The sequence below is a fragment of the Lacticaseibacillus brantae DSM 23927 genome, assembly GCF_001436115.1.
GTDB lineage: Bacteria > Bacillota > Bacilli > Lactobacillales > Lactobacillaceae > Lacticaseibacillus > Lacticaseibacillus brantae.
In genome coordinates this window covers 173,014-229,550 of sequence record NZ_AYZQ01000002.1, presented here as the reverse complement: position 1 = coordinate 229,550, position 56,537 = coordinate 173,014, and the positions used below count along the sequence as shown (strand labels likewise).

59 protein-coding genes, 1 tRNA gene and 1 pseudogene (2 of these 61 only partly in view) are annotated in these 56,537 nt (G+C 46.2%); 22 read left to right on the top strand and 39 right to left on the bottom strand.

Annotated features, from left to right (window positions below):
- The 3 genes and pseudogenes from FC34_RS05265 to FC34_RS05255 all read right to left on the bottom strand — a co-directional run.
- A protein-coding gene (locus FC34_RS05265) for a nuclear transport factor 2 family protein (protein WP_057894355.1) crosses the window boundary here: on the bottom strand, window positions 1-300 show its 5' end (the start). Its footprint begins 342 nt before the window's first position; 300 of the gene's 642 nt are visible here — the first part of the coding sequence; the start codon lies at window positions 298-300; its stop codon lies off the left edge, out of view.
- A 735-nt stretch (window positions 301-1,035) separates the two neighbouring features.
- Window positions 1,036-1,245 (bottom strand): annotated as a pseudogene (locus tag FC34_RS05260) (2,3-bisphosphoglycerate-dependent phosphoglycerate mutase); the annotation flags it as partial.
- Window positions 1,246-1,358: 113 nt separating this feature from the next.
- On the bottom strand, window positions 1,359-1,922 hold the full coding sequence (locus tag FC34_RS05255; RefSeq protein ID WP_057894353.1) for a DUF1643 domain-containing protein: 564 nt from the start codon (window positions 1,920-1,922) through the stop codon (window positions 1,359-1,361).
- A gap of 128 nt (window positions 1,923-2,050) precedes the next feature.
- Between FC34_RS05255 and FC34_RS05250 the strand changes: the two genes are divergently transcribed.
- The gene (locus FC34_RS05250) at window positions 2,051-2,266 is read left to right on the top strand and encodes a hypothetical protein (protein ID WP_057894352.1); all 216 of its coding nucleotides are present in this window, start codon (window positions 2,051-2,053) and stop codon (window positions 2,264-2,266) included.
- A gap of 56 nt (window positions 2,267-2,322) precedes the next feature.
- Here the strand turns inward: FC34_RS05250 and FC34_RS05245 are convergent, their stop codons facing one another.
- From FC34_RS05245 to FC34_RS05195, 11 genes are all read right to left on the bottom strand, one after another.
- Entirely contained in the window at window positions 2,323-3,468 is a 1,146-nt protein-coding gene (locus tag FC34_RS05245) for a tyrosine-type recombinase/integrase (protein WP_057894351.1), read from the bottom strand.
- A gap of 14 nt (window positions 3,469-3,482) precedes the next feature.
- Window positions 3,483-3,791, bottom strand: a complete 309-nt coding sequence (locus FC34_RS05240; RefSeq protein ID WP_057894350.1) for a helix-turn-helix transcriptional regulator — start codon at window positions 3,789-3,791, stop codon at window positions 3,483-3,485.
- A complete protein-coding gene (locus tag FC34_RS05235) occupies window positions 3,784-5,442 on the bottom strand; it encodes a DUF927 domain-containing protein (protein ID WP_057894349.1) in 1,659 nt (552 codons plus the stop codon). Before FC34_RS05235 ends, FC34_RS05240 begins: the two co-directional genes overlap by 8 nt.
- Window positions 5,432-5,884 carry a hypothetical protein gene (locus tag FC34_RS05230; protein WP_057894348.1) on the bottom strand — a complete coding sequence of 151 codons (453 nt, stop codon included), beginning with the start codon at window positions 5,882-5,884 and terminating at the stop codon, window positions 5,432-5,434. Before FC34_RS05230 ends, FC34_RS05235 begins: the two co-directional genes overlap by 11 nt.
- 41 nt (window positions 5,885-5,925) lie before the next feature.
- Window positions 5,926-6,423, bottom strand: coding sequence for a hypothetical protein (locus tag FC34_RS05225; RefSeq protein ID WP_057894347.1), 498 nt, complete (start codon window positions 6,421-6,423; stop codon window positions 5,926-5,928).
- Window positions 6,424-6,570: 147 nt separating this feature from the next.
- Window positions 6,571-7,335: a hypothetical protein gene (locus FC34_RS05220; RefSeq protein WP_057894346.1), complete on the bottom strand. Its 765-nt coding sequence runs from the start codon at window positions 7,333-7,335 to the stop codon at window positions 6,571-6,573.
- Between the two features lie 260 nt (window positions 7,336-7,595).
- Window positions 7,596-8,075, bottom strand: coding sequence for a hypothetical protein (locus FC34_RS05215; RefSeq protein ID WP_157052241.1), 480 nt, complete (start codon window positions 8,073-8,075; stop codon window positions 7,596-7,598).
- Window positions 8,076-8,100: 25 nt separating this feature from the next.
- Window positions 8,101-8,613: a hypothetical protein gene (locus FC34_RS05210; protein ID WP_057894344.1), complete on the bottom strand. Its 513-nt coding sequence runs from the start codon at window positions 8,611-8,613 to the stop codon at window positions 8,101-8,103.
- On the bottom strand, window positions 8,613-8,906 hold the full coding sequence (locus FC34_RS05205) for a Mor transcription activator family protein (protein ID WP_057894343.1): 294 nt from the start codon (window positions 8,904-8,906) through the stop codon (window positions 8,613-8,615). The genes FC34_RS05210 and FC34_RS05205 overlap by 1 nt, the downstream gene beginning before the upstream one ends.
- A 203-nt stretch (window positions 8,907-9,109) precedes the next feature.
- A complete protein-coding gene (locus tag FC34_RS05200; protein WP_057894342.1) occupies window positions 9,110-9,415 on the bottom strand; it encodes a hypothetical protein in 306 nt (101 codons plus the stop codon).
- Between the two features lie 437 nt (window positions 9,416-9,852).
- Complete coding sequence (locus FC34_RS05195) at window positions 9,853-10,245, bottom strand: hypothetical protein (protein ID WP_057894341.1); 393 nt, start codon at window positions 10,243-10,245, stop codon at window positions 9,853-9,855.
- An 88-nt stretch (window positions 10,246-10,333) separates the two neighbouring features.
- Between FC34_RS05195 and FC34_RS05190 the strand changes: the two genes are divergently transcribed.
- A complete protein-coding gene (locus tag FC34_RS05190; RefSeq protein WP_057894340.1) occupies window positions 10,334-12,442 on the top strand; it encodes an ABC transporter ATP-binding protein/permease in 2,109 nt (702 codons plus the stop codon).
- Window positions 12,443-12,715: 273 nt separating this feature from the next.
- Here FC34_RS05190 and FC34_RS05185 read toward each other — a convergent pair whose 3' ends face one another.
- Entirely contained in the window at window positions 12,716-13,408 is a 693-nt protein-coding gene (locus FC34_RS05185) for a 2,3-diphosphoglycerate-dependent phosphoglycerate mutase (RefSeq protein WP_057894339.1), read from the bottom strand.
- Window positions 13,409-13,546: 138 nt separating this feature from the next.
- On the opposite strand from FC34_RS05185, the gene FC34_RS05180 reads away from it, so the two are divergent.
- The gene (locus FC34_RS05180; protein WP_057894338.1) at window positions 13,547-13,753 is read left to right on the top strand and encodes a hypothetical protein; all 207 of its coding nucleotides are present in this window, start codon (window positions 13,547-13,549) and stop codon (window positions 13,751-13,753) included.
- Window positions 13,754-13,786: 33 nt separating this feature from the next.
- On the opposite strand, the gene FC34_RS05175 is transcribed toward FC34_RS05180, so the two are convergent.
- The 5 genes from FC34_RS05175 to FC34_RS05155 form a co-directional block, all read right to left on the bottom strand.
- Window positions 13,787-15,037, bottom strand: a complete 1,251-nt coding sequence (locus FC34_RS05175; protein ID WP_057894337.1) for a serine hydrolase domain-containing protein — start codon at window positions 15,035-15,037, stop codon at window positions 13,787-13,789.
- 11 nt (window positions 15,038-15,048) lie between these two features.
- Window positions 15,049-16,062, bottom strand: a complete 1,014-nt coding sequence (locus tag FC34_RS05170; protein ID WP_057894336.1) for an AI-2E family transporter — start codon at window positions 16,060-16,062, stop codon at window positions 15,049-15,051.
- A 398-nt stretch (window positions 16,063-16,460) separates the two neighbouring features.
- Window positions 16,461-18,122 (bottom strand): GW dipeptide domain-containing protein, encoded by a 1,662-nt coding sequence (locus tag FC34_RS05165; RefSeq protein WP_057894335.1) that lies wholly within the window; start codon window positions 18,120-18,122, stop codon window positions 16,461-16,463.
- 42 nt (window positions 18,123-18,164) lie between these two features.
- Window positions 18,165-19,241, bottom strand: coding sequence for a glycoside hydrolase family 73 protein (locus FC34_RS09890; RefSeq protein ID WP_057894334.1), 1,077 nt, complete (start codon window positions 19,239-19,241; stop codon window positions 18,165-18,167).
- 173 nt (window positions 19,242-19,414) lie between these two features.
- On the bottom strand, window positions 19,415-21,340 hold the full coding sequence (locus FC34_RS05155; RefSeq protein ID WP_057894333.1) for an immunoglobulin-like domain-containing protein: 1,926 nt from the start codon (window positions 21,338-21,340) through the stop codon (window positions 19,415-19,417).
- Between the two features lie 567 nt (window positions 21,341-21,907).
- On the opposite strand from FC34_RS05155, the gene FC34_RS05150 reads away from it, so the two are divergent.
- A complete protein-coding gene (locus tag FC34_RS05150) occupies window positions 21,908-22,696 on the top strand; it encodes a hypothetical protein (RefSeq protein ID WP_057894332.1) in 789 nt (262 codons plus the stop codon).
- A 50-nt stretch (window positions 22,697-22,746) separates the two neighbouring features.
- On the opposite strand, the gene FC34_RS05145 is transcribed toward FC34_RS05150, so the two are convergent.
- From FC34_RS05145 to FC34_RS05135, 3 genes are all read right to left on the bottom strand, one after another.
- Window positions 22,747-23,304: an SLAP domain-containing protein gene (locus FC34_RS05145; RefSeq protein ID WP_057894331.1), complete on the bottom strand. Its 558-nt coding sequence runs from the start codon at window positions 23,302-23,304 to the stop codon at window positions 22,747-22,749.
- Between the two features lie 62 nt (window positions 23,305-23,366).
- Window positions 23,367-24,128 (bottom strand): SLAP domain-containing protein, encoded by a 762-nt coding sequence (locus FC34_RS05140; protein ID WP_057894330.1) that lies wholly within the window; start codon window positions 24,126-24,128, stop codon window positions 23,367-23,369.
- 309 nt (window positions 24,129-24,437) lie between these two features.
- Window positions 24,438-24,884: a universal stress protein gene (locus FC34_RS05135; protein ID WP_057894329.1), complete on the bottom strand. Its 447-nt coding sequence runs from the start codon at window positions 24,882-24,884 to the stop codon at window positions 24,438-24,440.
- Window positions 24,885-25,192: 308 nt separating this feature from the next.
- On the opposite strand from FC34_RS05135, the gene FC34_RS05130 reads away from it, so the two are divergent.
- The 3 genes from FC34_RS05130 (at window position 25,193) to FC34_RS05120 (ending at window position 27,040) form a co-directional block, all read left to right on the top strand.
- Window positions 25,193-25,576: a helix-turn-helix domain-containing protein gene (locus FC34_RS05130; RefSeq protein ID WP_057894328.1), complete on the top strand. Its 384-nt coding sequence runs from the start codon at window positions 25,193-25,195 to the stop codon at window positions 25,574-25,576.
- A gap of 101 nt (window positions 25,577-25,677) precedes the next feature.
- A complete protein-coding gene (locus FC34_RS05125; RefSeq protein ID WP_057894327.1) occupies window positions 25,678-26,469 on the top strand; it encodes a tyrosine-protein phosphatase in 792 nt (263 codons plus the stop codon).
- A gap of 205 nt (window positions 26,470-26,674) precedes the next feature.
- Window positions 26,675-27,040, top strand: coding sequence for a hypothetical protein (locus FC34_RS05120; protein ID WP_057894326.1), 366 nt, complete (start codon window positions 26,675-26,677; stop codon window positions 27,038-27,040).
- An 835-nt stretch (window positions 27,041-27,875) separates the two neighbouring features.
- Here FC34_RS05120 and FC34_RS05115 read toward each other — a convergent pair.
- From FC34_RS05115 to FC34_RS05100, 4 genes are all read right to left on the bottom strand, one after another.
- A complete protein-coding gene (locus FC34_RS05115) occupies window positions 27,876-28,238 on the bottom strand; it encodes a hypothetical protein (RefSeq protein WP_057894325.1) in 363 nt (120 codons plus the stop codon).
- The gene (locus tag FC34_RS05110) at window positions 28,238-28,501 is read right to left on the bottom strand and encodes an AbrB/MazE/SpoVT family DNA-binding domain-containing protein (RefSeq protein WP_235803402.1); all 264 of its coding nucleotides are present in this window, start codon (window positions 28,499-28,501) and stop codon (window positions 28,238-28,240) included. The genes FC34_RS05115 and FC34_RS05110 overlap by 1 nt, the downstream gene beginning before the upstream one ends.
- A 70-nt stretch (window positions 28,502-28,571) precedes the next feature.
- Window positions 28,572-30,086: a CAP domain-containing protein gene (locus FC34_RS05105; RefSeq protein ID WP_057894324.1), complete on the bottom strand. Its 1,515-nt coding sequence runs from the start codon at window positions 30,084-30,086 to the stop codon at window positions 28,572-28,574.
- 30 nt (window positions 30,087-30,116) lie between these two features.
- A complete protein-coding gene (locus FC34_RS05100; protein ID WP_057894323.1) occupies window positions 30,117-30,689 on the bottom strand; it encodes a class I SAM-dependent methyltransferase in 573 nt (190 codons plus the stop codon).
- Between the two features lie 277 nt (window positions 30,690-30,966).
- On the opposite strand from FC34_RS05100, the gene FC34_RS05095 reads away from it, so the two are divergent.
- A tRNA-Asn gene (locus tag FC34_RS05095) sits at window positions 30,967-31,038 on the top strand.
- A 51-nt stretch (window positions 31,039-31,089) separates the two neighbouring features.
- Here the strand turns inward: FC34_RS05095 and FC34_RS05090 are convergent.
- From FC34_RS05090 to FC34_RS05080, 3 genes are read right to left on the bottom strand one after another with little or no spacing between them, the layout of a single operon-like run.
- Window positions 31,090-31,602, bottom strand: a complete 513-nt coding sequence (locus FC34_RS05090) for a hypothetical protein (protein ID WP_057894322.1) — start codon at window positions 31,600-31,602, stop codon at window positions 31,090-31,092.
- A 33-nt stretch (window positions 31,603-31,635) separates the two neighbouring features.
- On the bottom strand, window positions 31,636-32,289 hold the full coding sequence (locus FC34_RS05085; protein ID WP_057894321.1) for an NAD(P)H-binding protein: 654 nt from the start codon (window positions 32,287-32,289) through the stop codon (window positions 31,636-31,638).
- Window positions 32,290-32,302: 13 nt separating this feature from the next.
- Window positions 32,303-32,761 (bottom strand): flavodoxin, encoded by a 459-nt coding sequence (locus FC34_RS05080; RefSeq protein WP_083479247.1) that lies wholly within the window; start codon window positions 32,759-32,761, stop codon window positions 32,303-32,305.
- Between the two features lie 136 nt (window positions 32,762-32,897).
- On the opposite strand from FC34_RS05080, the gene FC34_RS05075 reads away from it, so the two are divergent.
- The 3 genes from FC34_RS05075 to FC34_RS05065 all read left to right on the top strand — a co-directional run bounded on the left by FC34_RS05075 (window position 32,898) and on the right by FC34_RS05065 (window position 35,107).
- Window positions 32,898-33,320, top strand: coding sequence for a MerR family transcriptional regulator (locus FC34_RS05075; RefSeq protein WP_057894319.1), 423 nt, complete (start codon window positions 32,898-32,900; stop codon window positions 33,318-33,320).
- A gap of 76 nt (window positions 33,321-33,396) precedes the next feature.
- Entirely contained in the window at window positions 33,397-34,245 is an 849-nt protein-coding gene (locus tag FC34_RS05070; protein ID WP_057894318.1) for an aldo/keto reductase, read from the top strand.
- Between the two features lie 10 nt (window positions 34,246-34,255).
- Window positions 34,256-35,107, top strand: coding sequence for an aldo/keto reductase (locus FC34_RS05065; protein WP_057894317.1), 852 nt, complete (start codon window positions 34,256-34,258; stop codon window positions 35,105-35,107).
- Between the two features lie 83 nt (window positions 35,108-35,190).
- On the opposite strand, the gene FC34_RS05060 is transcribed toward FC34_RS05065, so the two are convergent.
- Complete coding sequence (locus tag FC34_RS05060; protein WP_057894316.1) at window positions 35,191-36,006, bottom strand: oxidoreductase; 816 nt, start codon at window positions 36,004-36,006, stop codon at window positions 35,191-35,193.
- Between the two features lie 195 nt (window positions 36,007-36,201).
- Between FC34_RS05060 and FC34_RS05055 the strand changes: the two genes are divergently transcribed.
- From FC34_RS05055 to FC34_RS05015, 9 genes are all read left to right on the top strand, one after another.
- Window positions 36,202-36,861, top strand: a complete 660-nt coding sequence (locus tag FC34_RS05055; protein ID WP_083479246.1) for a flavodoxin family protein — start codon at window positions 36,202-36,204, stop codon at window positions 36,859-36,861.
- Window positions 36,862-36,879: 18 nt separating this feature from the next.
- The gene (locus FC34_RS05050) at window positions 36,880-38,181 is read left to right on the top strand and encodes an MFS transporter (RefSeq protein WP_083479245.1); all 1,302 of its coding nucleotides are present in this window, start codon (window positions 36,880-36,882) and stop codon (window positions 38,179-38,181) included.
- A 148-nt stretch (window positions 38,182-38,329) separates the two neighbouring features.
- Window positions 38,330-38,743, top strand: coding sequence for a MarR family winged helix-turn-helix transcriptional regulator (locus FC34_RS05045; RefSeq protein WP_057894315.1), 414 nt, complete (start codon window positions 38,330-38,332; stop codon window positions 38,741-38,743).
- The gene (locus tag FC34_RS05040) at window positions 38,740-39,609 is read left to right on the top strand and encodes an NmrA family NAD(P)-binding protein (RefSeq protein WP_057894314.1); all 870 of its coding nucleotides are present in this window, start codon (window positions 38,740-38,742) and stop codon (window positions 39,607-39,609) included. Before FC34_RS05045 ends, FC34_RS05040 begins: the two co-directional genes overlap by 4 nt.
- Before the next feature lie 158 nt (window positions 39,610-39,767).
- Window positions 39,768-40,322, top strand: a complete 555-nt coding sequence (locus FC34_RS05035) for a MarR family winged helix-turn-helix transcriptional regulator (protein ID WP_057894313.1) — start codon at window positions 39,768-39,770, stop codon at window positions 40,320-40,322.
- 96 nt (window positions 40,323-40,418) lie between these two features.
- Window positions 40,419-42,152, top strand: coding sequence for an ABC transporter ATP-binding protein (locus tag FC34_RS05030; RefSeq protein WP_057894312.1), 1,734 nt, complete (start codon window positions 40,419-40,421; stop codon window positions 42,150-42,152).
- Window positions 42,139-43,989, top strand: a complete 1,851-nt coding sequence (locus FC34_RS05025; RefSeq protein ID WP_083479244.1) for an ABC transporter ATP-binding protein — start codon at window positions 42,139-42,141, stop codon at window positions 43,987-43,989. The genes FC34_RS05030 and FC34_RS05025 overlap by 14 nt, the downstream gene beginning before the upstream one ends.
- 108 nt (window positions 43,990-44,097) lie before the next feature.
- Window positions 44,098-44,361: a hypothetical protein gene (locus FC34_RS05020; protein ID WP_057894311.1), complete on the top strand. Its 264-nt coding sequence runs from the start codon at window positions 44,098-44,100 to the stop codon at window positions 44,359-44,361.
- Window positions 44,362-44,378: 17 nt separating this feature from the next.
- The gene (locus FC34_RS05015; protein ID WP_057894310.1) at window positions 44,379-44,636 is read left to right on the top strand and encodes a hypothetical protein; all 258 of its coding nucleotides are present in this window, start codon (window positions 44,379-44,381) and stop codon (window positions 44,634-44,636) included.
- Between the two features lie 33 nt (window positions 44,637-44,669).
- On the opposite strand, the gene yaaA is transcribed toward FC34_RS05015, so the two are convergent.
- Window positions 44,670-45,407, bottom strand: a complete 738-nt coding sequence (gene yaaA, locus FC34_RS05010; RefSeq protein ID WP_057894309.1) for a peroxide stress protein YaaA — start codon at window positions 45,405-45,407, stop codon at window positions 44,670-44,672.
- An 83-nt stretch (window positions 45,408-45,490) separates the two neighbouring features.
- On the opposite strand from yaaA, the gene FC34_RS05005 reads away from it, so the two are divergent.
- Complete coding sequence (locus FC34_RS05005) at window positions 45,491-45,967, top strand: hypothetical protein (RefSeq protein WP_057894308.1); 477 nt, start codon at window positions 45,491-45,493, stop codon at window positions 45,965-45,967.
- A 43-nt stretch (window positions 45,968-46,010) separates the two neighbouring features.
- Here the strand turns inward: FC34_RS05005 and FC34_RS05000 are convergent, their stop codons facing one another.
- The 5 genes from FC34_RS05000 to FC34_RS04980 all read right to left on the bottom strand — a co-directional run bounded on the left by FC34_RS05000 (window position 46,011) and on the right by FC34_RS04980 (window position 52,613).
- Window positions 46,011-46,472: a universal stress protein gene (locus tag FC34_RS05000; RefSeq protein ID WP_057894307.1), complete on the bottom strand. Its 462-nt coding sequence runs from the start codon at window positions 46,470-46,472 to the stop codon at window positions 46,011-46,013.
- A gap of 49 nt (window positions 46,473-46,521) precedes the next feature.
- Window positions 46,522-47,775, bottom strand: a complete 1,254-nt coding sequence (locus tag FC34_RS04995) for a carboxylate--amine ligase (protein ID WP_057894306.1) — start codon at window positions 47,773-47,775, stop codon at window positions 46,522-46,524.
- Between the two features lie 153 nt (window positions 47,776-47,928).
- Window positions 47,929-49,827, bottom strand: a complete 1,899-nt coding sequence (gene asnB / locus FC34_RS04990) for an asparagine synthase (glutamine-hydrolyzing) (protein WP_057894305.1) — start codon at window positions 49,825-49,827, stop codon at window positions 47,929-47,931.
- 783 nt (window positions 49,828-50,610) lie between these two features.
- Window positions 50,611-51,690 carry a metallophosphoesterase family protein gene (locus FC34_RS04985; protein WP_057894304.1) on the bottom strand — a complete coding sequence of 360 codons (1,080 nt, stop codon included), beginning with the start codon at window positions 51,688-51,690 and terminating at the stop codon, window positions 50,611-50,613.
- An 11-nt stretch (window positions 51,691-51,701) separates the two neighbouring features.
- Window positions 51,702-52,613, bottom strand: a complete 912-nt coding sequence (locus FC34_RS04980; protein WP_057894303.1) for a 1,4-dihydroxy-2-naphthoate polyprenyltransferase — start codon at window positions 52,611-52,613, stop codon at window positions 51,702-51,704.
- Window positions 52,614-52,694: 81 nt separating this feature from the next.
- Here FC34_RS04980 and FC34_RS04975 point away from each other — a divergent pair, with 81 nt between their 5' ends.
- A complete protein-coding gene (locus FC34_RS04975; protein ID WP_057894302.1) occupies window positions 52,695-53,663 on the top strand; it encodes a polyprenyl synthetase family protein in 969 nt (322 codons plus the stop codon).
- Between the two features lie 164 nt (window positions 53,664-53,827).
- Here FC34_RS04975 and cydC read toward each other — a convergent pair whose 3' ends face one another.
- Both cydC and cydD read right to left on the bottom strand, forming a co-directional pair.
- Window positions 53,828-55,555 carry a thiol reductant ABC exporter subunit CydC gene (cydC, locus tag FC34_RS04970; protein ID WP_157052255.1) on the bottom strand — a complete coding sequence of 576 codons (1,728 nt, stop codon included), beginning with the start codon at window positions 55,553-55,555 and terminating at the stop codon, window positions 53,828-53,830.
- Window positions 55,542-56,537, bottom strand: partial view of a thiol reductant ABC exporter subunit CydD gene (gene cydD, locus FC34_RS04965; RefSeq protein ID WP_057894300.1) — the 3' portion only. Its footprint extends 723 nt past the window's final position; the window shows 996 of its 1,719 coding nt (coding positions 724-1,719); its start codon lies beyond the right edge, outside the window — the gene reads right to left on this strand; it ends in the stop codon at window positions 55,542-55,544. The genes cydC and cydD overlap by 14 nt, the downstream gene beginning before the upstream one ends.

The window sequence follows — 56,537 nt, the reverse complement described above, 5'->3', positions numbered from 1 at the left end:
GACTGGCATCTCCGCGATAGCTTTATCGCCATTAAGCCAAACTTCCGTGTAAAAAATCTTCTGCTTAGCACCACCACCATGAGCCGCAGCAACTTTTTCAAAGTAACCAGTGGCTGGACCGTCATACCAAGAAACGTGTATTAGGGCGTCATCACTGTAACAATTAGCTTCTTGTTCATATAATCCACTATCACGTGTATAGCGTTCATATTCTAATAACTCACGAATCTCGGCGCGATCTTGAAATGCCTGCTTATCTGTTTGATCCAATTGTTCATCGTAAAAATATGCTTGTGTCATTATTGTTAGACCTCCATCAAATTAATCAACATCTAGTGCATTATCCATGATAGTAAATGGGCACTTAACTCCGCACTGCAAAGCTCAATGCACCTCAAGCGTAATAAGTTCCATCATTTGATGCCTTCGTTAATCACCATTTCGTGATTACTTCTTAAGCTTACAATGTGACTCAGGGTGAATCAATCGTGTTTGTGGACAAATTCGGCAATAGTGTCACACACGAGCTTATCCAAACAGGATAACCATCACATGGCGAATGAACCACAGAAACAGATACGGCTTTGCCATTGACTAAAGAATATGAAAGCTATGTTTAAATTCATAATAATTCTTGACCTAGGTGCTTTTAAATCATTTAGTTTCTCAACCTTCTTCCGCTAATTTTCATCCCTCTGCCCTTCTCCTTTAGGAAAAAATGGCCTGACATCATTTGTCAGACCTTCATAGAAATAATATAAATTTGCAGAATTGGCTTTATCGGCAGTGCCCATAGTGACCCAAGTGACGCAGATTAAACTGGGTCTAGGGTCTACAAGTGCCAATTCCATGACACCCTATGCAATTTATGGCAAAAAAAGAACACCCACCAAAGTGAGTGTTCCAACTAGGAAAGTATTAACGTGTTCACCCTCACAACAAACTCCGTCCAGCTTACTTCTCCGCGGATGCACGCATCCGTCCTCGAAGTTATGCTGGTACTCGTTTGTTACCTGTGAGGCTTCACACTTCTAATTACTTACCTAACTTCGTCTTGTTTGTAACGTTCAACTTGTCGTCGAAGTCGTACACAACTGGTTCGCCAGTTGCCATTTCTAAGTTGATGATATCTTCATCAGAAATGTTTTCGATGTACTTGGTCAAGGCACGTAATGAGTTACCATGAGCAGCGATGATAACGTTCTTGCCGGCTAACAAGTCAGGAGCGATATGGTCTTCCCAGAAAGTCTTTAGGCCTCACGTGGGAATGTCTTATAACTCAATGGGTCTACGCGATTTTTTCGCAATATCGAGGGGTCGTTTAGGGGCACTCGCTCTTTTCACATATTTAGGATATGCTATTGGTCAGCTATTTTCTTCATCGTTTTCTTCGAAGGTTTAGGCTCACTGATTGGTTGGAATTCCCATGTTCTACCTTGTAAACTCAACGGATGTGCTGGTTTCTTACTGGTAACATTAATCAGCATTTCAACTTTATCGGTTAGCTTTTCTTCCTTGATAACGGTAATCAATCCATCATATCGTGCCTTTGCTACTTTTGATTTATCCGGTAGTGACCCCATCGCTAATATGACGTGGTCTACTTGTTTAGCTAAGTTAATAATCTCCGTTATACCCTGAGCTGTACTACCGTCACTCAGAGCTTTATCACTGAGATGCTCGACTGGTTGGCTAAACAGGTTTGCAATTGCAACGCCACCACCTTTAAGTGCTCTTATATGGTTCATTATCAGTAAACGGGTCACGTCGAGTATCTTAGGATCACCAACGGATGGGTAGTTTGCAATCACTAAGTATTGGGGTAATTCTGTCTCCCATACCCATCTAACCCAAAAGACGTTTTTAGCTGTTGTCCTTGATGTGACTTCAATAGTTTCTAGTATCGCTGGTTGATTTGGCATATTGATTTCTCCTTCAGTTATTTACGCTTGTGTGCCTACTTTTTGACGGGGATTCGGGGATTTACTTGTCCAATTCCGCTTGATTTATCGAACATACGTTCGTATAATAATCAGTGAGGTGATGCTTAATGACTAACGTTCTACATCTTGATGACTTTACTATCACTCGCTCTGGTTGTCCCGGTGGTTGGACGAAGGTTCGGCACCACGGAGAGACTATTGGCTTGATTGAGACTGATAAGTTGTTCGACGACCTACCGCGTATCCTGAATCGACCACTAACATCCGATGAGCAGGCAGCTATTCCCTTGTTAGCTCCTCGGATATTCAAATTGACTGCATAATAAAACCGCCATTCCAACTTATCATCGGAATGGCGGTTTCTTTGTATTGTAGCTTGTCAGGCATTGTTGGCTTGATCAAGCACGGCTAGTGCCTTATCTTGCTCCTCCTTCACGGTATCAGGCAGTAACCCTATATAGTAAGTTTGGGTAATCACTGTGCTGGCATGGCCCAGGAAGGCAGATACGTAACTGAGACTAATGCCTTGAGATATCATCAGGCTGGCTATCGTATGTCGCAACGTATGGGTACTAAACTTTGCTTCGATACCTAAACGTACTTGCAGTTGATGGTAGCTAGCATTCAGATTCTTAGCATCAGGTAAATGTCCACGTTTATTCCACATCAAATAACGTTCAGGGTTCGTAATACCCTTGGCAAGTAACCACTGTTTATGCTGGGTGACCCAGCGACGAATTTTCAACATCACTTGTGGGGTTACTGGTATGGAGCGCTTAGCCTTTTCAGTCTTAGGTTCCTTCATCAGCTTATGCAGGCTATCCCAACTTTGGTCAATACGGATTTCGTTATTGTCGTAGTCGAGGTCGTCTTCTTGGAGGGCTAAGGCTTCTCCTGCGCGCATCGCCGTATTGGCAATGATGAATAGAGCGAACCGATTGACATCTTTCAACTGATAGTCGTAATCAAGCAGGAAGTTACGCACGCGATAATAGTCAGCCCGTGACATGAATTTATGATCATCCTGCTTCGTCTTACTGCGATCCGCCACGATGTTAATGCGCGTATCAGTGGGGTTCTTGGCAATGACACCCTCAAGTACAGCATCCTTTAGACAAGCACGTAACTGTGACCGTTGTTTCTTGGCGCTAGCCTCACTCATATTTAGGTGGTTGAAGTAATTTTGGATGACACCTTTGGTTAGGTCGCGCATCCTTACGTTTGGCAACAGTCGCTTTAGGTGAGTCAACGTCAACCGATAACTATCTAGCGTAGCAGGCTCGACGGATGGTTCCTTATAGAGTTTCACCCACATGGCGAAGTAATTTATCAGGAGCATATCCTCGGTAAATGCGTCAGCACCCTTGCCTTCTTCAACTTGTTGTTGGGCAATCCACAGTTCAGCATCCTTATGGCTATCGAACACCTTGGACTTCCGCTTACGCTTACCATCCTTGCTGAACGACATAATCGCCTTGTAGGGATGTTGACTACCCGTATTAGGATTCTTAATGATTTGTGGCATGACGCGTCCACCCCCTACTTGTCGAGATACCAGCTACTAGATTTACCGTCAATATAGCTTCTCAGTGCACCCACAGGGACACGGAACTGCTTTCCAGAAGGGCCAACACGCATCCGTGGGAAAAGCGGGTCTTCCATCATCGTATTCAGCGATGCCCGGGATACTCCAAGGTACGTTGCGGTCTCATTCAACCTCATTAGGTATGACAATGGGATTCCCCCTTGCTCTACACCCATTGGTATGTTCCTGTTGTACAATAATTGACCCTCCTGTTCAGAAAATTTCTGTGTGTCATCATCATCAAACTCTTTGTCGTTATCCAATACTCTTGACCTCCTTAGTCATATCAATAGCAGCAACAATAATTTTGCTTGCCCCATACCGAAAATACAGCCTTTGAGACTCATACTTACTCATGCCAACATTTTTAAATGCGGTCAGGACAGTCGTAGCATCTGGCAGATTCAGCTCTTCCAGCAAACTATCGAACTGGGGCTGATAAATCATGACATACTGCACGCCTTTGATGTGTTGTACCCATCCATACGCATTAGGTTTTTCTGGGCTAGTGTTCTCAAAGTCAGTCCAGTTGTCACTGAGCCAGTTCGTGATTGCGGCATACGATTGAGTGGCAACATCTGCTTTCAAGGCAAGCCCTTGGAACTGGTTCCAAAGAACATCCATAATCGCTTGCTCATCCACATCAATAGTAAACAGCTCCGAATACATGCGAATTGCCATCAGAATGACGGCAACTTTCGTTTGAACCCGACCAATAGTTGGTGAATATGCTTCTGGTGTTCCAAAGACCGCCATAGCTTCCGCAAACTTTTGCCTAACCTGCTCCAGTGACAATGACTGCAAGTAATTAGCAAAAGGCAAGGCAGCCGTACCGTACGTGTTTGAGAATGCCGTCTTAATGGCTTGGGCATGCTCAGCGTTTTCAGTAAAGGGTAACTGGAATTCCAGTAAGCGCACGAATAGTCCACTTGACGTTGACAGGCGCTCCCCTAAGCTGACTTCACCAGTAAAGTACACCCATGTTGCAAAGTGACTTCCACCTTTTAATGTGGGGTCACTACTCAATCGACGTTTTTCAGCCCCATTCCCGATGCTATAAATCAGCTGGTCAAATCTGGTGCTTTCAATGTTGCCGCCAATATCGTCGTAGCCAATCCCAACACCGTAATTACCGCTGAGGCTGTTAACCATCGCATTCTGGGTTGAGTTGAAACCAAGGAATAGTGACCCTGCTTTTGTATTTGATGGCTGCCCAAACACTGACAGCATCGCCATTAACGCAGAAGACTTTCCTGAGCTACTAGGCCCAACAAACGCAATCGCGGCACCACCGATATCGAGTGACGTATTCTGAACCGCATCATACCCGGCAATAATCGTGGCAAAAGCGACACCCAACGCAATTTCTAAATTGGTCCGGCCTTGTATGAGCCACTTAACATTGTTAATCCAGTCACCAAGGGTTCCATATGGCGACAAATCAAAGTCACCCAAATACTCGCCCACCAGCTTACTACCTTCATCGATAGGTTCGTTCATTGAAGCCAATCGATACACTAGTGCACCTGACTCGGTCGTGTGCCATCCGGGTGACACATACTGCACCAACTCAACCGCTTGGTCACGTGCCTGCTGCAAATACATGCTTAGTTCCCGCATGTTGTAGGGATCAATAACAACCCCGAAGCGGCTTAACCGTGCTACCTGTGGTCCTTGTAAGCTGTCAGCATCAATCACTTGGGTGCGAATTTGCCCACCACTGGTATAAGCAATTTCAGTGGTTAGCTCCCCAGTTTCTTCATCCCGCAACGTTTTCACAGGAAGAATAGGACTGGACAACCAACTGTTGCCTTCTTCTCTCATAGCATAAACACCATCGCAATTTAGCTTGAAGCGGCCAAGCTCGACGGACTCTTCACCGGCAATGATTTGCCTAAAGTATTTACTTACCATTGGGCGTCTCCTTAAAGAAGGCCACAATTCCTGGTTGACCGTTGGTTGAATCACGCTCTGCTTTCATGGATCGATACAAATTAACAGCATCCTTCTCATCGCATGGACCGCACAACAACTTCAAAGATTGGACGTCAAACCCCGAATCAGGTGCAGGGAGTGTGCCGTCCCAATCATTAACAAGTGTGGCTTCAAACCAGCATTTTAGAAAAACACTGAAAGTTTCAGGAATGTCCGTGATAAAAGGGGAATGGCGCCTAATGGCATCCATTCCAACAATCCACTCATTGTCGTCAGCGTCTTCTGTGTCAAACAGCATTGGTGACGTTTCTAACCAGGCAACCTTCACGTTTAACACTAAGCCCGGTAATGGATCTGGATCAGGAATTTCAGGTAGTGTCAGCAACTGCACAAGAACTGTTGTTTTATACGAATTTTTCATCAGAATACCCACTTTCTAGATTGACCACAACAACTACGGGCCTATTTACCGGCCTGCAAATCTTGGAGCGATTTAGCACCGAGTATTAGGCCATCTTGATAACTTGGTCCCTGGCGCGCATGATCCCGGTCACCGTACACCAGTAAGTTATGAATGGACTCCATTTCATCCTCAGAGGCCCAGCCTGCCAACAAACTCACTGACTTTAATTGGAGATTGACTTGAACTGGCACCGCCGGATTGAAATCTGGAACCGTAAGGGCCAAGGTGAACCAGTTTTGCAGTAACGTGCGCCAATACGCTTCTTTCATAGATGTGAATGGGGAATTTTGAAGTAACGCCCAATCAGATTCACTGGACAAATCAAACCTGAAGTGGTGTCCCTGGTAATGCTCGAGTTCTTGATGGTAGTCAAAATCAGGAAAACTAAATTGCAAAGTGAGTTGATCCTGGTAATCGTATACATCGTCCCTTCGCTGTGAAGGATGAAGAACCTCAATATTTTCAAGACGGGCAACAGTAGAAAAATTACTTAACATGATAAAGACCTCATTTTCAAGATTTGGTCGTGTCTGACCATACCTTAAGTAAACCATCGAAATGAGGGTTTCATAAGAGGACAAGTTTGTCCCCTTGATTTCAGCGCAACAAAAAAGCACCCCATTTTTGGGATGCCAGGTCGATTATTAAAGAGGCTTCGGCTGTTGCTCGAATGCAGTTGTCACCGCTCCCATAAATATCGTAAGTTGGTTAAAATATTCTCCAGCGGATTCTTTGGTCAACTTCGAGGTGTCACCATTCCACAATTTGTCCAGTTCATCCTGATAAGTGTCAAGTATTGGAAGCACATCCTCCAATTTCAGAAATTGTTCAATAGCATATTCGTTAAAGTCAGAAATTTCACCAATCATGTAATAAGGCGGAAGTGGAACGTCTGGCACAACTAAGTAATCAAGAACATCATTCAAAAATGATTCTAACTCAAAATCAACTGCATTAGTGGCCTCCTGAACTTGGAGACGAAAATTAATCGAATGCCCACTTGAATTGAAATTAGCCAGAGCCTGACCTAAATCATACCAATGGTTCTTAGGTATTGCATTGATACCATCAGCAGCCAGCGACATCACTTGTTTCAAATGCGGCTGATCTGGTATCGCTTGAATTCTCGAAGATTCCTTCTCAAAATGAATCTTGATTGCTCTATTCAACCTTTTAACAGCTTTCTCCTTGCCGCTTAACGTTCCTTTAAGATAATCAACGTCTGTCTTCGTCAGGTTCTTCGGATAACTATTAGGGCTATGATACAGTGGCGCTAGTAATTGCATTGTGGGGCTGAACAGAATCTTCTGCTTCTTATCATCGGGATCTGGGACGAGCAAAGCCTTCTCTGACTCCAAAATTGTGAGAACCCTAGATAAACCTTTCATACTCATATTCGTATTAACCACGCGGAAAAATCTCCCTTCTGATTTACAACTAAATGTAAACCCCAAATTCAAAAAAGTCGCATCGAAATAGCCTTACGTTCCATGGGCCCTCCGACACGCCTTGGGGCGCAAGGGATACAGAGGACAATTTCCCAAAATGAAAGCGGTATCTAATTAAAATTCGATGAGTTTGGTGACGAATAGATTAAAATTGGTGGTTCCCGCACAAAAAAAAGAATGGCCCATTCAGCCATTCTCGTTGGTACAGCTTCCCTGTCAGCCTACTTGTTGTCGGTATCCTTTTGGTTACCCTTGGCAACCTCTTGGATTTTCTTTTCCAAGTCTACATTGAAAAACGCTGCACCGGCACCGATCAATGCTAAGACGTTGCCTAAAAGATAGATCCATGCACCCATGGCAAACGACACAGTCCCATCGGCTACGTCACCAACTTGCCCCTTAAGTACAAACACAAAGATGATAGTGATGATTGGGCAAACAAGTTCAATCAGCTTCACGTTGTTCTTCAATGATGAAATGTACTTCACAATCAACATCATTGCTGGCAACAGGATTAATAAGGTACCCAGCATGTAGTCCGAATTTAAAATCAAACGGTAGCCTTTAACTGATTGGGCAGCATACGCGCCACCATCGTCAGCATAGAAGTCACCCAAGAACAAGGCCACAATCATGATGATCGCACCCACAAAGTCTAAGTTACGAATTACCTTTGTTACTGTCGCATTATTTTGCATCATATAAATCTCCCATCAAATTTTGTTATTAGCGAAGCCAATTCATCCAGTCCTTCTGCTCAACTATTTCGTCGCCACGAAAAACCTGTACCTGTCCGTTGATCCCGACCGAGAAGAGTAGGCTAGAATCATCCTTGGTATCACGGAATGTATAGGAGAAGCCCCTGTCCTTAGAACCTGTGACTTTCTCCTGCTTCAGCTCACTGTGATATTTCTTGTAGGTATCCGTTAGCTCAATTATTCGAAAGGCAAATTTCTTATCATGTAGAACTTGCTCTCCCTTCTCCATGATTGTTCCAACTGGGTCTCGGTAGTACTTTTCTGACGAGCTAGAACTCTGAACCTCTTCTGATTCCTGTTCGCTGTCGTCACCTGACCCATTCTTTGTGCTCTCTTGGAACTTGGAGTAAGCTTTCTGCTCACTGCCATATGTCTTCTCGTACTTACTCTTGGTGGATGTTGCAACATCATTGTGTGACTGACACCCCGTTAGTAGTAGCCCACCAACGATCACACCCATCAATAACCCTAAACGCTTCATTACGCCTTTCCCTCCATGTTTCGTTTTTGTTTGTACGTTTTAATCTGCTGATAAATCCAGCGCTGGCTGTAGTCGTACTTATCAGAAAGCGCTTTTAAGTTTCCACCGTTGTATTCCTGAGCAATACGCTTACCAACGGCGTCACGATCATACATACGCATGGGAAACTGTATCTGTAACCCACGAAACTCTGAATAAATCTTTAGCATGTTATCCACCCCAACCAATTCTGCTAGGCGTTGATAAGTCTGATGAAGCACTGAAATCTCCACTTCAGCACCCGATTTTATCATTACGCCACCCCCTTTCCCTGAAATAACGATACCAGTTTGCTTTTACCCGCAAAAACGCGTTTTACAGTGCAAGACACAAGGAAAACTTCAAAATATATGGTCGTACTCTGTCGACGAATGTAGCCTACTTGGTTATCTCCTTCACCAGTACCGACGCCACATTCTGCACCACAATCAATGCGACGCGAATCCACAATTCTCCACTAAACATGCTTATCCTCCTTTGGGGTCCAAATCAATTGATGGTTAGCAATAATCCCACTAGTAATGTATGTTCCATGTTCCGTCCGTATCACGTAGGCTACCAAGTCATCATTGGGCGCTGGTACTTGATACGACGTCACCATAACCCGTTGCGGCAACCGATCGTATAGCCTTGATGGTAATAACTGCATATCAACCTCACTCCTTTCGAGTTCATCTGTCTCGACACCTACATCTGCGGGTGACAGCGAGTGACCAATCAGGCTACTCAGTAAGTGCATCAGCCTTCGTTCTTCAAACGCCATACGTTATTCCTCCTTTAGGCAAAATAAAAAGGCCTGACATTATCTGTCAGACCTTCATAGGAATAATATATATTTGCAGATTTGATTGTGTCGCCAATGACAGAACCAGCCTTTTTAAACAAAAAAATGCTCACGTTCATATTAAAGGTATTTAATGTGTTACTGAGTGTAGCGCAGCGATTAAAACGGGTTGTCTGTCTAAACAAATATGGGCAAAGCTACCGACCGGCTGAAACAATCAACCGCTGACCACAGTATCAAACGACTTTGTAAAGAGTTTTGAAACCTAAAAAGCTTGATCCCTAGTAATATTCAGGAATCAAGCCAAAAGTACTTTAAATTTTTAAATCATAGTGTCTAATATTTATCTTACTCCACGAGATATACAAACAAAGTGCAATAAGCCGACATTTACTTTGTGCAGGAAATTTCATTTATTAGAATTGTAGTCCTAAAGTTACTGTGTCAGATTTTAACGGGATTTTTAACCAAGAAGTGTCTAACCCATAAAAATTAGTGGCTGATCCATACAAATGCGTGCCTTTAGGCGTTGCGGTTGTCCATGTAGATTGGTTGGTGACCGAATGCCCAAGCGCAGCTCCTGATGTAATCCATTTGGATGTCACACTGCCACTATTTGGATAAGAGTACCCAGTGCCGTGTAAAGTAAACCATGCAGAAACCCACTGACCGGTTGCATACCAATTGTGTGTTGTCTGCTGTGTTGTATACCCATACGCTTGAACATTGTTGGTGAAATTGTCGGTGACGGAAATCGCTGTCAATCCCAGACTAGCAATAACCACGCCAAGTGTGATAAACTTCTTCATAGAAACTCCCCCCTTACTTTTCCTCCTGCACAAAGTGAATATACCACTGGAAACGGTAACGTCAATTAAAACTTTGGAGGTAAAAGAAATGGGGACTTTACGTATAGATTCAATTAGCATTAAATTTGACAAAGAAATCCTATCAAACGTGAGTTACAGCTTTAAATCTGGCAAAATGTATTTGATTCAAGGTCAGTCGGGCATAGGGAAATCGTCACTGCTCAATGTGATGGGACTGCTGCAACGTCCAACTACTGGTCAAGTTTTCTCAGATGATGTAAATTTGTGGGAATTATCTGATAAGAGTCGGGCAGATTTTCGCCTTGCAAATTTTGGATTCATTTTTCAAGACCATAATTTGATTAACGGCCTTACGCTTGGAGATAATTTAAGCGTCCCGCTCTTGAAATCCGATGTACCAGCCGATGAGCAGAGAAACCTTGTGTTAAAAACGCTCGGAGATTTGGATTTGAACGATCGTTCAAACATCAGTGCACCTCAATTATCAGGCGGAGAGGATCAACGAGGTGCAATCGGGAGAGCACTAATTACAGGAGCCAAAGTTATTTTTGCTGACGAACCGAGTAATTCTTTAGATCACGACAAAGCTGTTCAGTTATATGAAGAATTGTCTCATCTTGCTCATGATTTAAATAAAATTGTTATTGTTGTCTCACACGAGGAATTACCCAAGAATTATGCTGATGTTGTCCTAACCATCCTGGATCAACATTTAATCGAGCAACATCAAAGCGTTGAACCAGAGCAGTCTGTCAGTCATCCTGACCAAAATATATCTCAGGTCAAACCTGATTTTTCTTCAATAATCACTAGTAAAGAGGCGCTCCATTACAACAAAATAAACTCCAAGGCAAAAAAACAACTTCCCTGGCCGGTGCTAATCGTCGTGACCCTGTTATTAAGTATTTCAGGCGTCATTCTTACTATTCCTCAAGTGCTGGCTCAGCAGCAAGAGGTTACTTTGAGTAAAGCCACCGATAACTCAATATTTGTGACTAATGATACCCTCGGAAGTAATAGTAACCAGGACCTAGAACCCTTTAGAAACCTATCTAATCAAGAGGAATCAATCATTGGCAAAGTGAAGGGTGTCAAAATCGTTTATAAATATTTTAACTTTGTTTCCTACGGCCTAACCAAAGATAACGCCAAAGACCCTGAACCGACTTCTATTCCTATCAATATTGGAAATAAGAAGTATTCCATTGCCAAAACTTTCTCGATTCAACCCCTGTACCCTGAGGATATAAGCCGCAAGTATTTCTTTAGTCAAGGAACTCCGAAGGTCAACAAGGATGGTTTGGTTGTGTCACAAACCTTTCTAGATAACAATCACATATCGAGTAAGGGGCTAGTCGGCCATAATATCTCTCTCACTATTTATGTGCCATACGCCGAGTTCCTTGCTACCAGCGAGTTGCCTTCTAACAACAAGAAAACGGTAGCCACCGATGGTAATATTTATGTCCCTGTAAAATTAACTACTAAGATTACAGGGATTCTGGCTGACAATTATCCGTATAACCGATCTGAATTGGGCAATGGTTTGTTTATGGACTATGCACAAATGACCGGTATTCTGCAAGATACAATCAAGAAGAATCCGCTTAAAGGTCAGATTTTTCCGTCTTTCAAACAACAGGCGTTTGGTTTTAGTGCCTTGGTTGTTCAAGCAAAAACATTCAATGACACTATGGCTATAGGCAACTCAATCAAGGGAATTTCTCCATCGCTGCATGTTACATCAATCGCGCAAAACATTGCGGCTCTCAATCAGAGTATCCAGGATTCTCAACATTCATCCACGAATTTCGCGATTCTAATTATAATCGCAACGACCGTTGTCTTGATGATTACTTTCTTCTTCACCAATAGAAGTAGAATGCAGGAAATTGGCATCTTAAAAGCAATTGGGTATTCATCTCAAGATATTCGTAAAATACTATTAGTAAATGGCTTTCGCTACAGTCTAATCATGTTCATCCTGGCAGAGATTATTGACGCAGCAATCCTATTCTTTCTGCTACGTACAATGCTCCTATATCCAGGGCAGTTCCTCCTTTCTACACTTCTCGCTAATCTGATTTTGGCGTTTGGTGTCATTCTTATAGCTAGTTTATTGCCTATTCGGAGATTAAATAAATTAGACCCTGTCAACATTATTGAACGGGGATGAGTACTTTAATCGGGAGCTTGAAACCCAGTAAGCCCCCTTTTGATTAGCAAGCAGTACAACCCTCTATTACAAATAAAAAAATTACTAAGAGAATGAATTCTAGGAAGCACTCCACAATTGGTAGACGATTAAGCCTTACAATTATGGGGTTCTTTTTATTCTGCACAGGCAGAATTGATTAGTCGACAGGAGAGCCTGCAAGTGCCAATTCTATGACACGCTATGCCAAAAAAAAGACACCCACCGAAGTGAGTGTCCGAAGCTACGTAAAAACTACTTACCTAACTTAGTCTTGTTTGTAACGTTCAACTTGTCGTCGAAGTCATACACAACTGGTTCGCCAGTTGCCATTTCTAAGTTGATGATGTCCTCATCTGAAATGTTTTCGATGTACTTGGTTAAGGCGCGCAATGAGTTACCATGAGCAGCGATGATAACGTTCTTGCCGGCTAACAAGTCAGGAGCGATATGGTCTTCCCAGAAAGGCATCACGCGTTCCAAGGTAACCTTCAAGTTTTCACCACCAGGGATGATGTGTGGGTCGAGGTTAGCGTAACGACGATCGTTAGCAGCTGAGCCTTCATCACTTGCATCCAAAAGAGGAGGAAGGACATCGTATGAACGACGCCAGATGTGCACTTGTTCGTCGCCCCACTTTTCAGCAGCTTCAGCCTTGTTTTGGCCTTGCAAAGCGCCGTAGTGACGTTCATTTAAGCGCCAAGTCTTGGTTTCAGGAACCCAGAGTTGGTCTGATTCTTCAAGAGCAAAGTGTAAAGTCTTGATTGCACGCGTCAAAACAGAAGTGTAAGCTTGGTCAAATTCCAAACCTGCTTCCTTAATCTTACGTCCTGCAGTCTTTGCTTCTTCAACACCTTGGTCACTCAAGTTAACATCAACCCAACCAGTAAATTGGTTTGATAAGTTCCATTCACTTTGACCGTGACGGATAAGCACTAATTTTGCCATGCTGAAATTACCTCGCTTTTAATTTTTTGCCGAATTGACGGCTTTTTCATCCTCTAATTATAACCCATTTACAGAAAAAAGACACCGGCATTCAGAAATTTGCTATATTAGGACTAGGAAGACAAATGGAGGAACACCATGAAGAAATTATGGTTCAGTATCGCTGGTCTATGGCTCATCAGTGTCATCTATTTTCTAGTTTATGTGAACAATCCCGGCTTACAAACTGCTGTGGATGCTAATGGTGGGCTTTCCACTTTACACGCTATCATGGATCTCATCTTGCTCGGCGGTGGGTTTGCCCTCATTGCCCGCCTCATCTACTGGATGTCTCACCGCCATTAAAAACACGCCCGCAGAAAATCTGCAGGCGTGTTTTTAGTTTACGAGCTGGTACAAATCATTGGCCAACTGCGTGGTATCAGTATCAGTACTCTGATTTGCCAGCAGAATGACGCCAGAATTACCCGTGTGATCAATTTGAATCACGGCATCGAATCCGCCGACAAAGTCATCATAGACCCCGTGGACGTACCGAGTATTGCCGGATTGGAACCAGCCGCCGGCATAGGTCGCATCATCAGACGCAGGCAAGGCCAGTTGATTGAAGTCGGCTTTACTCATCAATTGCTGGTGATCCAAGGCCATTTGGAAGGTGGCCAAGTCCGTAATCGACATGTACAAGTTCCCGGTACCCAATAACGTCGACAACAGACTCTGGCTAATTGGCTCTGGGACGTTGTCTTTATCCTGATACTGGTAAGCCAACGCGACATTTTTACTCGGCAAATCATCATAAATGTACGCCTGCGTCATTTTTAGCGGCGTGAGAATGCGCGCTTTCAAGACTTGGGCGTAACTCTCATTCGTCAGTTGGCGAATAATCCCGGCCAATAAGACGTAGTTGGCATTGGTGTAATTATACTCATGGTTATCGGTGGACTTTAGATTGTGCATTGTCCAGTCAATCGCCGCCTGTTCGCCTTGCAGCGGCTCATTGGGATAAACCTCATCCATCTCAATCCCTGATTGATGATCAAGCAGTTGTCGAATCGTGATGTCTTCCGCATAAGGGATATCCGGATAGAACTTTGCCAGGCTGGTCGAATAGCTCAGCTTGCCTTGTTTAATGAGTTGGGCAATCAAGACAGCGGTGAACGTCTTCTCTACTGATGCAATAGCAAACAAGGTATTCGGCGCGTTCTTAACTTTCTGAGCGGCATTGGCATAACCATAACTGCGGACCGAGCTGATACGGTAGTTATCAAACAACAGCACATTGCCCTGAAAATGCGTTGCTTTGACCAGTTCATCTTCAGCACTCGTCAGTTTCTGAGCCTGTACCCGGCCGCGCTGGGTCAAACTCTGCGGAATGTACTCATTACTACCAATTTGGTACATGGGAATGCCGTTAATAGTGGTCAGGCGCCAGGCGTATAAATGTGTATTCGTCGCAATTAGCGCGTCTTTCCCATGGCCTTTGCGATCATACGTTTTAATCGCATAGCCGGGTGAATAATTAACTGTAATTGGAATCAGTCGACTTTCTGTATAGGCTGGACTCAGGCCAATGCCCAAACTCAGTGCGCCTAGAAAAACGACCACGAATAACAAAATTTTTCTCGCCATAAGCGCCCACCTTATTCCGTGGAAATTTTCTTAATCTCAAGAATATCAAGCAAGAACGTAAAGATTGGAATCCCTACAATTAGACCCCAAGTGCCAAACAACCGATCCGCGACTAGCAAAATTACGAAGGTGAAGAATACCGGCAACTTGGTGCGACTGCTCATGAACTTTGGATTCAAAACATAAGCTTCCAGGGCATGAATCACGGCAATCATCACGATAATCGTAATCACGCCTTGCCAGCCATCGACAGTAAACGCAATGACACTCAATGGAACGACCGAGATAATCGCCCCCGCCACTGGAATCATGGACAACAAGAAAACCATTAAGCCGAGACTAGGCACATTTGGCATCTTCATTACCAGCAAGGTGATTGTTGTAATCACTGTATTGACTAGCGCAATAAAAATTTGGGCTTCAATCACAACGCCAAAGGTATTGATGAACTTTTTAGCGAAATACGCCAAGTCCTGAAAATACCAACCAAATGGCGACGTCAGGAAGGTGCGGCCGAACTCGTTGAGACTGTCGAGTTCAATCGTGTAGAAGAAACTCAAGATGAAGGAAACAAAAAGCGTGACCCCCATCGCCCCAATATTGCTGACGTACTGCAATACCGTGGAAAAACCAGCTTTAAACTGTTCATTTAAATTCATATTGTTAATGCTGCGCAACACCCACTGCATTGCTTGGTTGTGGGCGAACTCTTCGCTGTAATAGAAGCGCTGGACCGAATCAAACAGCGAGATTGTTTGGTGCGCGATGGCCGGCACGTAATGGATGGCGGCGTACGACAGCCCGGCCACAATCACCGCGTACAGCGGCACCACGACCACTAATGGCTGAATCTTCCAGAAGCGCTGGATGAAACGGACCAGCCTGGTCACCAGAAAAGTGAATAGAAACGTCAGCAGGATCATGCTCATAATGCTGCGGGCCAACCAAAGGACCACAACGACGCTCAGTAGCACAACGGCTCGGCGTACTTTCGTGTTCGAGAGAAATCGTTCATATCTTGTCATACCATACCTCCACTGCCACCATTATAACGTTACATCACCATTCGCCAAACAATAAAGAGCGTGAAGCCTCACTAAGGACAAAGACAACGCAGCTTTGCTGCCGAATCATGCCGGGGGAGCGCTGTGGGCACGACTTGAAGCCCGCCAAAGAACGGCGGTCTTCAAGCTCGGCCTTGTTCATGGCTGGCAAGACCCACCCAGCCTTGAACAATTTCACAGCTGCCCGGCTGATTCGTTGCAGCAACAGAATTGAGATTGCAATTTTGGGCTTCGAAAATCTAGTCCTAAACCAAAGATAGTAGCGGCAAAATCCGGCCGTCGGATCAGAAACCAAGGACGAGGTCATCTAACAAAACAAATAAAAAAGCGACGGGGCACAAGGCCTCGCCGCTGTATGATTATTTAATGATTAAATATTTATCGCTGAGCCACTGGTTGCCGCCTAAGTTGTAGTAGACGGAGCCATCCGCTGTGACAGCCTTCTGGAAGACCTTCCAGCTGGTGCCGTGTTGCAAATACCGGCCGCCGATGTGGTTACCGGCTGGGGCATCAAGCATCAGGACACCATATCCTGGCACATAGTTGATTGTCCCGGTGCCATTGACGTTCGTGATTTCAGTGTTGGAACCGCCATTGCTGACGGTGACGTTGCTGGTTGGGACCCAGGCAAAGCCTTTGCTGCCGTCTTCGCTTAACAAGTAGTATTCCTTTGAACCAGCAGTAGCTTTACGGATCACCTTGAAACTCTTGTTACCGTAGTTAGCAGTACTGAATTGTTGGAAACCATTACTCATCAAGTAATACAATGGTGCACCACTGTTAACGGTCACCTGCAGGCTTGCAGGTTGTTGAACAGGATCATCATTGCCATTGACCGCAGTCGTATCAGCAGCCTTCATCCAGCCCCAGTTGCTACCGTTTTGTTTAATCAAGTAGTAAGTGACGCCACTTTGGGTTGTTGCCTTTTCAACCGCAGTCGCCTTTTGGCCATTAGCAGTTGTGAATTGTTGGAAGCCATCACTCAACAAGTAGTAGGCTGCGGCGCCACTCTTCAGGGTTACTTCCTCGTTGATTGGGGTGCGGCTAACAATCTTGTCCGGGTTGCTATAGCTCAAGCGGTTGGATTGAATCCAAGCCACTTGCTTGCCGTCACGGGTCAAGAGCGCCATTTCCAGGCCCTTCTTCGTCTTAGCTAACTTGGTGACAGTGAAGCTCTGGCCGTTGTACTGCGAGCTCATGCCGAAGCTCTCAAAGCCGTTCGCCGTCAAATAGAAGACGCCGTTAACGTCGGTCCCATTGACTGTGGCTTGTTTGTTCACGTCTTGAGTTGAAACCACTGTGTCCAAATCAGCTGGTGGCGTCACGCTACCACCAAGGTTGGCATAGTGCTTGCTAACCAATTGGTAGAACTGATTCATGTCGTAGCCCCATTTAGCAAAGTAGCCATCTGGGTCAACGTGATCTGTCCCGCCGAGGAACAAGCTAACAGCCTTGTGAGACCAAACTGTCCCACTGCCATCGCTTGAGGCGTTATCGAGTGGCAAACCATATTGCTTCAACAGATAGGCCACATACCACGCATCGTTGTTCACAGATTTGGCGAAATCTGCGGTTGAATGCGCGTGAACGAGTTCAATCTGAACAAACCGCGCGTTGGCATATGGACCGGCACCCCAAACGGTGTAATCTGTTGGGTGAATATTGATGATGTGGTTCGCATCAACAAAAGCGTGCACATATGAATACGTGCTGGTTGACCAGTTGTTTTGCATATAGCTGATTTCGTTATAGATGGTGGAGTTGTCATTGGCCGTATCATGAATGACGACACCTTCCGGCTTACCAACACCTTTACGATAACCATTATATTGGGTAAAAGTCGTCTTCATGGTTTCAAGTGCTGGGACCTTGTAGCCATTCTTGGCGATTAAATCATTAATCGCACTGGCAGCGTGGACGGTCTGCACAGGTGACACCATAGGACCAATAGCTGTCATCACAGCTGGGGCAAAAAGTGCACCCGCGACTGCGACTGATGTGATCAATTTCTTTGTTTTCATTTTTATCCTCTTCTTTTGCCTATGCTCCAAACTAAGTATCGGTTAAGCCTTATATGTGACGTACTTGCCTTGGAGCCATTGGTTACCACCAAGGTTGTACCAGACTTGGCCGTCAACGACTGCGCGCTTGAAGACCTTCCAGTCTGTCCCGTGCAGAAGTTTCTTGCCAGTGAATTGCCGATCGTTGCCTGGCTTGTTCCAGATAGCAATGCTGTAGCCAGGAACATAGTTCACGCGGGCAACACCGCTGATAACTGTTTCGTTTGAGTTGCCAGGGTTACTTGGATTACTAGGGTTCGTTTCACCTTCCTTAACGGTTGCGCTGCTAGCCCATTGATTATTGCCTAAATCATACCAAACGGTGCCATCAACCATGGTAATCTGCTTATTGGCCTTCCAAGATGTACCTGCTGGCAGAACTTGGCCGTTAGCGGTTTTAGGCCCGTTGAACTGCTTATAAACCGTCGTAGCAGCCGTCGTAGTAACAACTTTGTTGACGGTCGTTGGCTTTGGATCATATTGCGTTAAATTATTATCCGTAATCACACGATTCAATTTGGAAGCGTATGAAATATCGGTGGCATAACGACCTTGTAACCAAGCCGTTGCATCTTGATAACTCTTCGTATTCTCAATCCAGGTCCCAGAATAATAGCTTGGGTTCCATGCCCCAGGGCCAAGGCGCAGCTTCTTCGCATTATCCGTGAAGGATTCAAAGAAGCTTGGGTACTTACGGAAGTCTGCCATAATCGTGACGTACTTGCCGGCATTGGCATCCCATTCTTGAGTTTGCATAGAGACAGTGTCGCCCGTCCAATCTTGGCCCTTCTTAATCCCGAAAAGGTTGTAGTTAGGCGCAAGGGACAACGTTGATTGGCCCCATCCGGATTCAAGGATTGCTTGAGCCATCATCACGCTTGGGTACAAGCCGTATTGGGTCGCGCAGTTTTGAGCATGTGCAGCAATTTTTTGAATGAATTCTTTTTGTTGTGTGGTTTGGGCTTTGCTGGAGATGCTAGCATCTGCGGCTTGAATCGTTGTGGCAGCGCTGGTAATAGTGCCGATCGCTGTCCCACCGAGCGTTGCGGCAAGACTAAGCATTGTTAATGTTTTTTTCATTAAGATTTCCTCCATATTCTGTTGTTATCGTACCAAAATTTAAGGAATCCAACAATGAGAACACCCTTGATGTAATGCGATTGAAATATTCGTTTCTATTCTGTCGTATTTTTTATCGAAGACACAAAAAAACCGACTCTCAATTGAGAGTCGGTCATTTATCTTAGATAAGATTACTTCAAGATGAAGTACTTACCTGAGATCCATTGGTTACCACCAAGGTTGTACCAAGTTGTACCGTTAACGGTAGTCTTAGCAAAGACCTTCCAGCTTGTGCCATGTGCTAACTTCTTAGAAGTTACATCAGCAGCTGGCTTGCCCCAGATAGCAATACCATAACCAGGTACGTAGTTAACTGTACCTACGGCTGTGATAGGTGTGATTTCATTGCTTTCGCCAGAGTTACCAGGCTTTGTGAATGAAATGTACTTGCCATCAACCCATTGGTTACCACCGAGGTTGTACCAAAGGTTACCATTTTCATCTGTAGCAGTTGCAAAGTACTTCCAAGCAGTGCCATGTGCTAACTTCTTGTCAGTAGCCTTACGATCAGCTGTGTAGTTGTTCCATACAGCGATACCGTAGCCAGGCACGTAGTTAACGTAGAGGGTACCAGTTTCAGTACTTGCACCAGCTGTAACAGTCACAACACGAACAGATGTGGACTTTTCACCCAAGACGTTTGTCGCGGTGTAAGTGAGAATGTATTGACCAGCCTTGCTTGTATCAACAGAACCAGCAACGCTCATACGTTCCTTAGGAACAGCAGTAGCATTGTTCTTGCTTTCGGTTGCACTAACACCAGCCCATGGATCAAACTTTGAACCAACAGTAATCGTAGGGTTAACTGGGGTGCCAAGATCAATTACAGGTGCACTGGCAGAGACAGAGTTAGTGATAACAACAGGGAACATAACCTTGCTTACTAAGCCCTTATCATTTGCCCAAGAAATAGTTGCAGTGTAAGTGCCTGGCTTTGTTTGGTCAACCTTTGAGTAGTCAACATCTGTAGCTACTAAAGGCTTACCGTTAACATCGTTGATACTGTTTTGTGGGGTTACATGGCCAATGAATGTGTTGATTGCAGTTGCAACATCTCCACCAACTGCCAATGTCAAAGCATTTGTGTCAGTTGAGTCCAAAGGTAATGTTTGACCATTGCCATACAATGAACCGTTGTACTTGTAAACTGGTGAAAGTTGTGCTTGGTTATCACCGTTAACAGTTACATGACGCTTAATAGTATAAGTGGCCGTAGCTGAATCGTATGTTAAACCACTCTTGCCGTCATTCGAAACATTACCTTTGATAGCTGACAGAGATGCATCGTTAGCGCTTAAGGTGATTGTCTGTGTGAAACCGGCAGGTTGAGCAAACTTGCCAGCATCAACAACAGGTTTCAAAGTTGAAAGATCAGTAGTTGATGCTTCGTCACCGTACTTATATTCAACTTTCGTAATAGCGTTGGCAGAAACATTCACAGTAGTGCCATTTGACTTGATAGCCAAATCCTTAAGAATGTTTGTGTATGCTGCAACACTAGTAGAACCTGAAATTGGGTCGCCAACTTTAACCGTTGTGTCTGCAAAGGTTGCATTCACTGTCGTTGCAGCTGGGTTTTGAATTGTTAAGTTAACAGTCTTAGATGCAAGTGAGTTGCCCTTACCATCAATAACTTTAAAGTCAACCTTGTAAGTTGCACCAGCAGCACTGTTTGACAATACGTTCTTGATAACAGTCCAACTAGAAGCTTCTTGGCCTTCAATAGATGCGACAATCTTGTTTGTGCCGAAGTTTGAACCTTGATCAGCAGAGTTGAAAAGCTTCAAAAATGCGTCGGCCTTAACAGTGTCATAATCTGCTGATTCTGAGCCAGCAGCAACAAGTGAAACTGGAGAATCAGCTAATGCTGAAATGGTTGATGCAGGAACTGAAGCGTCCTTAAATGCAGCATCCAAAGCAGTTTGTAAGGTAGCGTCAGCAGCCTTAACTGTAACGCCAGGTTGTGCAACAGTTGAAACAACTGGTGCAGCGATAGGAGCAACAGCTAATAAAGCAGCAGCTGTTACGCCGAGGTACTTAAGTGAAGATTTCTTCATTGTGGTATTCCTCCTCAAATCTCATAATTTTAATCGATACCGTCGTTGATTATAGCATGAGTCCAAACTAATGTACATAAAGAATCAAGCACGCACGGACCACTCGTTCGTGCCTGAGTCTCCCTAGGCAGCAGAACCAATGCGATAACGGGGCAGCGATTAAGTAATACCAACATGTACATTGTATTACATCTAGGTCAGAAAGCAAACAATTTCTTCGCATTCAACACGCTTACACCGCGTCTGTCTAGGTTTTGAAACAATCCTATTCACAATTAAGTCACGGTAAACCCGTTATCCATGCGCTTTCAAAAAAGTGGCTGAACGTTATTTAATCTGTCTGACATCTAATTGAAAAAAAGTTGTCGCAATACTTTTCTTTAATGCCAAATGTGCGTATAATTAGCATCGGTATCAAATCTCATCTCATAATTTGTTACGCAGGCCGTTTCGACGGCGATGATCCGTTAGATATTCGACCACATCAGAGTCCCTAGCCGCCGCTGGGGGCTTTTTTTTATGGCTATGGGCTATGGTATACTACCATCAAAGGAGTGAATACATATTATGAAGAAGACATTCACCGGTATTATTGCAGTCTTTGCTGCAGTGATTCTTGCCGGCTGTAACAATAGTAGCAATACTGCCGTTTCCCAAAGCGACGTCACCAGCGCCATTCAAGCCAAGGACTATGGTAAGGCTGAAGGCCTGAATGAAGCCATCCTCTTAAGCAAGAAGGACGACAAGACAGCTAAGGCCACTGATAAGCAGTTGAAGGCCATGACCAAGGCTGAAAAGGCAATCGCCGATTATAACTTCGATTCGGCCAAGGATGACTTACAAACCGCCATTGATACAAATGACGGTTCGAAGACCTTGGTGAGCCAGGCCAAAAGTCGTCAAAAGCAAGTGAATACCTATATTAAGCAAACAAGTACTTATAACAAATTACTGGATCAAGCAAAGTCCAGTTATAGTGACAAAGATTACACCGCCACAGAATCAACTCTGAAGGAATTACTGGGTGATTCCGATATCAACGATGCTGCTTATACCCCCATTTACAAGGCAGCACTTGAATTACGCGCCAACAATGCTTTGGCTCAAACAGGGACAAGCACAAGCAGCTCCAGTTCAGCCGCTAGCTCAAGCAGTAATCCTGCTGCTAACAGTCCAGAGAACAAGCCAGTTCAAGGTTCGACAACCATCACGGATGCTGACCTGGCTCAGGCCCGGACAGACTTGAAGTCATTAGGCCAAAATCCTGAATATTGGAGTCCAAGTGATCTCCAACGTGCCATTCTCAAAATGCGCGCTGCTAATCGCACGCATTTGAACGCTGACGATATCAAATAAATATATAGAAGAAAAACCCCACTGACTCATGAGTCAGTGGGGTTTTTCAATTACTTGGTCTCATTGAGGTGAATGTAGTGAACACTGACCCATTGATTGCCACCCAAGTTATACCACATGTCTTGGCCAACTTGCGCCGCAGCAAAAGTCTTCCAGGTCGTCCCATTTTTGAGCTTCTTAGCTAAAGGCTTGCGACCATTCAGTGGTGTGTTCCACACAGCAATCGAGTAACCGGGTACATAATCAACCGTCAAGCTCTGTATTTGTGTCCCGACGTTTGATGATGTCCACGCGGTGTAGCGCGAACTAATCCACTGGTTTGCGCCAATTTGATACCACTCAATGCCGTTATTACTATTCCGGTCCGTGCCGCTGTATCGCACTGCTGTCCCGTGCTTCAGAAACTTCCCGGTTAATTGTCGACTAGCACTGGGACTATTCCAGACCGCAATTGAGTAACCGGGCACATAGTTGATCAATAACTGGCCCTTATCATCGGCCTGCGTTGTACTAGTCGCTGCCTGCACGTTTGGCGTTGTCGTCCCAAACGAAAGGCCCGCCCCCAGTAATCCAATTGCTGCAATTGTTGCCAAAACTGTCTTCTTCATTGTTTTTCCTCCGATGTATCCCTATCCCATAATTTTTAAGACTGCCGCCGCGTCTCTTTTAGTTAGTTAGCAAACTCAGTGTACTTCCCATTAATCCACTGATTGCCGCCAAGGTTATACCAGTACGTGTTGTTGTATTCAACCATCTTAAATGTCTTCCAAACGGTCCCGTGCTTCAACTTCTTAGCCGTTGGTTGTTGATTGATGAGTGGACTGTTCCAGACCGCAATTGAGTAACCGGGGGTGTACTTAATCCGAATCGGTTCGCTCGTGCCTTTGCCATTGTCAAAAATAATCCCGGCAAATTGACTGTTGACCCATTCATTGTTCCCCAACTTGTACCAAACGTGACCATCGAAGCCAAATTGAGCATCGACAAATGGCAGCTGTTGGCCACCCTTCAAAATGCGCCCAGTGCCCAGTTGGTCAGCGTTAGGACTATCAAACACGGGTACACCAAAGGCTGGATGTTCGTTGATAAGCAAGGTCCCACTGGTTTGAGGAATCACTTGGCTCACGGCATACTGGCCACTAATCCATTGATTGTCTGCTAGCTTGTACCAAACATGCCCATCTGCGCCCGTAGTCTTGTCTACATAGGTCACTTGGCTACCATCCTTGATTGTCTTACCGGTTAATTGCCGATCAGCAGTTGGCGTCGTCCAGACGGCAATTGAATATCCTTTAACATAATGGATATAAGCGCGCCCCTGGGTTGTGGCAACCGCTGCTGCCTGTGCTGTTGGCGCATTCACTAATGAGACCCCCGTCCCCAATAGCGCCACCGCTGCTAACGCTGTAAAAATTGTCCGTTTAACACCCATGATTAAACTCCTCCTTGGTCCCTGACCAATATGTACGTTTGAGACGGTGTAACATTCCTGTAACATTTGTCTTAACAATGTAATATTAACGTTCAACTGCGAGCATGTCAACGAATCTCGGTGGCTTAAGTGAAACTTAAATTTTCAACACTCGCCCGACTGTCAAAAATTTATTTCGAGTTATTGGTTTTGGACCGATATTTGCTTGTTTTCACAGGTCTTGGTTCACAGCAAGGGATTATTTTTCAGGTGATTTGCCCACACAAAAAGCACCGAGTCCAAATTGAACGCGGTGCTTCATAGATTGGCTTATTTAGTTTTGACGATCAGCACATCACAAGGTGCGGTACGGTTAACATATTCAGTGACGGAACCAACCAAGACCCGTTCAACGGCGTTCAAACCGGTTGAACCAATCATGATTAAATCACTCTTATGGTCGTGCGGGAAGTCGGTTGCGATGACGGTCTTAGGATTACCGAACCGCACGTGAATGGCAGTATCGGTCAAGCCTTCCTTGCTGGCCCGATCTTGTAAACTGGTTAAGTAGTCTTGCGCATCTTCGGTCAATTGATAAATGGCATCACCAGAAACCATGCCACCGTAACTACCAATGAACTGCTTCGTATCCAGCACATTCAACACGTCCAAATGAGCATGATTAGCCAGTGCGACTTTCACAGCCTTCTCAAAAGCCAATTCGGATTCTTTCGACCCATCAACGGGGACCAGTATCTGTTCATATTCTTGATCCATAACTATCCCACCTCTTTTAGTATACTTTAAGAATAATGCTCTCAGCGGTTGAAAACAAGGTTGCGGTTTCGAAGATTCATCGGTCTTCGTAAAAGTTTGCGAATAGATTGTCCACAATTATTTTTGCATTACTCTTATCCTTGCAAAACATTTTTGTCACCTGGTGGAGCCTTTTGTTACAAAGGTGATAAATTTTTATGGTTTCAGGCCCTTGATTGTTGCAATTACGCGCTCAGACCGTTAAATTAAAAGTTGTGTTTGTAAAACATGAGTTCAAATTATAACTTTAGAAACGTGGTGAATTAAGAATGACCAATGCTGTGGGGAGCGCAATGCGGAAGATCCGCAAAAACCGCGGGGAATCGATTGTAGAAGTTGCCAAGGCAACGCATACGTCACCAGCAAGCTTCACGAAATGGGAAAATGACCAAACCATTCCGAGTGAACGAAGCATCCGTAAGCTGACTGACTACTACAACATCGATCCACTTGAACTTTTGGCACTTGCATATCCTGATAAATATGCGCCATTACAGGCCGAAAAAGAAGAAGCTGCTAATCAAAAGCTGATTAAAGTTGAAGACTTATTCGATGCCGACACTGTTTTAACTTACAATGATAAGGCCTTACCAGCCTCATCAAAATCCCTGATTTCAGCCTTTGTTTCCGGCATGCTGGTAAACAACGACTAATCCCTTCAAAGTAATCCGTGCTCGCCGCCGCGTCCACTGATTGCTTTTTTTGTAGCTTCAGCTAAACTGGTTTTATCAGACCTTAAAAGGAGGATTTCTTTTTGACGCCGAATTTACTGAACATTCATCATGGTTTCAACTTCCGAGATATGGGCGGCTACCAAACTAAGAGCGGCCAAACCCTGCGGATGCACAAAGTGATTCGCTCGGCCAAGCTAGACTTGTTGTCAGACCGCGATCTGAACTTCTTGAATAACTACGGTATGCGCTACGATGTTGACTTCCGTTCACCAGAAGAGCAAGCCAAAGAACCCGACCGCGTGCCAGAAGCAGCCGAGTATTACTTTGTCCCCGTCTTTCCAACGGATGAAACCCAAGCCGGTAAGAAGCCTGAGAATCTGACCGCAAAGTTCTCTGCAAGCCCTAAAGCTGGCTACGACAACATGGTTGAAACTTATCGCGACATCGTTAACATGGACAATTCACAAAAGGCTTATCGCAAGTTCTTCGACTTACTGCTCGCAAACGAAAAGCCTGATGAAGCTTTGCTGTTCCACTGTTCAGCAGGTAAAGATCGTACGGGTATGGGCGCCGTCTATTTGCTCAGCGCTTTGGGAGTTGATCGGCAAACTATCGCCCAAGATTATCTGGCTGCAAATGACTATATCCAAACGCCATTGAAGCAAATGCTCGCTCGAGTAGATGCTGAGGGCGGTAGCGCGAATCTGCGGCAAAGTATGACTGACCTCTGGACTGTTAATGCTGGCTACTTACAATCGGCTTTAGATACGATTGACGATAACTATGGCGGCATGCAACATTATTTGGAGAATACCCTGCAGCTAACCCCAGCGCAACAAGCTGATTTGCGTGCATTATATTTGAACGAATAAGGCATACTTTCTTCACAATCTTTTATTAGAATAACTGTGTTGTTTTATAACAACGTGAAGGTTTCAAAAATTCATTGAGGTAGGTACCCTCATGTATACAGTTAATTAAGGACCGCAGTGCTAGCCTGATACCCTAGTCTGCGGCCCTTTTTTGTGCGCCCGCCTCAAAAATTGCGCTATACTTGGGTTGAAAGGGGCGAATACGATGAAACTATACCAAGCACTGACTCAAGTGACACTGAATGACACGATGGCGGATGATTCACCCGATTTCACCATCACGACCCAACTAACCAAGCCATTGGGGTATACACCTTCGCAACTTTATCACTATATCGACGCTGTTCTGGAACCAGGGTCACGCCACGATCAAAGCAATCTGAGTTTTGTGACAGACCCCGTCTATATTGGCGAAAACTTCGACTTTAAATCAGTCGACTTCACCAGCGACCTCACAGGTTTCGAGGACAAAATGGCTTTTGCTCAATATGTCGTTCGTGACCTCAATCGCCACGTGTCCGTGAACATTGACTTAACCAAACATGAATATCAAATTATCTTTGTGGACTAAAATCGAGTTCTTGTGTTAAATGGGTTAAGTGTGCAGCGTTGCTGCAGAATTCCGCCGGTGGAACGCTGTGGGCCGACTTGAAGCCCGCCAAAGCCACGGTCTTCAAGCTCGGCCTTGTTCAGGGTTGAGAAACCCACTCAACCTTGAACAATTTCACAGCTGACCGGCGGATTCTACGCCGCACGCTGTCAGCTTAATCTAGTTCTATTCCCAAATATCTCAGCGACTGCCATCACGGTAGTCGCTTTTTTGCGCAAATGATTGTCAATCTAAACGAAAATCCAACTGCCGTACGGCTTCTGCCGGTCAGCTGTGAGGTTGTGCTTAGCCGGCAACGGCTTAGCACAAGACCAAGCTTTGAGACCGCGAACTTCGGGCTCAAAGTTGTGTCCACAGCGTTTCACCGGCAATGAAGCCGAAGGCAAAAAACGAAAAATCTACTCTGACAAAAGCTGTCCGCACACCTTCTGCCGCTCAGCTGTGAGGTTGTGCTTAGCCGGCAACGGCTTAGCACAAGACCAAGCTTTGAGACCGCGAACTTCGGGCTCAAAGTTGTGTCCACAGCGTTTCACCGGCAATGAAGCCGAAGGCAAAAAACGAAAAATCTACTCTGACAAAAGCTGTCCGCACACCTTCTGCCGCTCAGCTGTGACATTGTGCTTAGCCGGCAACGGCTTAGCACAAGACCAAGCTTTGAGACCGCGAACTTCGGGCTCAAAGTTGTGTCCACAGCGTTCCACCGGCACAGAAGCCGAAGACAAGTCACCATGAGCCATAGTCTCTGGTTTGCAGGCAAAAAAGCAGCCTCGGAATGTTTGAAATCCGAGGCTGCTTTTTATTCTTCAACGACCCGTTCTTCGGCCCGGTGCTGTGCATTTTGACGCACGAGCCGGCTCAAGCCCACGGCATCAAGAGTTTGCAGATGGCCAATGGGTTGCTTATTTTGCAGAACGTTGGTTGGAATCTGGTACATTTTATGAGTGTCGATGTAAGACGCCTTTTTCAGACCGGCTGCTTGCCAGTCTTGAATCGGATAATACAGCGCTTGAATCTCTTCTGACTTATCGGCGTACTGGGAGGTGATTTTTAAAATCCCCGTCTCAAGCGCCCCTACGGTCAGAATCAACGCCGGGCGCCACTTCTCACCCGCATTGTCATCGTAAGGCACATCGGCAATGTAGATTTCCAAAGGTTCCATTAGTCATCCCCCTGCATCCAGCGATGAAATTCTGGGGCCTTCTTTGGATCGTAATGCCCGTGCTCATCGAGTTCCACATGTTCTGTTGGCAAGTCTTCCACCAAAGCGGCCCACTCTTCAGGTGTTGGCGCACGCTGAATCACGAGCTTGCCATCTTCAATACTCAAATGCAATTCCATATCAGCCTCAAATCCAAGTTCTGCCAAGATTTCGGGCGGAATTGGCAAGTGACCTTCTGGCGATAGTTTAACAATCTTTGCCATATTGATTAGCCTCGATTCTTGATAAAAATAGGGACACGCCATTCGGCCTGCCCCCACGTTAATTAGTATTTTACTTCAAGTAAGCGCCGGCCATCCACTGATTACCACCCAAGTTATACCACACTTGATTGTTAACGGTCACTTCAGCGAACGACTTCCAGGCGGTGCCGGTCTTCAAAATTTTGCCGGTTACTTTTTGCCCATAATATGGAGAATTCCAAACGGCAATCCCATAGCCAGGCATGTAATTGACGGACTTAACACCCCGACGAGTTACTGGGCTGGTCGACAGATAACGACCATCAATCCAGTTGCCATTGCTCAGCTTGTACCAGTAAGTGCCATCGCCATAAGTACGACCAGTGAAGTTAACACTCGTCCCATCAGCGAGCTTGGTGTTGGCCGAGACCCGGTTCTTGCCAGGTTTTGACCATTCCAAGATGCTGTAACCAGGAACGTATTTAATCGTGCCAGTCCCATTTTGGTAAGTATCAACTTGTTGGTCAGAGTTCGTGACGGGCGTGTTGGCATCGCTTGTGATGTTAAACAATTCAAAGGTATACGAGTACCCATTTGGATACTTACTACCTAAGCCTTTAACCGTTACCGTGTAAGAATTACCCGCCGTTAAGGTCACGTTCTTTGGTAAGAAAGTCACCAAAGCATTATATTCCCCATAATAGGCTTGGTTATAATTCTTGACGCTGGACCCTGAACCGACTTGGCCGGTAGTGTTGTTCTTAATGGTGACGGACAAACCACTAGCAGGCACATGGTCATCATTTGAGAAGTACACTGACCATGGAATTGGGTGCGCATTATCCGCACGCATTGTTAATTCTTCGATTGGGAAGACGCCATTACCGGGATAAGTCACAATGTCCTTTGTTGGTTGGCGATCGTAGTCACTTGGGTTGATGATGGCTTGGTTGGCATAACGCCAGCCATTGGCACCAATCGCGACCCCAATCCCAAAAGCAGACAGACGGGATGACAACATCCACGCCCGGTGGCCGGTGTCTTGGCCGTCAAGGTTGTAGTTATCCGCAATCAATGACCCGATTGTGTACGATGGCGAATCAGAACCTTGATGGAAGAAAAGGTTGCTGGCTGCTGTGGTTTGTTGTGCGGCGCTCCAAGTGGCACTTGGCACAGCATATGGTTTATTGGCATTATTCAAACCGTGCTGATCCAAATTAGGATTGACTTGGGCAGCTGCCATCGCTGCGGCGGCGACTTGCGACTTATTGTTTAACGCTGCGGTTGACGGGATAACTGGTAACCCAGCGAGTTGCCGATAATAGTTCATCCAGTCTGTTGCAGCTTCAATATATTGTGGCTTTAATCGACCCGCGGAGAATGGGAACCCAAGACGAGGCGCATCGGCATACAGACTGTCGCCAGTGTAAACCGTCTGATCCAATTGGGCATACATCTGCTTCAATTGGGCAATCCGTTGCGCATTCGTTGCGGTTTGCGAAATCGAAGTGACTTCAGCATGCGCGGTTTGGGGCGTAATTGTGGCACCCAAACCCAATGAAACTGCTAGAAGTGTCAGTGCAGAAGTCGTTACTAATTTTTTCAATTGAAACCCTCCTTGAGTCTTAACGTGAACTTAGGCTGATGCCAGTTGACTGTTAAGTATAAAGTACGTATTGGCTGGTTTAGCCAATTTGGGATCGTGGACTTGGTACCACTGCTGAATGGTCAGCTCATCGGCAAACAAGCGATTAATTTCCAGTGAATCAACCGGCGCATTCGTCGTTGTCACAGCCGCGTAGAAATGACTGGAGCTAGTCAACAGATGGGTAATTTCGCTACTAATAGCGCGCAAATCGTCATGCTGCAGATTAAACTCGCCGACAATTAAATCATAGTGATTCCCCAGTAAAGCCAAATCACTGTCATCTAGAATTTGATAACGCAGACGATCTGAGCTAGCAACGGCCCGAGCCGCTGTGATCTGTGCAATCGCATGATCAACACCAAGCACTGCGATTGCCCCATGATTGACTGCATACCGACAGAACCAACCGTCAGCGGAATGTAATACAAGTACCCGTTTACCGGCAACGTCCGGAAGGGTCTTCGTTAGCGCCTGCCACAGCGGATACTGTTGGCCTGTGTCGACAGGCAACGCAATTGGATGCGTCGGGCGCATCTTTGGATAAGGTTCATCCATTGTCATCCACGACCTTTCTAACCACTATTATAGGCTATTGGACGGCTTCATGCATAGGAATAACGCCAGCAATACGCTTCATAAAAATTTTCTAAAAACACGGCGCAAATAATTGACCTTTGCGCCGTAGCGAGTAACATAGCCAATGTTAGAGATGTAATTTTCTAACCTCCCAAAAAAGTGGTTTCCCGAGGCCTCACCAACTTCGGGAAACTTTTTTTGTTTTCGCAGATAAAAATCGTTGCATTTCAATGAGGATTATGAGAATATAATTAATAATCATTGCTCAGTAGTTCAGCGGTAGAATGTCTGACTGTTAATCAGAGGGTCGTTGGTTCGAATCCAACCTGAGCAGTAACTAAAAAGCCAATTGGTCGCTGACCAATTGGCTTTTTTCGTACGAAGATTACTGCGCTGACGGCACAATTAGTTGCATCCACCAGGTTAACACCAAAACCCCGGCCACCATGAGGCCTGCGGCAATCAAATACTTCTTCCTATTCGGGTTGATTGCGGCATGGCGTTCCTCAGGGTAAGCAGGCAGCTCGTGGCCAGCCAGTCGGTCGGTATTCAGAGCGTCCGCAATGAATGCCGCGACGGCAATGATTGCTGAAAGCCAGAGGATCGCCGCACTGGTCGCGTCATTAAACGCCACAATCAAGAGTGGGTTCAGGATATGCACCACCCAACCACCAAAGAGAAAAATAAAGAAAACCATTTGAAGCAACTTTCCCAGTGTAGTCGCAATTGTGATCTGACGATAAAGCTCAGGCTTTTCTCCGAGGTACTTGAGCAAAGCTAAGAACGTCTCTTTCTGGCGTTGAGAATTTACACTCAACGCAGTTTTGAGTCTGAGTGTTGCACCTGCCAAGAACAGTCCAAAACCCAGCACCAAGATGATGATTTGTAATGCGTCCATCACTAGCCCACCTTCCAATTGTGAGTGGCAGCTCTAATATACCGGCCGGTCTTCCCCTTGCGTGTCTGGATCGGCGATACCTAAACTGTCTTTTTTTGCGAAGCTTGGGTCCGCCACAATCCGCAAGACAACGTCGGCCATACTCTGGCGCGAACCAGACACGCCAACATATGCGTCATTGCGGTGCGTCAGGCTGTACTTCACCTCATCGCGATCGTTCAACCAAGGCAGGCGCAAGGTCGTATAGTCGAGACCAGAAGCAGCCAGCAAGCTATCTGAGTCACGAGCGGCGTCAAGTCCAGAAGCGACTTGCTCATGGTTCCAACGACCAAATTCTCCTGGCACTTCGTCGTAAATCCCCAAAATGTTAGTTGAAATCACGCGATTAACGTGATGGGCTTGCATGGCAGCAATGATATTCTTGGTCATCACGTTATCATTAGTGTGGTCAACAACGGCCACAAACACCATATCTTGACCCTGAACGGCCGTGGCAACTTCTTGCGCGTTGGTCAAGTCCGTTTCAACGAGCCGAACCCGCGCATTATCTGCAAGACTATTCAAACGTTGGCTGTTCCGCAACGCCAATGTCAGCTCAACATCTGCAAATTTCGGTTCGGTGAGAATCCTGTGGGTCACAATCTGTGCAATCTGCCCATTGGCAGCAAAGATAACTAATTTAGTCATATTAAACGCTCCTCTATTGAATGAATTGACGAATCGTAGTCGTTGAATTAGCAGTCAAGCCAGGCTCCAAAGTTGCCTGGGCTGACTGGGATAACTGTTGTAGCATTGGCCAACTATCAGCAATGGTACTGGTCACGCTGGTCGTAAATGGGATAATACGCTTCCCTTTTAGGGCAGACGTTTCAAAGAATGTTTGAATCACCATTGGCGGTTGACCCCACCAAGTCGGGAAACCAACATAAATTGTTTGATACGCATTCGGATTAACTGACAGAGGTTCTACTGCTGGGCGCGCCTTACTGTCTTTTTCTTGTTGCCCGCGAGCCACAACCTCATCATACTCTCGGCTGTATGGTTCGACGGGTGTCAGTTCGGCAATATCTGCCCCAGTCAGTTTAGCAATGGTCTCTGCAGCGTGTTTCGTCGTCCCCGACACACTAAAGTAGACGACCAAGTTTGTTGCCATCATCATTCCACCTTTCCTAAGCAAAAACAAGTCTAAACCTTGAAGTCGACTTCAAGGCAAGCCCAAAAATAAAATTTGCCTTGAAGTTCACTTCAAGGTGTATTGTAGGACCATCAATTAAGTATCGGAAAGGACACATCTTATGAATATCAAACAAGCAGCCGAAATGTTCGATCTGTCGACTGACACATTGCGTTATTACGAGCGCGTGGGCGTCATTCCCCCTGTCACCCGTAACGAAAGTGGCTATCGGGACTTTACAACGAAAGACCTGAACTGGATTTACCTCGTCAAGAATCTCCGCAATGCTGGGTTATCAGTTGAATCCTTAATCGACTTTGCGCATCTGGCGCAAGGCGAACGCACGCCTTCTGAGCAAGATGCCCAAAAGGAAATCCTTAATGAACAGCTAGAAGAACTTGATCAGAAATTAGCTGAAATGCAAGCCGTCCGAAACCTCTTAGTTTACAAGATCGATTCTTACGATTCCCATATCGCGAAATTTCTTGATCCAGACGATTCCGATGACGTTGAGCCATTGTGGAAAAAAGATTTTTCAAATTAGTGCTTGCCTTGAAGTCGACTTCAAGGTTTACAGTCAATTATGTTGAACGACATAAAGATTAATTGGAGGTTCTAGTATGCAAACTGTCAAATTAAACAATGGCGTTGAAGTCCCTATCTTAGGCTTTGGCACTTACCAAATTCCCGAAGAAGAAACTGAGGCGGCTGTCCGCGATGCCATCAAAGCTGGTTACCGCCACATCGATACCGCTCAAAGTTATCTGAACGAAGCCGCAGTTGGCCGCGGGATTGCCGCTTCAGGCATTGACCGCAAAGATCTCTTTGTAACAACCAAAATCTGGGTCGAGAATACCAGCTATGATGGCGTGATGAGTTCTTTTGCTCGCTCACTGGAACGCTTAGGTCTGGACTATGTCGATTTATTACTGTTGCACCAACCGTATAACGACGTTTATGGCGCCTGGCATGCGATGGAGGAATTGCAGAAATCCGGCAAAGTGCGTGCGATTGGGATTTCAAACTTTGGTGTGGATCGTGCGGTTGACCTTGCTGAATTCAACGACGTTACCCCACAAATCAACCAAATTGAAATCAACCCCTTTCAGCAGCAAGCCACTAACATTGCCGCGTTAAAAGAAGAAGGCATCAGCGTTGAAGCGTGGGCACCTTTTGCTGAAGGTAAGAATGGTATTTTCACTAATCCTATCTTGTCAGCAATCGGCGCGAAATATAATAAGTCCGTTGCCCAAGTCATTCTGCGCTGGCTGGTTGAGCAAGGCGTCATTGTCTTAGCGAAATCGACAAAGCCAGAACGGATGCAACAGAACTTGGATGTCTTCGACTTCAGCCTGACAGCTGACGACAAGGCACAAATTGGGACACTCAACGAAGGCGAAAGCCAATTCTTCTCCCACAGCGATCCCAAGATGGTTAAATGGATGGCAAGTCGGCATTTAGGTGTCTAGGAGGTAAGCAATGACAGTCCCAACTTTTAAATTAAACGACGATGTAGAAATGCCCGCTGTTGGTTTTGGGGTATTCCAAATTCCAAATGAAGATACAAAGCAAGCCGTTCTTGATGCTATCAAAGCCGGTTACCGTCTAATTGATACTGCTCAAGCCTATGGCAATGAAGCTGAGGTTGGTGAAGCAATCAAAGAAAGCGGCGTTGACCGACAAGACCTTTTTATCACGACCAAGGTTTGGATTAGTTCAGCAGGCTATGATGCAACTCTAGCCGCCTTCCATTCCTCATTAGACAAATTACAGCTCGACTATTTAGATTTATATCTGATTCACCAACCTTATGGGGACGTCTATGGTTCCTGGCGCGCACTGGAAGAACTTAAGCAAACTGGCAAAGTTCGTGCCATCGGGATTTCTAACTTTAATGCGGATCGATTCGTTGATTTAGCCCAGCACAACAAGACCATTCCAGAATTGAACCAAATTGAAATCAATCCTTGGAACCAGCAAGATGAAGAAATTGAATGGATGCGGAAATTACACATCCAGCCTGAAGCATGGGCGCCGTTTGCAGAAGGCCGCCATGACTTATTCACTAACCCCACCCTTAGTAAAATCGCAGATGGCCACAACAAAGGTGTCGGCCAAGTCGTATTGCGCTGGTTGTTCCAGCGAGGAATCGTGAGTGTAGCCAAATCCGTTCACGCCAATCGGATGGTTGAGAACATTTCAATCTTTGACTTCGAACTCAGTGATGCAGAAATGGCCGCAATTGCAGCCTTAAACATGAACCAATCCGCATTCTCTGATCACCGCGATCCCAACTATGTTTTGCGACTAGGCGGGCCTATCGAACAATAAATCCACAAAAAGCGCACTCGCTGCGAAAATCCAACAGATTTCCGCGACGAGCGCGCTTTTTGTGTGGCTAAAACAGTATAAACTCACATCACCCGTTTAATCACGGCGTCAAAAATTTGGTTTGGCACAATTCTGGAGAAGAACACCGATGGCTTAGCGCCAAAGCCAGTCAGGTAGTGAATCCGTGGCCGTTTGGCTGTGGCAGCCTTGGCCATCACCCGGCCGATTTTGCTGGCAGCGGTGATGAAACTACTACTGTACAAGCGGCGCAAATTATTCGCGGTCCGCTGGGCTGCCTTGGCATAAGGCCCTTGAGCCGAGCTTTCACTCAAGTGATCAGCGGCAATCATCCCCCAGCTCGTCTTAATGGCCCCTGGTTCAATCAAAACAACATGGATGCCAAAGGGTTCAAGCTCCAAGCGCATTGAGTTAGAAAAGCCTTCGACGGCAAATTTAGTCGCATGATACCACGCACCGAATGGCGTCCACACTTTGCCGGCCATTGACGATGTGTTGATAATCGTGCCGGAATGTTGTTTGCGCATTTGGGGCAACACCAATTTAGTCATCTGGGCGAGGCCAAACAGATTGACATCGAATTGGCGTTTGGCCTCGTCAATGGACACCTCTTCAACGGCACCATATGAACCATAACCGGCATTGTTAATCAGGACATCGAGTCGGTTTTCTTTTTGAATGATGTCATCAACGACAGTTTGCGCGGCAGCGGCATCTGTCACATCCAAAGCGACTGGCGTCACGCCATAATTTGTCAACTCCTGCAGCCGATCAAGCCGCCGAGCCGCCCCGTAGACGATGTTTCCTGCTTGCGCCAGTTGTTTGGCCGCTTCAAAACCAATCCCTGATGAAGCCCCAGTAATTAAGATTATGCGTGCCATAATTAGACCCCTTTTCGTTGTTGTTGCCTTGAGTGTAGGGCCGAAGCGACTACGGGTCAATTTAAACGCAACGCAATACAGGAACAATCGCCCCCGAAGCGACTTCGCCAATATTTTTGAATGAAGGGCTTGCCTTGAAGTCCACTTCAAGGTTTAAGGTAAGTAAATCAACTTCAGGAGGAGGTCAAAGAGCGCATGTCCAAAACAACAAAAATCGTAAGTCTCGTGCTCATGGTTGCAGTTCTTATTATCGCTGGCGCAGTCATTGTGTCGCGTCGATCCAACCAAGCAACCACTACCACTACCACTAGCCAGAAAGAAGGAAAAACCGTGCAGAATCCAAAAACATTAATCGTTTATTATTCACGAACCGGCAACACCAAGGCAGTCGCCGAAATCATTCAGTCCCAAGTTGGTGGGGACTTGGTCCAGATTGAAACCAAGTCGGCCCGCCCAACTAATTATCGGGCCGAAGTCGAACAAAATGAAACTGAGCAAAATACAGACACCTTGCCGGCATTGAAATCCTTACCCGATTTAAGCCAGTATGATCGAATTTTTATTGGTAGCCCTACCTGGAACATGGCATTACCTCAGGCGGTCGTGGCCTTCCTGCGTGCCAATAAATTTACTGGCAAAACCGTGATTCCTTTCAACACAAACGGCGGCTACGGTGTCGGATCCGTCTTCACTCAAATTAAGCAAGAAGCGAAAGGCGCTACAGTATTGCAAGGCTTCTCAATTAAGGGCGGTGAGGAAATCAACGGCGTGCTCTTAGCTATCAGAGGTAATCGTCGCGTGACCGTCAGCAAATCAGTGACGACTTGGCTCAAATCGATTAAACAAACTCAATAAGCAAAGGATGATGACAGGTTGACTAAACAAAAATTCGGGATTGTTCTTCCCGTGACATTGCTCGCATACTTTCTAATCTTGATGGATAATTCCATCATCTTCACCAGCTCAGTTGAAATTGGCCAAAGCTTACACCTCTCAGCCATTAGTCTTTCATGGGTCTCGAGCGCCTATACGCTAACTTTCGGTGGGTTTCTGCTCCTGAGTGGGCGTCTTTCTGATCTTCTCGGCCGAAAAAGAATCTTTCTCATTGGCTTAACCATCTTCGGGCTGAGTTCACTCGTCATTGGGGTGGCTCAAAATAGTGCCACGATGATTGGGATGCGGGCGCTTCAAGGAATTGGTAGTTCCATCATTGCGCCCACCACACTCGCGCTCATCATGGACGCGTATAAGGACGAAACTCGTCAAAAAGCCATTTCATATTACGGGGCAACGGCTGGTATCGGTTCAAGCATTGGCCTACTGATTGGCGGTGGCTTGACCAGTCTAATTTCGTGGCGTGCTGGTTTCCTGATCAATGTGCCTTTCACGTTAGTTTTGATTATCTTAACAGCGAAATATATTGATGACTCAGTTACCAAGCCTGAAAAGATTGACTACTTGGGCAGTCTATACTCGATTCTGGGGCTTGGGAGCATTATCTATGGCTTCACAGAACAGAACTGGTGGATCATTCTGATCGGCGTACTCTTAATGGGCGTTTTCATTCGGCGCGAAAATCACATTGATTATCCACTCTTACCCCTCAGTCTATTCAAGAATCGCGTGCGCTCAGGTGCATATGCTACCCGTCTACTCTTTATGATGACGATGTTGCCATTCTGGTATTTCCTGCCCCAAATGTTCCAAAGTCAATATGGATTCTCGGCATTTGAAGCAGGCTTGGCCTTTCTGCCCATGACGCTGGTGAATTTTGTCGTCGCGTTGTGGTTACCCAACTTGACGCGTCGGTTTGGTAATGGGCGAATCTTGCTTGCTGGCGAGCTTGTCTTAGTGGTTGGATTACTGATTCTTGCCTTTTCTAATCCAGCTGCAGGCTACTGGCGAACAGTTCTCATCCCCATGCTCATCCTGGGACTTGGCCAAGGGTTAACGCTTGCCCCAGTGACTTCCGCAGGGGTGCATGAAGCGCCGGATGCCATGGCCGGCATTGCGAGTGGCGTCACGAATTCGATGCATCAAATTGGCGGTCCCATTGGCTTATCGATTATTGTTTCGATGACGAGTGGCTTTCAAAATGAAGTCTGGTTTATGGTTGGTTTCACCGTTGTTGCAGCCATCATTGTGGCAATTTTTGTCGATGGCCGGCAGTCATGACAATGATGGCATCAGACTGCCACTCATTAGATGAAACCAAAAAGGGTTGTGACATTCTTGTCACAACCCTTTTTAAATTACGCGCCCTTCCGATTGACAGGTGCCATCAATATAGTTAGTATACTAACTTGTTAGGGAGGAAGTAGCGATGAACTCTGGTTACTTGATCATGAATCTGGCACACCAATTAAAATACCAATTGAATCAAGCCCTACTTCAAGAGGATCTCACGGTCCAACAGTGGGCCTTATTGCAACAACTGATGCTAGAACGACCATTAACGGCCGTCCAGTTAGCCAATCGGCTTGATATGGACAAGCCAACTGTTTCGGGCATTGTCAAACGTTTGGTTGAGAAGGATTTCTTGACCAAGCAAGCCAATCCCACTGACCAGCGCTCCCAGCTCCTCAACTTGACCACGGCCGGTCAAACAGCGGCAATCACCGGTCAAGGAATCAGTAATCAAATTTTGGATGCAATCATTGCGCCACTATCCACTGAAGACCAGCAACTGTTGAATCAGCTGCTCGGCAAACTCATCCCCACAAAGGAGCAATCATGACACACATTTTAGTCATCGGTGGATCAGGAAACATCGGTTCACCGCTCGTCGATACGTTAGCGCAAAACCCTGATGTTCAACTCACTGTCGGCGTCCACAACTTACCAAAGGCAAAAAAACATTTTGCGACTGACAAGCAGGTCCGCTTAGTCCACTTTGACTTTCTCGACCCAAGCACCTTTCCTGAGGCTTTCACCGATATTGAGAAGATTTTCTTCATCCGGCCGCCCCAACTCAGCCATCCGAAACAAGATATGGCGCCATTCTTAAACTTTGCCAAGCAACAACAGATCCAACAGATTGTCTTTGTGTCCTTGCTGGGTGTCGAGAAGAATCCTGTTACGCCACATCACCAGATTGAAGCGATGATTGAGCGACTTGAGATTCCGTACACCTTTATTCGCCCTAGTTTCTTCATGCAGAATCTCAGTTCCACGCACCTCTACGATCTTCAAATCAATCACGATCTCTTCATCCCCGCTGGGCGCGCCAAAACCAGCTTCATTGATACCAGAGACATTGCCGATGTCGCTGCCGCGTGCTTGCTTGATACCCAGTATCTCAATCAAAAGCTGGATATTACTGGCGCTGAGGCCCTGACTTACGAGGAAATTGCAGTTAAAATGACCCACATTCTCAGGATTCCCATTACTTACAGCCGTCCAAGTCTCTTGAAGTTTCGTCGCACCATGCTTAGGCGGGGCACACCTAAAGAATTCGTCAATGTCATGGTCATGCTGTATGTCATCACCCAATTGGGCAATGCAAAAACTGTGAATCATAATATTGAAACAATTCTCAAGCGACCGGCTCGATCCATTGATACTTTCATTCAAGACTATCGCCAACTTTTTCTCGAGCAATAATCAAACGTCAGAACCGCCTCAAACAGGCAGTCCTGGCGTTTTTTAATGGCTTATTTCTAGGCGCCAAAAGTTTTTTCTCAAAAAGGCTTGCATTTATAAAGGGTACCTTCTATAATTCATTTTCATAAGGTACCTTTTATAAAAATGGAGGCGAACAAATGACTGTCACGAATGAAGATTTATTTAGCAAGTTACGCCAATTCCAGTGGTTGCTCAACCGGCGACAGTTCCAAACGACTGCAGAAGATGGACCGCTAGCCGATCCCACTCGTGGCCAAGGACGCGTAATTGCGACTTTGAAACTGCAAGAAGAAATCAGCACCAAGAGTTTGGCCTTCTTACTGCGCATTAGCGTCCCTTCGGCTAATGAATTGCTCAACAAACTCGAGAAGGGTGGCTACATCACGCGGACACCATCAACTACTGACGGTCGGATCATGATTAGTCGCTTAACCACCAAAGGTAAACAAGTGGAACAGAATCGACTCGATCCCAGCGCTATCTTTGATATTTTCAGTCCTGAGGAACATGTTGACTTTGCACATTATCTTGATCGCCTCACTGAGGCTTTGGAAGCAGACTTCAAGCAGTCTGGTCTGAGCCCTGAGCAATTCGATTGGCGAACTCGACCGGCGCGACCAATGAGTGCAGAAGAACTTGACCGCTTCATTGACTCCCATCCAAATGGGCCCTTTGACCCCAGAACGAAGTAAATAGTTTTCAATTTCTACGACAAGCGTTGCTGCTGCAATACTGAAAATCGCAACGCTTATTTTTTTATGCCAAAAAACAACCAGGAGGACTTCATCATGCTCACTCTAATTAAGCGATTACCGATTCTGCAAACTTTCATCGCGATTCTATTCTTACTCCTTCAATCGGCGACAGGTTTGTATCTCCCTTATCTGACGGCCACCATCATTAATCAGGGAATTGCCAAGGGTAATACCCAAGTTATTTGGGTTCAAGGTGCCTTAATGATTGGCGTTGCCATCATTGGTTTGATCGGATCCACCTTAAACTCATGGCTATTCACCAAGATTGCTTACGAGCTTGGCGGCGACATCCGGTCAGATCTCTACCGCAAAATTCTCAGTTTCTCGAAAGCCGAATTTGACCACTTCGGTTCGGCATCCCTCATCACTCGGGATACCGACGACGTGACCCAAGTCCAAAACCTTGTTCAAATGGGATTACAGTTTCTCCTGATGGCGCCGATTCAACTCGTCGGGGGCATCATCATGACTTGGGTATTGGAACCACGCTTTGGGCTCGTCTTCCTTGCAGCGGTCCCATTCTTAGTCATTGTCTACTTGTTGATTTTCAACCGGGTTACGCCACTGTATGCCAAGATTCAAACTTTAATGGATAAGTTAAACTTGGCATTCAAAGAAGGCCTTACTGGCGTCAAGGTCATCCGGGCCTTCAACAAGGAATCAGCTGAATACGATAAATACGAAAGTTTGAATCAAGCCTATTCCAAAACTTCAGTCACAGCCGGCACCATCATGGGCTTCTTCATCCCTGCCCTCTCGTTACTGTTGAACTTTGCGTCATTACTCATCGTGTGGATGGGCGCCCAATTTGTCGCTGATGGCTCATTACAAATTGGCTCCATTGTTGGGGCGATTAGTTACGCCACTCAAATTTTGACTGGTTTTGCCAGCATCAGTTTCATCATCATGATGGTCCCCAAGGGTCAGATCTCTGCGCAACGGGTCAATGAAGTGCTTAACCAGCCCCTCTCAATCAGCGAACCCACAGCAACTGCGCCAGCAGAAACCACCAAAGGGCTGACTTTCGACCACGTGGATTTCCGTTACCTCGGCGCTCAAAAACGGGCTTTGGCTGATATCAGTTTCTCTGTCAAGGCTGGTGAAACATTTGCCATTATCGGCTCTACTGGTGACGGTAAATCATCACTGGTCAATTTGATTTCACGCTTGTATGACGCCGAAAGTGGTCAAGTTGAGCTTAACGGGGTTGATGTCAAACAGATTCCCCAAGAACAACTCCACGCCAAGATTAGCTATGTCCCACAAACAGCCATGCTATTCTTCGGCACTATCCGGTCCAACATGTTAGTCGGCAAGCCCGAAGCGACAGATGATGAAATTTGGCAAGCCCTCGAAATGGCACAAGCCAAGGACTTTGTTGCCGCATTACCTGACGGCCTTGACAGCCAGGTGGCTAAAGCCGGCGACAACTTCTCCGGTGGCCAAAAGCAACGGCTATGTATCGCGCGGGCCTTGTTAAAAGACGCCGATGTCTATATCTTCGACGATTCATTTTCTGCGTTAGATTTCAAGACAGATGCCGCAGTACGCCAGAGCATGCGGGCCAAAACCGGTAATGCCGTTACCATCATTGTGGCACAGCGGGTTGCTTCGATTACGACTTCAGACCAGATTGCCGTCTTAGATCAGGGCAGCATCGTCGGGTTAGGTACACACGCTGAATTAGCCAAGACAAATCCAGTTTATCAACAAATCATGCAATCACAATCCTATCAAGAGGAGGACTCATCTGATGCAAAATACTAAAGAAACCCGTGGTGGTAACCAACGTGGCGGCAATATGACTCGAGGTGCAGGCCCACGTGGCGGGCGTCCTGATGACAGCACGCCAAAGATTTCTATCACGCAAAGCTTGAAGCGCCTAAGTGTCTATACCAAGAAATCAACCGGCCTCATTATTTTGACGGCCATCGCTGTCTTGATTGGCACACTGGTAACAGTCTTAACGCCTAAAGTCCTCGGGAATACCACCACCATCATTTTTGACGGTGTCCGCCGGGCCACAGGAATTGACTTCACCCAGCTGCGGCTCACGCTGTTAATTCTACTGGGTTTGTATTTACTCACATTTCTCACTTCATTCTTGCAACAGCGATTCATGACAGTCATTACACAAGACATTACGCGCCGGTTGCGCCGCGATTTGAAAGCTAAGTTAAATCGCCTGCCGATTGATTATTTTGATCAGCACCAAAATGGTGAACTCATGAGTATCGCCACTAATGATGTTGACAATATCGTCAGTGGCTTACAACGGAGCTTAACGAGCATCATCTCTAGTATCATCTCCGCTATTGGCGTCTTTGTCATGATGTTAACCATCAGCCCACTCTTGACCTTGGTCGTTTGTTTAATGATTCCAGTTATGCTACTGGTCACTCGCTTGGTTACGCCAAAAGCGCAGAAATATAACGGCGAATACTTCGGTTCATTGGGCCAACTCAACACCCAGATTGAAGAAAGCTTGCAAGGCTTTACCGTCGTCAAGAGCTTTAATGGCACTCAAAATGCCTTGGCCAAATTCGAACACGCCAATCAATCCATGGTGACAAGCGGCTGGAAAGCCGTCTTCATCAGTGGTTTAACCATGCCAATGATGACCTTGGTTCAAAATATCGTCTACGTGCTGATTGCGGCCATTGGGAGTTTGTCAGTTGTTGGAGGAACCATGACCCTTGGGAACATGCAGGCATTCTTACAGTATTCCAGTCAGTTCTCCAGTCCTTTATTGCAGCTGGCTCAGATTTGGGGCACCTTGCTTTCAATGCTCACCTCAATCAATCGGATTTTCTCCGTCCTCGATGCCGATGAGATGGACGAGACCCTGGGTGATTATCCCAACGAGCCCGCCAGTGATGCCAAAGTCAGCTTCAAGCACGTCCAATTTGGCTATGACGATAAATTGCTCATGCCTGACTTCAACATGGCTGTCGAGCCTGGCCAAATGACCGCAATTGTTGGTGAGACTGGCGCCGGTAAGACCACTGTCATTAATTTACTTGAACGCTTTTATGATATTAAGGGTGGCGCGCTGTTAGTCAACGGGCAAGATATTCGCAACATTTCTCGTCACGACTTACGAGCGAAAATGGCGATGGTCTTACAAGAAACCTGGCTGTTCTCTGGAACGATTTTTGATAATATCAAGTATGGGAACGAAACCGCCACTGATGAAGAAGTCTATGCCGCAGCCAAAGCGGCCTATGCCGATGACTTCATTCAGAAACTGCCTGATGGCTATCAAACTATCCTGAATGAAAATGCCGACAATATCTCACAAGGCCAACGTCAACTGTTGACTATCGCTCGGGCTTTCATCGCTAACCCCGAGATCCTCATCTTAGATGAAGCCACCTCAAACGTTGATAGTCGGACTGAACTGATTGTGCAACAAGCCATGGAACGCCTGCTGAAACATCGGACCAGCTTCGTCATCGCCCATCGCCTCTCAACAATCTATGATGCTGACCGTATTCTGGTCATGGATCACGGTAACATTGTTGAAAGCGGGACTCACCAAGAACTGCTGGCCCAGAATGGCACTTATCACCAACTCTATACCAGTCAATTTGCGACTGCCTAATCACCTCTTAAAATCTGGCCTTGTGCCAGATTTTTTTAGTTTCAAAAGCGGGGCTTTGCAGTATGATACTGATGATGATTCTCCCGCTGTGTTCAAGGAGGTAAGGCCATGGTGACAGTGCTCAATGCCATTACGTTAAGCTTTTTCCTGGTTGCCGCCATTATTTGCGGCATCAGAGCGATCCGACATAAAAAGAATCCCGATTTATGGATCATGATTCTCATGTTCATCGAATTCATTTCATTTATGCTGTTTACACTGCTGCACGTCAACCTGCCCTGGCTGTTCGGTCTGGTGATCGGTTTGGAAATTTCAACCATGGCTGTGGGCCTTTGGAGTTATCGCAAACAACACGAGCCAAAAGCCGGTTAAGTTAAGGAGGAAGAATTATGTTGACATGGCTTAATGCATTGCTATTAGGTGTCTCACTGCTGACACTCATTGTGATTGGCCTCAGATTTATTCGTCACGAAAGAAATCCTTCGCTATGGGCGCTTGCCCTTGCTACTCTAGGCATCCTAATTCAGGGGGTAGTCGGTCTGTTTCAACTTAACCTACCTTGGCTCTTGATCGTCGCGGTCATTTTAGAACTTCTGGCCATCGTGATTAATATTCAAATCATGATTGATTATCGCAAACAACACTAAATCAAAAAGCCATCCGCAAGCGCGGATGGCTTTTTAAGGTTCAATAAACACGAGGCGGCGGTCAGTGGAATGTTCCGGGGCAAATTGAAAGTTCAGCTCGGCAAAGTCCTGTAAAGCTGCCACGTTATCAACTTGATGTTCGGCCATGTAGCGCACCAAGGCGCCACGTGCCATTTTGGCATGAGTGGCCCGAGTCTTCAGTTGGCCATTAATTTCTCTAGCAAAGACTACATCAATAAAAGGCTCATCTGGCCGTAAATAACGGCGCACGGTTTTGGCATACTCTTCTGACGCCAGATTGATAATGGGCTCCCCGCTGACCGCTTGATACAACTTGTCGCCCCAGAAAGCATATAAATTCTTGGCACCGCCGACGGCTAGCTTGGCTTGCATCTCAAGGCGATATGGCACGACACCGTCAAAGGGTCGCAAAACTCCATAGAATCCGGATAAGATTCTGAGATTTGCCTGCACATAGTCGAGGGCAGGTGCGGTGAAAACGTCCGGCGCCATGTATTGATATTGCAAACCCGAATACGCAATAATGGCCGGCGTTTGCTGTGCTGTTAAGTCTAGATGTTTCAGGCGGTCAACATTTTGTTGGGTCAGGGCATCATTAGTCCGCCACAAATCTTTGAGTTGGCTGAAAGTCATCGCCTGTAATTGCCGCGCAATTTGGGCGGTTTCCGCTAAGAAGTGCGGTTGATTACGAACGGGAAAGCTATCCGAATCGACGACCATTTTCTTCGCGGGTGAAATAATAATTTTCATTGTTTCTCTCCTGCTGAGCGCAAATTCACGCAATTTCTCGTGCTTCGGTTACACTAAGGCTAAAACACCGGGAGGTCATTGCCATGTCACTCACGTTAACAGACGCCAACGGCCGTGAACATCAGGTCTCACTCAACGCCACTAACCAACTTAGCGGTCGTCGGCGACAACTCACTTTGACGCCAGCCCAATTAACCGCCTGGGCTTTACTCCACCGTTCGGTCACAATCAACCTGCCAGTAGCCAAAGGCGAATTCAATGCCAACAGTCTGGCCGCGCAACTTGCCGATGTCCTAAACTGGACAATTCCAAATAAGCAGCAAGTGGTTGGCCAATTCACGTTGCGGGGTTTTGATGCCACAACGGGCGTCACCGCGGTAGATGTGAGCCGCAACGATTCAGATTTTGTGTTTTCTACGTTACTCAAGGACACGCATACCCCAGAATATGCCCGTGTGCCGGTGGCCAAGGTCGCCACGGTTCACGGCGAACTATTCGCCATCGACTTCTCGGATAAACTCCGCGTTGCGATTCCGATGTCCGCTTTACACACCGACTAAAAAAAACCGCAATCACGGCGCGAGCCGAAATTGCGGTTTTTGATTAGCGAACGATGATCACTGATGCTTCAGCAGTCCGCGTGATTTCACCGGCGACAGTCCCAATATGGGTCCGGCCATGGCGGCCATGAGAGCCCAAGATAATCAGATCAGGTTTGAATTCAGGCACAACTTCCTCCACGATAACGCGGGCTGGTTTACCTTCACCAATAATTGGCTGCACGTTCAAGGCCCCGAAGGCTTCGGCTTTTTCGACATAGGTATTGAGATGCGCGGCAATTTCTGAACGCCGTTGGCTTAACAATTCTGGAGACAATGATTGATAAATGTTCAGATCACCGGTTTCTAGAACTGAGACAATGCCCAATGGAATGTTATAAATTTTGGCTAATGTGCTGGCATAATTGAATGCCCGCCGTGATGATTCATCATCATCATCATCGACCGCCAATAATAACCGTTCAAAGTGCATGGATTCGATTTCAAATTCTTCTTCTGTTGCCATAATATCTCCTCCTAATTTAGGCTGTCCTAACAATTGTTAGTATAGCACACTAGCCTTTATTTTCGGCAAAATATTGTCGATACCGGCCAACATAATTATGGAACATATACTTGAGTAAGGCCCAACGCTTCAGGCTCATATCTTTCTTGTAAAAGACGGTGGTACCCCATTGGCCAGCTTGCAGCAACTTCAGTGCTTCTTGCTTGGCATCGTTGTCCTTCGCATATTGCTTGAAGACCTTTGCAGGGACACCTAACCATAATTGATATTTGCTGGCATCTTGATTCCCATAAACTGTAGGCTGGTCATCCAAGTCGCCTTGGATGTAATCCTTCACTGGCCAGCTCGCTAAATTATAGCCGTTCAAAGTGACAAAGAAACTGCTGCGGCCCTGACGAATATTAATTTCAAAGAGTTTAAAGGTTTGATCGCGGGGATCGTATTTCATATCGAAGTTGGCAAACCCAGTAAACTGGATGTCTTCCAAGAACTTCTGCATTTGGTCATACAAGTCCTGATTATATTCAGGCAAAATGGCAACATAGTTCCCGATTGCGGCTGGCGTTGGATCTTCCAGCAGTGGGTGACCTAAGCACATCATCTTCACGTGATGATTCTGATCGACGTACGCGTTCAGCACCCGCATGTTACTGTCATCACCAGGAATGAAGTCTTGGAGGATTAAGTCGGATTCATAGCCGTTGTCATAGATTTTGGCAATCGTATTGTTCAATTCCAGTTGGGAATGAATCGTGAATGCTTTCTTCCGGCCTTCAAAATGAATGTCCAACCACTCCACAGAGTTCGCTGGCTTCAAAGCAACTGGAAAGTCATATGGGGTGGTAATTGAGACGCCACTTTCATACATGGCCTTGGTCACAATCTTAGTGGCAGGATAAGGCAGATTGTATTCATCACAGACTTGGTAGAAGCTTTCCTTATTGTTCAACCGCTTGAGTAAGGTGTAGTCCACATATGGGCAAATGAAAGTTTCGCTTAATTCGTCCTTATGTTTGGACACCAATTCAGCGTAGCCATCCCCACACGCAATCAATAAAACTTTTTGATTAGGGTCAGTGAACTGGCTCGCCACTTGGCGCATAGTTTCAATAAAAGTTGGATCTGAATCAAAATCTTCAATAAGGTGCACATTTACAATTTTAGAAAAACGAGTTGGCGCTAATTGTTCACGGGCATACACGTCAATGACGCCGCCGGTTATTTCATGAAAAGACCGGGCCATCCCGTACACATTCATATCACTCCCCAAAAGAATGGGGGTGAAATTTGAATCACTTGTCATAAGCTTCTCCTAACAATATTGCCTTATGTAGGCAGTTTAACGATAAAAGTATACCATATTTCCACCGGCTTCCGACCCTTTTTACAGAAAACCAGCGCCGAAACGCAAAAAGCCCATGACAAAACCGCAGTCTTGTCACGGGCTTATTCTAAATTACGCTGTTACTTTATCGGTATCTTCAACAAACGTTGGGATTTCTTCGTCGCGGAAGAAGACTTTGTACCAAACTAAGAAGGTATAGATGGTCCAAACCTTACGGCGGTCATCACTTTCTTGGCGGAATGTCTTGTCCAAGATATCAAGAATTGCGTCTTGATCGAAGAATTCACTGACCCAATCTTGTTCAAACAAGCTCCGCACTTCTTGATAGAATGGTTCGTCTTCCAACCATTGCTTGATGGGCACTGGGAAACCCAGCTTAGTCCGATTAGCCCATTCTTCTGGTAAGTGGCGGTTAGCCGCTTCCCGAAGGGCATATTTACTGCTGTGTGAGTTAATTAAGTACTTCGTTGGCACCCCTTCGGCAACCTTAGCCACTTCTTTATCCAAGAATGGCACCCGCAATTCCATGGAATTGGCCATGGAAAGCTTGTCGGCCTTCAGTAAGATATCTTTAGGCATGAATTGGTGAATGTCGAGGTATTGCATCTTCTTGACTTCATCATCATAAGAGCGAACCTTCTTGTACGATTCAGTCACAATTTCTTGCACCGTTGCACTCTTTTGGTAATCTGGCTTCAAAATATCAGCGGATTGTTCTTCATTGAAAACATAAGCTTCACCGATGAAGAATTCTTCAGCTGGCGCCGTTGATTCATATAAGTGCAAACGGCCGTGGAAGTTAGGCATCTTCTTTAACCCATGGGCGATGCGATACTTAATGCCCTTTGGCAACTGACGTAAGCCGTCAGCGAATACCCGGACAGCCTTGCTGTGCGTATGGTCCCCGTAGTTCGCATATCCAGCAAACAATTCGTCAGCCCCTTCACCAGACAGAATGACCGTCACATCTTGATGAGCCAGTTTGGTGAGGAAGTAGAGCGGAATGCATGATGGATTTGAGTCTGGTTCATCCAAATGATATTGGATCAATGGGAAGTTATTGAGCGCTTCCTTCTCGGTCACAATGTCACTCTTATTCTCCAGCCCTAAGCGATCGGCTAATGCCTTAGCAGCGTCACCTTCATGGTACTTGTTGTTATCAAAACCAATTGAGAAGGTGTGTTCTGGCCGCAGTAAAGCCGTGACGTAAGATGAGTCAACCCCAGAACTGAGCAATGAGCCGACTTCAACTTCAGAAATCCGGTGACTTTCAACGGAATCTGCGATTGACTTGTCAATGGCATCAATGGTTTCACTCAGGCTCAATTGGTTGGCCTTGAAGTCCATATCCCAATACTTCTTGATCTCTAAATCACCATCTTTCAAGGTGAAATAGTGGCCTTCTGGGACGCGATAAACGTTCTTAAAGAAAGTTTCGTCTAAGGCAGAGTATTGGAAGGTCAAGTATGGCTTGAGGGCTTCCTTATTTAATTCTTTTTTGAATTTAGGATGTTGCAGGAAAGCTTTAATTTCACTACCAACTAAGAAAGTATCGCCATCCTGATAGTAGTACATTGGCTTGATGCCAAAGAAGTCCCGGGCGCCGGTCAACAGTTGCTTATTGTCATCCCAGATGAGGAAGGCAAACATCCCCCGAATCTTCTTCAAGAGGCCTTCCATCCCATATTCTTCATAACCGTGAAGCAAGACTTCAGTATCAGAATGGGTCGTGAAAATGTGGCCAGCAGCCAACAAGTCTTCACGAATGCTTTGATAGTTATAGATTTCACCATTGAAAATGATTGCAACACTACCATCTTCGTTCAAGATGGGTTGTGAGCCACCCTTTAAGTCAATGATGGATAACCGCCGAAAACCCAGGGCGACGGTGTCATTAATGTATTCACCGGAACTGTTTGGTCCACGATGCTTGATCATTTCCATCATGTTGTTTAATACGGGCTTCTTGTTCAACATGGTTTTATCGGCAAATGCGATGATGCCACACATAATAATTTCCCCTTTTTCAGTTCTCCCACAACAAATATACTCGATTAAGTATAAATGTTTCAGCCCGAGTGTCAATTAATGGTCTTGGGCCGCCCCAGCAACTTAAGAAAAGCGAAATAATTGAAGGGTTTGGCCACCCGGTTGACAGCTAAGCATGTTATGGCCTCAGGTTAGTCACGCACAAAAAAAGGACTCGGTCACGAGTGTGATCCGAGTCCCCTAGGTAAAGGTAGCTTTCAGAGGCTGTTTAACTGCTAATTCGTTACTAATAGTGACACCTCAATCTGATTCTAGTTGGAATCTATTCATAAAACTTATTCAATTGTACGATACGACGCTGCCGTTTACTGATACAGCTTAAGCTAAGCGTAGTGGTTCGGTGATAATTCACACCCGATTGATATCTTCTAGGTCAGCGTATTCTCGCTTGGTGCATTGAGTCTCGTCTTCAGACCCACACCTCCAGTTAAAGATTCACGGTGTTGGTATTACATGATGCTTAGAACTTGGCTCGCATACTTCCATTTGGTACAGCAACTCTCATTGCGGATCGCATCCAGTGATGCCAGCTTTTTGACGTGTAACCGGTGAAGATGTTTCACAACATCGAATACGTCGGTACAAACACGGTCTTTTCTCAAATCCTCACACGCGGGTGATGGTGCTATCCATGTGCAGTGATTTCGTTTTGCCAGCTTCTGTAAGCGTTTCCTTTACCTTGACTAAAGTATAGCATGGTTCTTCTAAGTACGCAACTGGAAACGCTTTATTTTTTAAAATTTCTCAGTAAATAAATCGCCGCTCGGGTGAGGCCGCCCCGTAGCCAAAAATCTGTAAGCTTCGACTTGGCGGATCTACGCTAACAACATATCCGGCGTATTCAGTGGGTGTGTTAAGTTGGCGATTCCAGGTTCGATTATATTTAGTCGTGAGCGCATGGCGCCGCCCCATCAACGCACTGACATTTTGCAGGCTGTAGTGGATGCCATTCACGAGGTAATCGGCCTCGACGTGATAGTGGCCAGCCAAAACCGCAATTAAATCGCCGGCAGTGGCACTGAAATCAAACGGCACTTCCCCACCAAAGTCAGGATTATCGCCCAACATCACCGTGCCCTTCAATCGGTGCGTGAAGGCCCGCAGTAAGTTATGCAGCGCTTGCCCGTTATACTTGAGCGCCGGTTTCCCCCGCCGGTTCATGGCTGGGGCATGACTAACAATCAGAATGTCTCGACTCTCTGCAGTCGCCAACGCTTGGGCAAGTTCCCGGAGTTGTCCGGCGGTGACGGCCAAGGTTTTCTTCACATCATAATTCTTCCGACCGTTAATCCACCGCGCAGGCACATCAGAAGTGTTAACCGCAATCACCCGAACAAAGTCAGTATCAGCCACAACTAGGCCATGTTCTGAGACACTAATCCCATCCTGGGCCCGCTCTGGGCTAAAGACCAGGCGATCAAACACTTGGACTGGAAAACTACCAACGAACCGACGATTTTTCTCGGCAAACTTATCATTATCGTCGTGATTACCCCTAGTGATGATGAATGGTTCAGCGCTGGCCGCGAAATCAGCTACGATATTTTTGAGGCGCCATTGGGTCAAAAACCCAGGCTCGGAGCCATCCACTAAATCGCCTAAATGCACGCGATAAGTAATTGGTAACTGCTCCACTAACCAATGCTGCTCCAAGACATGCCAGTAACCACTGGGCCCATACAAGCTTTGACGCCAGTGAGTCAGATCATGGGTGTCAGTCACCAAAGCCAGATTAACTGCGCCGGGGGCGAGTTGCGGTCCGACTTGCTGAATAAAACGGTGTAAATCCTGTTGCACAAATTGACGAATATGCCGACGAAACATATGGTTTCCTCCTATATATTCAATGCGACCCCTAAAAACATACAAATTACTTGAGCCAAGGCGATGATAAACAAATTGCGAATGGCCATGATGAAGGTGGTCTTTTTGACCGGATTACGACTGAAGGTGGCAATATTGCGATAGACAATCGGCACACTCAGCAGGGTCAATAAGGATAATTTTGGCAGTAAGCCAATCACCACCGCAACAATCAAGCTTAGGTAGCCGGCCGTGTACAACCACCAAAAGAAGCGCAAACTGTTCTTGCGACCGAGATAATGAACAATGGTCGTCCGTTTCAATTCTTCATCTTCCGCTTCATCCGCGATATTATTGGCCAGCAGCAATGCCGCAATAGCCCCCTGTGATAGGCCACTGGCAAGAAATACCCCGCCGATCGTTGTCCAGGTTAAAGGCGCGGGGGCGATGTTGATATACACAGCAATCAACCAAATGACAAATCCCATGGTAAATCCTGAGAAGAATTCCCCAAATGGCAAACTAGAAATTGGGCGCGGGCCCCCACCATATAAATACCCAACAGCGAAACTAAAGAGTCCCATGATCAGCAACGGCCAGCCGGTTTGCATGACCATCCATAGGCCCAACACCCCACTTGTCACCATCAAGCCCACAATCAACCAACCTACCAGACTGGGATTAACGTGATTGACTCCAATAACATTAGTTTTCTGGCGGAATTCAAGGGCTTGGGTGCGCTGCGAACGCCGGTAATCTTGATAATTATCATTGGCATCAACGGCCATATTGAAGAGCAACATCGCGACAAAAAACACCAAGAGCGTGCTAAGATGTAGCTGCCGATAATGATACCAGGCGTAAAGACTGCCCATTAAGAAAGGAAAAATTGAAGCGGTTTTAGCTTTGATTTCGACTAATTCTAAGAATACTTTGAGTGACATATAAATTGTTCCTCCAGTTGACAAGCGTTAGACTCTTCCAATATTGTAAACGTATATCATGAACACGTTAAGGAGCATCTGATGATTTATCCTCTCTGGCACCAGTATCCAGAAATTTATCCTAAATTACAACACGTGCAGGCTTTGTTGACCCAACGAACTCGGATTCGCCAACCGCTTGTCGGGAACCTCCTGACCCAACAAATCAATGCTGGTGGCAAGATGCTCCGGAGTGGTCTCATGCTGATGTTTGCCCAGTTTGGCGACTTTAATCGGCCAGAACTCATTTCTGGCGGGGCCGCTATTGAAGCCTTACATTTGGCCACCCTCATCCACGACGATGTGCTCGACCATGCCGATGCTCGGCGTGGTGTTGATACCATTCATTCACAGGCGGACAATCGGGCTGCAATTTATGCCGGTGATTTTCTTTTCTCGGTCTATTTTGAATTGATGGCTCAATCCAGTCCCGACGTCGCCAATGTGGGCACCAATGCCATGACCATGCGCCGCATTTTCTTGGGCGAGCTTGATCAGAACGGTCAAACAAATCAACGTGACTTAACTGTACACCAGTATTTACGCCAGATTAGTGGTAAAACCGCTGCCTTATTCGCCTTGGCCACATATCAAGGCGTGCGCATCAGTCAAGCTGATCCCAGTCTGTTCATCCCGGCTTATCGGTTTGGACGCTACCTGGGCATGAGTTTTCAGATGATTGATGACTTACTCGACTACACCGGTTCACCCAGCCAGACGCAAAAGCCTGTTTTTGAGGATCTTCAGAATGGTATTTACACGCTGCCCTTGCTGTACGCCCTTGAGACCGACCGTGCCAGCTTAACGCCACATCTAAACGCGGCCCAGACCGACCCGCAAGAATTGGCGTTTGTCATTGAACGAGTCCGCCGCGATGGCATCCCTCAAGCCACAGCCCTCGCAGAGAAATATACGCAGAAAGCCTTGGCAACCCTGGCGGCCTTTCCTAAAGGCGAGACCCGCGATGCCCTGCTCACCATCACAAACACCATGCTGAATCGCAAGCTGTGACAAAAGGCGTTTAGGCCCGCTTGATTCAAGATAAAAAGAAAGGGGTTGTGACAAAACTACGTTTTGTCACAACCCCTTTCTGAATTTCTGAACCAAATAGACTAATCGCGTTCCAAAAGACTGAGAATGAGGATTAACAAAGCGTCTTTTGTCACACCTTCTTTTTATTCTTGACCCGCATCGAGTGCATACAGATGTCGGTAACGGCCGTTCTCTGCGTACAAGGCCGCTGGTGTGCCGTCCATGGCGAGTTGCCCATCTTCAAGGAAGATAACCCCGTCGACGTGTTGGACGCCTTGCAGGTGGTGTGTAATCCATAATACAGTCCGGTCAGCCAGGACCTCAAAAATAGTTTCAATGAGCGCTTGCTCGGTCTGCGGGTCCAACCCAACAGTCGGTTCATCCAGCAAAACAATCGGCGCTTGTTGCAGCATAATCCGGGCCAACGCGAGCCGTTGTTGCTCGCCCCCAGAGAAGCCAAATCCCGCTTCGGCCATCGGTGTATTAATACCTTGTGGTAACCGGGCAATTAGGCTCCCTAACTGGACCGCGTCTAATGCGGCCAAGATTTCATCGTCAGTCGCGTCTTCGTTGCCTAAGCGGACATTATTTGCAATGGAAGTTTGGAATAAGAATGGCTTTTGATCAAGCACCGCAAAGATTTGTGCCCGATGTTCTTGATAAGCAAGCACGTCTGTGCCATTCAGTGCAACCTGACCACTCGTTGGCGTCAAGTCCCCCAGAATCAACTGTAGTAACGTGGTTTTACCCATGCCGCTGGGGCCTAACAAGGCGATTTTAGCCCCAGATTCCAATGTCAGATTAATCCCATTTAAGAGCAATTCACTATTGGCATCATATTGGAAATGCACATTTTCCAGGCGCAATTGGTCAATGGTTGTCGGTGCGGGCAACTGAACAGGTAATTGGCGGACCACTGGCGATAAAGAATTCAGATGTTGAATCGAATCTTCATAGCCAGGTAATTCGCTCACCCCTTGACTCACCCCGTTAAAGGCCTGGTTCAGTGGGAAGACAACGAGGACAAAAGCCCCGACCCAATTGGCCAGTGTTTGGCTGCCGGTCCAATACAAGTTGGTCCACACGAGCAAGCTCAAAGGTAGCAGTAAAAAAACCACCTGCAACCAAAAGTCACGGCTAAAGCCAAAGCGCCGACTTTTTTGCTTGGATGCGGCGAGGGCCTGTGCTGACTGGGTTGCCGTGGTGAGGAAGGCTTGTTCGCGCTGGCCGATGACCCAATCGCTCAAACCAAGCACCGCGTCAGTCATCCCCACATAAGCTGCGTTTGAGAGCTGCTTTTGTTGGCGCTGCTGGCGGCGTTTCATCAGGAAACTCCACCATGGTAAGAGAACCACTTGTGCGATAAGCAACAAGAGAATCCACAGCGCAAATTTCCAATCAAACCAACCCAGTAATAGCGTCGCGACAATGCTGACTAAACCAGCCACAACGGTGGGAAACACCGTCCGTAAATACAGATTCTGTAAATGGCCAATGTCATCAGCCAAAAGATTCAAAATATCCCCCGTTTGGTGATGTTCTTGCACAAATGGCGCGTCCGTTTCTAAGACAGTATAGAGCTTTTTGCGCATATGACTAGTCACACGGAGCACCCAGTTATGGCTTGTCAGACGCTCCACATACTGGAAGACTGGCCGGCCAATCCCGAACCCGCGAGTTAAAACTACGACGACATAAATGGCCGCAAACAGTGGCTTGGTGGCACTTTTATCAATCAAGAACCCCGAGGTAAACATCAGGGCTCCGGCACAGACAAAGGTCAAAACACCCAAAATCAGCGACCACACCAATAAACCACGATAACGTTTGAGGTCGGGGCGGACCCATTGATCATGTTTAAACATCGAAATCACCTCGCAGTTTCGTAATCAATTGCTGATACTGCTCATCCTGCGCCAAATCAGCAGGCTTGCCTTGCATCACAATCTTGCCATCATCAATGACCACAACCCAATCCATTTGATTGAGCCAGTGCAGGCGATGCGTGGCAAAAATTACCAGTCGATTGGCAAACAGCGGTAGCATTGTTTCTTTCAAGGCAGCTTCAGTTTCAATGTCTAAGTGTGCCGTTGGCTCATCAAACAACCAGATGCGCCGTTGGGTATCCAACAATGTTCGCGCCAACGCAATTCGCTGTGCTTGACCGCCACTAATGCCACGACCACCTTCACCAATGCGCGTTTGCAGGCCGTCAGGTAGCGTCTCTAGCCAACTGGTTAAGCCGGCGGTGGCCACTGCGGCATCGACTTCAGCAGCAGTCGCTTGCGGTTGATAGAACCGAATATTATCCGCCACACTTGCGGCAAAAATATACGGCGATTGGGGAATATAACTCAATTGCGACTGCCAATCCTCATGTCGCAGGCTAGTGAGTGCGACGCCATCAACGTTGAGTGAGCCGGCTGCTGGATCCAAGAAACCACCCAATACATTTAGCAGGGTGGACTTACCGGCCCCGCTTGGTCCAATCAACGCAATCTTTTGATAGCCGCGCACGGTTAAGTCATCAAATTCCAGGTGCCGCTTGTTATCATAGTCGACGGCAACCTTGTGAAGTTCAAGTTGAGAATCTGCCTGCCACGGTGTGAGTGGCTCAGTCTGTTGTTCTGGCACCGGCTGAGCCAGGATTTCATTGACAGCCGTGAGCGCATTTTTGCCATCCAAGGTGGCATGGTAGTCACTCCCAAATTCACGCAGCGGGGTGAAATATTCCGGTGCCAAAATCAAAGTGACCATGGCTGGGAATAATGGCATCACGCCGTTCATCAAATCAAGCCCCAAGAACACGGCGACGACGGCAATTGAGAGCGTGGTGAAGAAGTCGAGTGCAAA

What these genes read in the sequence shown, in the direction of transcription:
- FC34_RS05255 (WP_057894353.1), bottom strand. Translation starts at nt 1,922, where the DNA reads ATGCCAAATCAACCAGCGATACTAGAAACTATTGAAGTCACATCAAGG.
- FC34_RS05250 (WP_057894352.1), top strand. Translation starts at nt 2,051, where the DNA reads ATGACTAACGTTCTACATCTTGATGACTTTACTATCACTCGCTCTGGT.
- FC34_RS05245 (WP_057894351.1), bottom strand. Translation starts at nt 3,468, where the DNA reads ATGCCACAAATCATTAAGAATCCTAATACGGGTAGTCAACATCCCTAC.
- FC34_RS05235 (WP_057894349.1), bottom strand. Translation starts at nt 5,442, where the DNA reads ATGGTAAGTAAATACTTTAGGCAAATCATTGCCGGTGAAGAGTCCGTC.
- FC34_RS05230 (WP_057894348.1), bottom strand. Translation starts at nt 5,884, where the DNA reads ATGAAAAATTCGTATAAAACAACAGTTCTTGTGCAGTTGCTGACACTA.
- FC34_RS05225 (WP_057894347.1), bottom strand. Translation starts at nt 6,423, where the DNA reads ATGTTAAGTAATTTTTCTACTGTTGCCCGTCTTGAAAATATTGAGGTT.
- FC34_RS05215 (WP_157052241.1), bottom strand. Translation starts at nt 8,075, where the DNA reads ATGATGCAAAATAATGCGACAGTAACAAAGGTAATTCGTAACTTAGAC.
- FC34_RS05210 (WP_057894344.1), bottom strand. Translation starts at nt 8,613, where the DNA reads ATGAAGCGTTTAGGGTTATTGATGGGTGTGATCGTTGGTGGGCTACTA.
- FC34_RS05205 (WP_057894343.1), bottom strand. Translation starts at nt 8,906, where the DNA reads ATGATAAAATCGGGTGCTGAAGTGGAGATTTCAGTGCTTCATCAGACT.
- FC34_RS05200 (WP_057894342.1), bottom strand. Translation starts at nt 9,415, where the DNA reads ATGGCGTTTGAAGAACGAAGGCTGATGCACTTACTGAGTAGCCTGATT.
- FC34_RS05195 (WP_057894341.1), bottom strand. Translation starts at nt 10,245, where the DNA reads ATGAAGAAGTTTATCACACTTGGCGTGGTTATTGCTAGTCTGGGATTG.
- FC34_RS05190 (WP_057894340.1), top strand. Translation starts at nt 10,334, where the DNA reads ATGGGGACTTTACGTATAGATTCAATTAGCATTAAATTTGACAAAGAA.
- FC34_RS05185 (WP_057894339.1), bottom strand. Translation starts at nt 13,408, where the DNA reads ATGGCAAAATTAGTGCTTATCCGTCACGGTCAAAGTGAATGGAACTTA.
- FC34_RS05180 (WP_057894338.1), top strand. Translation starts at nt 13,547, where the DNA reads ATGAAGAAATTATGGTTCAGTATCGCTGGTCTATGGCTCATCAGTGTC.
- FC34_RS05175 (WP_057894337.1), bottom strand. Translation starts at nt 15,037, where the DNA reads ATGGCGAGAAAAATTTTGTTATTCGTGGTCGTTTTTCTAGGCGCACTG.
- FC34_RS05170 (WP_057894336.1), bottom strand. Translation starts at nt 16,062, where the DNA reads ATGACAAGATATGAACGATTTCTCTCGAACACGAAAGTACGCCGAGCC.
- FC34_RS05165 (WP_057894335.1), bottom strand. Translation starts at nt 18,122, where the DNA reads ATGAAAACAAAGAAATTGATCACATCAGTCGCAGTCGCGGGTGCACTT.
- FC34_RS09890 (WP_057894334.1), bottom strand. Translation starts at nt 19,241, where the DNA reads ATGAAAAAAACATTAACAATGCTTAGTCTTGCCGCAACGCTCGGTGGG.
- FC34_RS05155 (WP_057894333.1), bottom strand. Translation starts at nt 21,340, where the DNA reads ATGAAGAAATCTTCACTTAAGTACCTCGGCGTAACAGCTGCTGCTTTA.
- FC34_RS05150 (WP_057894332.1), top strand. Translation starts at nt 21,908, where the DNA reads ATGAAGAAGACATTCACCGGTATTATTGCAGTCTTTGCTGCAGTGATT.
- FC34_RS05145 (WP_057894331.1), bottom strand. Translation starts at nt 23,304, where the DNA reads ATGAAGAAGACAGTTTTGGCAACAATTGCAGCAATTGGATTACTGGGG.
- FC34_RS05140 (WP_057894330.1), bottom strand. Translation starts at nt 24,128, where the DNA reads ATGGGTGTTAAACGGACAATTTTTACAGCGTTAGCAGCGGTGGCGCTA.
- FC34_RS05135 (WP_057894329.1), bottom strand. Translation starts at nt 24,884, where the DNA reads ATGGATCAAGAATATGAACAGATACTGGTCCCCGTTGATGGGTCGAAA.
- FC34_RS05130 (WP_057894328.1), top strand. Translation starts at nt 25,193, where the DNA reads ATGACCAATGCTGTGGGGAGCGCAATGCGGAAGATCCGCAAAAACCGC.
- FC34_RS05120 (WP_057894326.1), top strand. Translation starts at nt 26,675, where the DNA reads ATGAAACTATACCAAGCACTGACTCAAGTGACACTGAATGACACGATG.
- FC34_RS05115 (WP_057894325.1), bottom strand. Translation starts at nt 28,238, where the DNA reads ATGGAACCTTTGGAAATCTACATTGCCGATGTGCCTTACGATGACAAT.
- FC34_RS05110 (WP_235803402.1), bottom strand. Translation starts at nt 28,501, where the DNA reads ATGGCAAAGATTGTTAAACTATCGCCAGAAGGTCACTTGCCAATTCCG.
- FC34_RS05100 (WP_057894323.1), bottom strand. Translation starts at nt 30,689, where the DNA reads ATGACAATGGATGAACCTTATCCAAAGATGCGCCCGACGCATCCAATT.
- FC34_RS05090 (WP_057894322.1), bottom strand. Translation starts at nt 31,602, where the DNA reads ATGGACGCATTACAAATCATCATCTTGGTGCTGGGTTTTGGACTGTTC.
- FC34_RS05085 (WP_057894321.1), bottom strand. Translation starts at nt 32,289, where the DNA reads ATGACTAAATTAGTTATCTTTGCTGCCAATGGGCAGATTGCACAGATT.
- FC34_RS05080 (WP_083479247.1), bottom strand. Translation starts at nt 32,761, where the DNA reads ATGATGATGGCAACAAACTTGGTCGTCTACTTTAGTGTGTCGGGGACG.
- FC34_RS05075 (WP_057894319.1), top strand. Translation starts at nt 32,898, where the DNA reads ATGAATATCAAACAAGCAGCCGAAATGTTCGATCTGTCGACTGACACA.
- FC34_RS05070 (WP_057894318.1), top strand. Translation starts at nt 33,397, where the DNA reads ATGCAAACTGTCAAATTAAACAATGGCGTTGAAGTCCCTATCTTAGGC.
- FC34_RS05065 (WP_057894317.1), top strand. Translation starts at nt 34,256, where the DNA reads ATGACAGTCCCAACTTTTAAATTAAACGACGATGTAGAAATGCCCGCT.
- FC34_RS05060 (WP_057894316.1), bottom strand. Translation starts at nt 36,006, where the DNA reads ATGGCACGCATAATCTTAATTACTGGGGCTTCATCAGGGATTGGTTTT.
- FC34_RS05055 (WP_083479246.1), top strand. Translation starts at nt 36,202, where the DNA reads ATGTCCAAAACAACAAAAATCGTAAGTCTCGTGCTCATGGTTGCAGTT.
- FC34_RS05045 (WP_057894315.1), top strand. Translation starts at nt 38,330, where the DNA reads ATGAACTCTGGTTACTTGATCATGAATCTGGCACACCAATTAAAATAC.
- FC34_RS05040 (WP_057894314.1), top strand. Translation starts at nt 38,740, where the DNA reads ATGACACACATTTTAGTCATCGGTGGATCAGGAAACATCGGTTCACCG.
- FC34_RS05035 (WP_057894313.1), top strand. Translation starts at nt 39,768, where the DNA reads ATGACTGTCACGAATGAAGATTTATTTAGCAAGTTACGCCAATTCCAG.
- FC34_RS05030 (WP_057894312.1), top strand. Translation starts at nt 40,419, where the DNA reads ATGCTCACTCTAATTAAGCGATTACCGATTCTGCAAACTTTCATCGCG.
- FC34_RS05025 (WP_083479244.1), top strand. Translation starts at nt 42,139, where the DNA reads ATGCAAAATACTAAAGAAACCCGTGGTGGTAACCAACGTGGCGGCAAT.
- FC34_RS05020 (WP_057894311.1), top strand. Translation starts at nt 44,098, where the DNA reads ATGGTGACAGTGCTCAATGCCATTACGTTAAGCTTTTTCCTGGTTGCC.
- FC34_RS05015 (WP_057894310.1), top strand. Translation starts at nt 44,379, where the DNA reads ATGTTGACATGGCTTAATGCATTGCTATTAGGTGTCTCACTGCTGACA.
- yaaA (WP_057894309.1), bottom strand. Translation starts at nt 45,407, where the DNA reads ATGAAAATTATTATTTCACCCGCGAAGAAAATGGTCGTCGATTCGGAT.
- FC34_RS05005 (WP_057894308.1), top strand. Translation starts at nt 45,491, where the DNA reads ATGTCACTCACGTTAACAGACGCCAACGGCCGTGAACATCAGGTCTCA.
- FC34_RS05000 (WP_057894307.1), bottom strand. Translation starts at nt 46,472, where the DNA reads ATGGCAACAGAAGAAGAATTTGAAATCGAATCCATGCACTTTGAACGG.
- FC34_RS04995 (WP_057894306.1), bottom strand. Translation starts at nt 47,775, where the DNA reads ATGACAAGTGATTCAAATTTCACCCCCATTCTTTTGGGGAGTGATATG.
- asnB (WP_057894305.1), bottom strand. Translation starts at nt 49,827, where the DNA reads ATGTGTGGCATCATCGCATTTGCCGATAAAACCATGTTGAACAAGAAG.
- FC34_RS04985 (WP_057894304.1), bottom strand. Translation starts at nt 51,690, where the DNA reads ATGTTTCGTCGGCATATTCGTCAATTTGTGCAACAGGATTTACACCGT.
- FC34_RS04980 (WP_057894303.1), bottom strand. Translation starts at nt 52,613, where the DNA reads ATGTCACTCAAAGTATTCTTAGAATTAGTCGAAATCAAAGCTAAAACC.
- FC34_RS04975 (WP_057894302.1), top strand. Translation starts at nt 52,695, where the DNA reads ATGATTTATCCTCTCTGGCACCAGTATCCAGAAATTTATCCTAAATTA.